General features: G+C 62.6%; 57 protein-coding genes, 1 tRNA gene and 1 pseudogene (1 of these 59 running past the window's edge). 31 read left to right on the top strand and 28 right to left on the bottom strand.

What is annotated here, in order from left to right; translation table 11 throughout:
- Both IVB42_RS03045 and IVB42_RS03040 read right to left on the bottom strand, forming a co-directional pair.
- On the bottom strand, positions 1–142 hold the 5' end (the start) of the coding sequence (locus IVB42_RS03045; RefSeq protein WP_018457930.1) for an AMP-binding protein. 1,364 nt of this gene lie to the left of the window's left edge; the window shows 142 of its 1,506 coding nt (coding positions 1–142); it begins with the start codon at positions 140–142; its stop codon lies beyond the left edge, outside the window.
- 4 nt (positions 143–146) lie between these two features.
- A complete protein-coding gene (locus IVB42_RS03040) occupies positions 147–2,015 on the bottom strand; it encodes an extracellular solute-binding protein (RefSeq protein ID WP_247395472.1) in 1,869 nt (622 codons plus the stop codon).
- Between the two features lie 260 nt (positions 2,016–2,275).
- Between IVB42_RS03040 and IVB42_RS03035 the strand changes: the two genes are divergently transcribed.
- The gene (locus IVB42_RS03035) at positions 2,276–3,100 is read left to right on the top strand and encodes an invasion associated locus B family protein (protein ID WP_018457928.1); all 825 of its coding nucleotides are present in this window, start codon (positions 2,276–2,278) and stop codon (positions 3,098–3,100) included.
- Between the two features lie 77 nt (positions 3,101–3,177).
- Here IVB42_RS03035 and hspQ read toward each other — a convergent pair whose 3' ends face one another.
- Positions 3,178–3,507, bottom strand: coding sequence for a heat shock protein HspQ (hspQ, locus tag IVB42_RS03030; RefSeq protein ID WP_018457927.1), 330 nt, complete (start codon positions 3,505–3,507; stop codon positions 3,178–3,180).
- Between the two features lie 106 nt (positions 3,508–3,613).
- Here hspQ and IVB42_RS03025 point away from each other — a divergent pair, with 106 nt between their 5' ends.
- Positions 3,614–4,567 (top strand): AEC family transporter, encoded by a 954-nt coding sequence (locus tag IVB42_RS03025; RefSeq protein ID WP_018457926.1) that lies wholly within the window; start codon positions 3,614–3,616, stop codon positions 4,565–4,567.
- A gap of 7 nt (positions 4,568–4,574) precedes the next feature.
- Here IVB42_RS03025 and IVB42_RS03020 read toward each other — a convergent pair whose 3' ends face one another.
- The gene (locus tag IVB42_RS03020) at positions 4,575–5,759 is read right to left on the bottom strand and encodes a UbiH/UbiF family hydroxylase (RefSeq protein ID WP_247395474.1); all 1,185 of its coding nucleotides are present in this window, start codon (positions 5,757–5,759) and stop codon (positions 4,575–4,577) included.
- Between the two features lie 87 nt (positions 5,760–5,846).
- On the opposite strand from IVB42_RS03020, the gene pcsA reads away from it, so the two are divergent.
- The 3 genes from pcsA to IVB42_RS03005 all read left to right on the top strand — a co-directional run bounded on the left by pcsA (position 5,847) and on the right by IVB42_RS03005 (position 8,395).
- The gene (gene pcsA, locus IVB42_RS03015; RefSeq protein WP_085353096.1) at positions 5,847–6,614 is read left to right on the top strand and encodes a phosphatidylcholine synthase; all 768 of its coding nucleotides are present in this window, start codon (positions 5,847–5,849) and stop codon (positions 6,612–6,614) included.
- Entirely contained in the window at positions 6,611–7,345 is a 735-nt protein-coding gene (locus tag IVB42_RS03010; protein ID WP_018457923.1) for a TerC family protein, read from the top strand. Before pcsA ends, IVB42_RS03010 begins: the two co-directional genes overlap by 4 nt.
- A gap of 75 nt (positions 7,346–7,420) precedes the next feature.
- On the top strand, positions 7,421–8,395 hold the full coding sequence (locus IVB42_RS03005) for a quinone oxidoreductase (protein ID WP_018457922.1): 975 nt from the start codon (positions 7,421–7,423) through the stop codon (positions 8,393–8,395).
- Between the two features lie 122 nt (positions 8,396–8,517).
- On the opposite strand, the gene IVB42_RS03000 is transcribed toward IVB42_RS03005, so the two are convergent.
- Complete coding sequence (locus IVB42_RS03000; protein WP_247395475.1) at positions 8,518–9,681, bottom strand: acetylornithine transaminase; 1,164 nt, start codon at positions 9,679–9,681, stop codon at positions 8,518–8,520.
- Between the two features lie 437 nt (positions 9,682–10,118).
- Here IVB42_RS03000 and IVB42_RS02995 point away from each other — a divergent pair, with 437 nt between their 5' ends.
- The 3 genes from IVB42_RS02995 (at position 10,119) to IVB42_RS02985 (ending at position 11,975) form a co-directional block, all read left to right on the top strand.
- Complete coding sequence (locus IVB42_RS02995; RefSeq protein ID WP_018457920.1) at positions 10,119–11,066, top strand: hypothetical protein; 948 nt, start codon at positions 10,119–10,121, stop codon at positions 11,064–11,066.
- A gap of 125 nt (positions 11,067–11,191) precedes the next feature.
- A complete protein-coding gene (locus tag IVB42_RS02990; RefSeq protein ID WP_018457919.1) occupies positions 11,192–11,623 on the top strand; it encodes a MerR family transcriptional regulator in 432 nt (143 codons plus the stop codon).
- On the top strand, positions 11,556–11,975 hold the full coding sequence (locus tag IVB42_RS02985) for a carboxymuconolactone decarboxylase family protein (protein ID WP_026233462.1): 420 nt from the start codon (positions 11,556–11,558) through the stop codon (positions 11,973–11,975). Before IVB42_RS02990 ends, IVB42_RS02985 begins: the two co-directional genes overlap by 68 nt.
- Before the next feature lie 90 nt (positions 11,976–12,065).
- Here IVB42_RS02985 and rimO read toward each other — a convergent pair whose 3' ends face one another.
- Positions 12,066–13,391, bottom strand: a complete 1,326-nt coding sequence (gene rimO / locus IVB42_RS02980) for a 30S ribosomal protein S12 methylthiotransferase RimO (protein ID WP_018457917.1) — start codon at positions 13,389–13,391, stop codon at positions 12,066–12,068.
- Positions 13,392–13,502: 111 nt separating this feature from the next.
- On the opposite strand from rimO, the gene IVB42_RS02975 reads away from it, so the two are divergent.
- From IVB42_RS02975 to IVB42_RS02955, 5 genes are all read left to right on the top strand, one after another.
- On the top strand, positions 13,503–14,093 hold the full coding sequence (locus IVB42_RS02975; RefSeq protein ID WP_007590901.1) for an ANTAR domain-containing protein: 591 nt from the start codon (positions 13,503–13,505) through the stop codon (positions 14,091–14,093).
- The gene (locus tag IVB42_RS02970; RefSeq protein ID WP_018457916.1) at positions 14,090–15,253 is read left to right on the top strand and encodes a CmpA/NrtA family ABC transporter substrate-binding protein; all 1,164 of its coding nucleotides are present in this window, start codon (positions 14,090–14,092) and stop codon (positions 15,251–15,253) included. Before IVB42_RS02975 ends, IVB42_RS02970 begins: the two co-directional genes overlap by 4 nt.
- Before the next feature lie 331 nt (positions 15,254–15,584).
- Positions 15,585–17,366 (top strand): NirA family protein, encoded by a 1,782-nt coding sequence (locus IVB42_RS02965; protein ID WP_018457915.1) that lies wholly within the window; start codon positions 15,585–15,587, stop codon positions 17,364–17,366.
- Entirely contained in the window at positions 17,363–18,970 is a 1,608-nt protein-coding gene (locus IVB42_RS02960) for a sulfite reductase subunit alpha (protein ID WP_018457914.1), read from the top strand. Before IVB42_RS02965 ends, IVB42_RS02960 begins: the two co-directional genes overlap by 4 nt.
- A gap of 200 nt (positions 18,971–19,170) precedes the next feature.
- The gene (locus tag IVB42_RS02955; protein ID WP_007590908.1) at positions 19,171–19,323 is read left to right on the top strand and encodes a hypothetical protein; all 153 of its coding nucleotides are present in this window, start codon (positions 19,171–19,173) and stop codon (positions 19,321–19,323) included.
- On the opposite strand, the gene IVB42_RS02950 is transcribed toward IVB42_RS02955, so the two are convergent.
- From IVB42_RS02950 to pxpB, 3 genes are read right to left on the bottom strand one after another with little or no spacing between them, the layout of a single operon-like run.
- Positions 19,324–20,094 (bottom strand): 5-oxoprolinase subunit PxpA, encoded by a 771-nt coding sequence (locus tag IVB42_RS02950; RefSeq protein WP_018457913.1) that lies wholly within the window; start codon positions 20,092–20,094, stop codon positions 19,324–19,326.
- A 32-nt stretch (positions 20,095–20,126) separates the two neighbouring features.
- On the bottom strand, positions 20,127–21,164 hold the full coding sequence (locus tag IVB42_RS02945; RefSeq protein ID WP_018457912.1) for a biotin-dependent carboxyltransferase family protein: 1,038 nt from the start codon (positions 21,162–21,164) through the stop codon (positions 20,127–20,129).
- The gene (gene pxpB, locus IVB42_RS02940) at positions 21,161–21,892 is read right to left on the bottom strand and encodes a 5-oxoprolinase subunit PxpB (protein WP_247395501.1); all 732 of its coding nucleotides are present in this window, start codon (positions 21,890–21,892) and stop codon (positions 21,161–21,163) included. The genes IVB42_RS02945 and pxpB overlap by 4 nt, the downstream gene beginning before the upstream one ends.
- 245 nt (positions 21,893–22,137) lie before the next feature.
- Here pxpB and IVB42_RS02935 point away from each other — a divergent pair, with 245 nt between their 5' ends.
- Complete coding sequence (locus tag IVB42_RS02935) at positions 22,138–22,836, top strand: ribonuclease activity regulator RraA (protein WP_018457910.1); 699 nt, start codon at positions 22,138–22,140, stop codon at positions 22,834–22,836.
- A gap of 25 nt (positions 22,837–22,861) precedes the next feature.
- Positions 22,862–23,266 carry a cupin domain-containing protein gene (locus IVB42_RS02930; RefSeq protein WP_018457909.1) on the top strand — a complete coding sequence of 135 codons (405 nt, stop codon included), beginning with the start codon at positions 22,862–22,864 and terminating at the stop codon, positions 23,264–23,266.
- Positions 23,267–23,410: 144 nt separating this feature from the next.
- Here the strand turns inward: IVB42_RS02930 and IVB42_RS02925 are convergent, their stop codons facing one another.
- From IVB42_RS02925 to IVB42_RS02915, 3 genes are all read right to left on the bottom strand, one after another.
- The gene (locus IVB42_RS02925; protein ID WP_007590916.1) at positions 23,411–23,761 is read right to left on the bottom strand and encodes a hypothetical protein; all 351 of its coding nucleotides are present in this window, start codon (positions 23,759–23,761) and stop codon (positions 23,411–23,413) included.
- Positions 23,762–23,938: 177 nt separating this feature from the next.
- Positions 23,939–24,802, bottom strand: coding sequence for a DUF2147 domain-containing protein (locus tag IVB42_RS02920; RefSeq protein WP_018457908.1), 864 nt, complete (start codon positions 24,800–24,802; stop codon positions 23,939–23,941).
- 172 nt (positions 24,803–24,974) lie between these two features.
- Positions 24,975–25,757: a transporter substrate-binding domain-containing protein gene (locus tag IVB42_RS02915; RefSeq protein ID WP_018457907.1), complete on the bottom strand. Its 783-nt coding sequence runs from the start codon at positions 25,755–25,757 to the stop codon at positions 24,975–24,977.
- Between the two features lie 138 nt (positions 25,758–25,895).
- Between IVB42_RS02915 and IVB42_RS02910 the strand changes: the two genes are divergently transcribed.
- Positions 25,896–26,393 carry a DUF1993 domain-containing protein gene (locus IVB42_RS02910; RefSeq protein ID WP_247395692.1) on the top strand — a complete coding sequence of 166 codons (498 nt, stop codon included), beginning with the start codon at positions 25,896–25,898 and terminating at the stop codon, positions 26,391–26,393.
- A 33-nt stretch (positions 26,394–26,426) separates the two neighbouring features.
- Here IVB42_RS02910 and IVB42_RS02905 read toward each other — a convergent pair whose 3' ends face one another.
- From IVB42_RS02905 to IVB42_RS02880, 6 genes are all read right to left on the bottom strand, one after another.
- Positions 26,427–26,924 carry a hypothetical protein gene (locus IVB42_RS02905; protein ID WP_026233461.1) on the bottom strand — a complete coding sequence of 166 codons (498 nt, stop codon included), beginning with the start codon at positions 26,922–26,924 and terminating at the stop codon, positions 26,427–26,429.
- Between the two features lie 184 nt (positions 26,925–27,108).
- The gene (locus IVB42_RS02900) at positions 27,109–28,098 is read right to left on the bottom strand and encodes a hydroxyacid dehydrogenase (protein ID WP_018457904.1); all 990 of its coding nucleotides are present in this window, start codon (positions 28,096–28,098) and stop codon (positions 27,109–27,111) included.
- Between the two features lie 33 nt (positions 28,099–28,131).
- On the bottom strand, positions 28,132–29,232 hold the full coding sequence (ugpC, locus tag IVB42_RS02895; protein ID WP_018457903.1) for a sn-glycerol-3-phosphate ABC transporter ATP-binding protein UgpC: 1,101 nt from the start codon (positions 29,230–29,232) through the stop codon (positions 28,132–28,134).
- Positions 29,233–29,238: 6 nt separating this feature from the next.
- Positions 29,239–30,150 (bottom strand): carbohydrate ABC transporter permease, encoded by a 912-nt coding sequence (locus tag IVB42_RS02890; RefSeq protein WP_018457902.1) that lies wholly within the window; start codon positions 30,148–30,150, stop codon positions 29,239–29,241.
- Positions 30,150–31,088 (bottom strand): sugar ABC transporter permease, encoded by a 939-nt coding sequence (locus tag IVB42_RS02885; protein ID WP_007590928.1) that lies wholly within the window; start codon positions 31,086–31,088, stop codon positions 30,150–30,152. Before IVB42_RS02885 ends, IVB42_RS02890 begins: the two co-directional genes overlap by 1 nt.
- A gap of 147 nt (positions 31,089–31,235) precedes the next feature.
- Positions 31,236–32,576, bottom strand: a complete 1,341-nt coding sequence (locus IVB42_RS02880) for an extracellular solute-binding protein (RefSeq protein WP_247395504.1) — start codon at positions 32,574–32,576, stop codon at positions 31,236–31,238.
- Positions 32,577–33,059: 483 nt separating this feature from the next.
- Between IVB42_RS02880 and IVB42_RS02875 the strand changes: the two genes are divergently transcribed.
- Together IVB42_RS02875 and IVB42_RS02870 are read left to right on the top strand one after the other, a co-directional pair.
- Positions 33,060–33,863, top strand: coding sequence for a Spy/CpxP family protein refolding chaperone (locus tag IVB42_RS02875; protein ID WP_247395505.1), 804 nt, complete (start codon positions 33,060–33,062; stop codon positions 33,861–33,863).
- Positions 33,864–33,974: 111 nt separating this feature from the next.
- Positions 33,975–34,352: a response regulator gene (locus IVB42_RS02870; protein WP_026233459.1), complete on the top strand. Its 378-nt coding sequence runs from the start codon at positions 33,975–33,977 to the stop codon at positions 34,350–34,352.
- Between the two features lie 62 nt (positions 34,353–34,414).
- Here the strand turns inward: IVB42_RS02870 and IVB42_RS02865 are convergent, their stop codons facing one another.
- The 3 genes from IVB42_RS02865 to glk form a co-directional block, all read right to left on the bottom strand.
- Entirely contained in the window at positions 34,415–34,579 is a 165-nt protein-coding gene (locus IVB42_RS02865; protein ID WP_162847220.1) for a hypothetical protein, read from the bottom strand.
- 142 nt (positions 34,580–34,721) lie between these two features.
- Positions 34,722–34,925, bottom strand: a complete 204-nt coding sequence (locus IVB42_RS02860; protein WP_018457896.1) for a hypothetical protein — start codon at positions 34,923–34,925, stop codon at positions 34,722–34,724.
- A gap of 143 nt (positions 34,926–35,068) precedes the next feature.
- The gene (gene glk / locus IVB42_RS02855; RefSeq protein WP_018457895.1) at positions 35,069–36,040 is read right to left on the bottom strand and encodes a glucokinase; all 972 of its coding nucleotides are present in this window, start codon (positions 36,038–36,040) and stop codon (positions 35,069–35,071) included.
- A 254-nt stretch (positions 36,041–36,294) separates the two neighbouring features.
- On the opposite strand from glk, the gene pncA reads away from it, so the two are divergent.
- The 13 genes and pseudogenes from pncA (at position 36,295) to IVB42_RS02790 (ending at position 48,320) form a co-directional block, all read left to right on the top strand.
- Positions 36,295–36,933, top strand: coding sequence for a bifunctional nicotinamidase/pyrazinamidase (gene pncA / locus IVB42_RS02850; RefSeq protein WP_247395507.1), 639 nt, complete (start codon positions 36,295–36,297; stop codon positions 36,931–36,933).
- 16 nt (positions 36,934–36,949) lie between these two features.
- Positions 36,950–38,065 carry an alpha/beta fold hydrolase gene (locus tag IVB42_RS02845; RefSeq protein ID WP_018457893.1) on the top strand — a complete coding sequence of 372 codons (1,116 nt, stop codon included), beginning with the start codon at positions 36,950–36,952 and terminating at the stop codon, positions 38,063–38,065.
- Positions 38,066–38,211: 146 nt separating this feature from the next.
- Entirely contained in the window at positions 38,212–40,245 is a 2,034-nt protein-coding gene (locus tag IVB42_RS02840) for an NAD(+) synthase (RefSeq protein WP_018457892.1), read from the top strand.
- A gap of 14 nt (positions 40,246–40,259) precedes the next feature.
- Entirely contained in the window at positions 40,260–40,646 is a 387-nt protein-coding gene (locus tag IVB42_RS02835; protein ID WP_018457891.1) for a GrlR family regulatory protein, read from the top strand.
- Positions 40,647–40,738: 92 nt separating this feature from the next.
- A complete protein-coding gene (locus IVB42_RS02830; RefSeq protein WP_018457890.1) occupies positions 40,739–41,992 on the top strand; it encodes a DUF1236 domain-containing protein in 1,254 nt (417 codons plus the stop codon).
- A 362-nt stretch (positions 41,993–42,354) separates the two neighbouring features.
- Positions 42,355–42,441: pseudogene (locus IVB42_RS02825) on the top strand (ABC transporter permease); the annotation flags it as partial.
- Positions 42,442–42,686: 245 nt separating this feature from the next.
- Positions 42,687–44,537, top strand: coding sequence for a dihydroxy-acid dehydratase (gene ilvD, locus IVB42_RS02820; RefSeq protein WP_018457888.1), 1,851 nt, complete (start codon positions 42,687–42,689; stop codon positions 44,535–44,537).
- A gap of 238 nt (positions 44,538–44,775) precedes the next feature.
- Positions 44,776–45,099 carry a hypothetical protein gene (locus IVB42_RS02815; RefSeq protein ID WP_018457887.1) on the top strand — a complete coding sequence of 108 codons (324 nt, stop codon included), beginning with the start codon at positions 44,776–44,778 and terminating at the stop codon, positions 45,097–45,099.
- A 282-nt stretch (positions 45,100–45,381) separates the two neighbouring features.
- A tRNA-Ser gene (locus IVB42_RS02810) sits at positions 45,382–45,471 on the top strand.
- A gap of 139 nt (positions 45,472–45,610) precedes the next feature.
- Positions 45,611–46,468, top strand: a complete 858-nt coding sequence (locus IVB42_RS02805) for a ParA family protein (protein ID WP_247469723.1) — start codon at positions 45,611–45,613, stop codon at positions 46,466–46,468.
- Positions 46,465–46,851 (top strand): hypothetical protein, encoded by a 387-nt coding sequence (locus IVB42_RS02800; protein WP_247469721.1) that lies wholly within the window; start codon positions 46,465–46,467, stop codon positions 46,849–46,851. Before IVB42_RS02805 ends, IVB42_RS02800 begins: the two co-directional genes overlap by 4 nt.
- Positions 46,851–47,597 carry a hypothetical protein gene (locus IVB42_RS02795; RefSeq protein WP_247469719.1) on the top strand — a complete coding sequence of 249 codons (747 nt, stop codon included), beginning with the start codon at positions 46,851–46,853 and terminating at the stop codon, positions 47,595–47,597. Before IVB42_RS02800 ends, IVB42_RS02795 begins: the two co-directional genes overlap by 1 nt.
- Positions 47,598–47,849: 252 nt before the next feature.
- Complete coding sequence (locus IVB42_RS02790; RefSeq protein WP_247469717.1) at positions 47,850–48,320, top strand: hypothetical protein; 471 nt, start codon at positions 47,850–47,852, stop codon at positions 48,318–48,320.
- 36 nt (positions 48,321–48,356) lie between these two features.
- Here the strand turns inward: IVB42_RS02790 and IVB42_RS02785 are convergent, their stop codons facing one another.
- From IVB42_RS02785 to IVB42_RS02755, 7 genes are all read right to left on the bottom strand, one after another.
- Positions 48,357–48,935 carry a hypothetical protein gene (locus tag IVB42_RS02785; protein ID WP_247469716.1) on the bottom strand — a complete coding sequence of 193 codons (579 nt, stop codon included), beginning with the start codon at positions 48,933–48,935 and terminating at the stop codon, positions 48,357–48,359.
- Between the two features lie 22 nt (positions 48,936–48,957).
- Positions 48,958–51,285, bottom strand: a complete 2,328-nt coding sequence (locus tag IVB42_RS02780; RefSeq protein ID WP_247469714.1) for a phage tail length tape measure family protein — start codon at positions 51,283–51,285, stop codon at positions 48,958–48,960.
- 341 nt (positions 51,286–51,626) lie between these two features.
- Positions 51,627–51,866 carry a hypothetical protein gene (locus IVB42_RS02775; protein ID WP_247469712.1) on the bottom strand — a complete coding sequence of 80 codons (240 nt, stop codon included), beginning with the start codon at positions 51,864–51,866 and terminating at the stop codon, positions 51,627–51,629.
- Positions 51,850–52,311 carry a hypothetical protein gene (locus IVB42_RS02770; protein WP_247469710.1) on the bottom strand — a complete coding sequence of 154 codons (462 nt, stop codon included), beginning with the start codon at positions 52,309–52,311 and terminating at the stop codon, positions 51,850–51,852. Before IVB42_RS02770 ends, IVB42_RS02775 begins: the two co-directional genes overlap by 17 nt.
- On the bottom strand, positions 52,302–52,652 hold the full coding sequence (locus IVB42_RS02765) for a hypothetical protein (RefSeq protein WP_247469708.1): 351 nt from the start codon (positions 52,650–52,652) through the stop codon (positions 52,302–52,304). The genes IVB42_RS02770 and IVB42_RS02765 overlap by 10 nt, the downstream gene beginning before the upstream one ends.
- On the bottom strand, positions 52,639–53,196 hold the full coding sequence (locus IVB42_RS02760; protein ID WP_018457879.1) for a hypothetical protein: 558 nt from the start codon (positions 53,194–53,196) through the stop codon (positions 52,639–52,641). The genes IVB42_RS02765 and IVB42_RS02760 overlap by 14 nt, the downstream gene beginning before the upstream one ends.
- 148 nt (positions 53,197–53,344) lie before the next feature.
- Positions 53,345–54,175 carry a hypothetical protein gene (locus tag IVB42_RS02755; protein WP_247469706.1) on the bottom strand — a complete coding sequence of 277 codons (831 nt, stop codon included), beginning with the start codon at positions 54,173–54,175 and terminating at the stop codon, positions 53,345–53,347.
- Positions 54,176–54,737 lie beyond the last annotated feature (562 nt).

Below are 54,737 nucleotides of genomic sequence, written 5' to 3'. Positions count from 1 at the left end.
CGGCATAGCTCATCCGCCGCGGCTCGTGCCCGGTCACGCGGAACTTGTTCAGGGGGTCGAGCAGAGCGGTCGCGTGCGGCTGCCGCATCAGCGTGCGCTGAAACAGTGTGTCGAGCGTCGGCGATACGGCTGGCTGGTTCACGGCGTCACTTTGCTTGATGAGCTTGCGGCTGCCCCTTCGACCACCAGGTCTCCGGCAAATAGCCGGACAGCGAGGTGGCCTCTGGCCGTTCTATCCGATTCCAGCGCGCGATCCATTGCTCGGATAAGTTAAACAGGGGGATTGTATAGAAACCGGAGATCAAAGCGCGGTCGAGCGCCCGCACCGCGGATACGAAATCCGTGTGTTCACGGGCTTCCAGCAGTGCGGCGATCATCGCATCGACCGCGGGATCCCGGGCCCCCATGTAGTTGCGGGTGCCCGGACTGTCGGCGGCAGCGCTCCCCCAGTAGAAATATTGCTCGTTGCCGGGCGACAGGGACTGGTCCCAGCGGTTCTGGATCATGTCGAATTCGTAGGCGAGCCGGCGCTGGTCGAACTGCACGGGATCGACCGATCGCACGCTGGGCTCGATGCCGGCGCGCCTGAGGTCGCGCTGAAAGGCAAGCGCGACGCGTTCCTGGTCGCGGGTCGTGACCAGGATCTCGAAGGTGAAGGGCGCCTTGGTCGCACGGTTGCGCAGCACGGTGCCGTCGAGATCGTAGCCGGCCTCCGACAACAGCTTCAGCGCCGCGCGCAGCGTGGTCCGGTCGCGGCCCGAACCGTCGGTCACCGGCAGGCGGTAGCTGCCGTCCATTATGTCAGGCGGGATCTGCGCGGCGAACGGCTTGAGCAACTCGCGCTCGCGCGCATCCGCAGGCTTGCCATACGCTGAGAGGTCCGAGCCGGCAAAATAGCCGGCGACGCGCGAGTAGAGGTTGAAGAAGTAGTTGCGGTTCACCAGCTCGAAATCGAACAGCAGCGTCAAGGCCTGGCGCACGCGGATGTCGGCGAATATGGGACGCCTCGTGTTGAACACCAGAAATTCGGAAGGTTGCGGCACGCCCGGCTTGAAGGTGTCGCGGATCACGTCGCCATTCTTCGCCGCGGGAAAGTCGTAGCCGTCGTGCCAGCGCAGCGGCTCGTGCTCGATGCGGAAATCATAGAGGCCGCGCTTGAAAGCTTCGAACTGGCCGTTGGCTTCGCGAAAATAGTCGAGCCTGATCTCCTCGAAATTGTAGAGCCCGCGATTGATGGCGAGGTCACGGCCCCAATAGTCGGGATTGCGGGTGAGCGTCACGCTGGCACCGGGCCTCACGGCGGTGACGCGATACGGGCCGGAGCCGACCGGGCCCGACAGCGTCGTCTCCTCGAAAGCCGCGACGTCGACCGCATGTTTCGGCAGGATCGGCATCAGGCCGAGGATCAGCGGCAGTTCGCGGTCATTGGCTCCCGCAAGGTCGAAGCGGACGGTGAGGGGATCCGGCGCCTCGGTCCTTGCCACCTTGCCGTAATATTGCCGGTGGTTGGGGCGGCCGTGGTCGCGCAGCAACTGCCAGGAGAACAGCACGTCCTCGGCGCGGACCGGCTTGCCGTCGGAGAAGCGCGCGCGGGGATCGATGTGGAACGTGACAAAGCTGCGCTCGTCATCGGTCTCGACCGATCTGGCGAGCAGTCCGTAGAGCGTGAACGGCTCGTCATTGCCGCGCGCGAGCAGGCTCTCGACCACGTAGTTCCGGACCGGCTGCACGGCCAGTCCCTTGACGATGAAGGGATTGAGGCTGTCGAAGGTGCCGAGAACGCCCCAGGTCAGCCGGCCGCCCTTGGGGGCGTCAGGGTTGACGTAAGGGATGTGGGTGAAACCGGCAGGCATCGCCGGCTTGCCGTGCATGGCGATGGCGTGGGCTTCCTCGGCCTCTGCGCCGCTGGCCGGAAGCCCCAAGGAAAACGGGAGCCCCAAGGCGAAAGCCAGGACACAGAGGCGGACGCAAAGACCTTCAGGACGGCCCTCGAGAAGGCGCTGGAACATGAACATGTGGACACGTTGATTCGAGGACCGCAGGCCTGAATCCTATCACAGGGATTTTCCCGGGGGCGCACGCCGACGCGCGGTCAAAGGCGCTTGTCGGCATTGATCTTTTCGTCGGCCACGTTAAGAAGGCACGCAATCGCGCAAGAGCGCCGAGCCCGTCACTTATCTGCCTCATTTGACGGGGAGAGAGCCGCGCCCAACGCGGCCAGGCTCGGTGCGTCGAAGCGGTTCGGGCACTTCCCGTTCAGAAAGGGTTTTCCGCAATGAATTTCCGTTACTTGGCCGCGTCCGTCCGGCCGCGCGGGCGACTTCTCGCCTTGTTGACGGCGACGGCGTTGGCCGTCCCGTTTGCCGCCGAGGCCCAGGCTCCCGCGCCAGCTCCGGGCACGCCCGCGCCCAAGGCGACCCCGAAGGCCGCTCCGAAGGCTGCCCCCAAGGCTCCGGCGCCGGCCGCTCAGGCACCGGCCCAGCCGGCACCCGCCCAGGGCGCTCCGGCGCAGGGCGCTCCAGCGCAGCAGGGCGCGGCCCAGCCGGCCGATCAGCAAATCCAGCTGATCTACGCCCCCTGGACCAAGTTCTGCCTCAAGGGCCAGGACGCCAATGCCAAGCAGGTCTGCTTCACCGGCAAGGACGGCCGTATCGAGTCGGGCCAGCCGGTCATCGCGGCCGTCATCATCGAGCCAGAAGGCGAGCCGAAAAAGATCCTGCGCGTGACGCTGCCGCTCGGCATGCAGTTGGTGCACGGCACCCGCATCATCGTGGACAACAATCCGCCGTTGCAGAGCCCGTATGTGATCTGCTTCCAGAACGGCTGCATGTCCGACTACGAAGCCACGCCCGAGTTCATCAACAACATGAAGAAGGGCCAGAACCTGGTTGTTCAGGCGATCAATGCCAACGGCGCACCGCTGACGCTGCCGCTGCCGCTCGCCGGCGAATTCCAGAAGGCCTATGACGGCCCGCCGACCGATCCGAAGGTGTTCGAGGAAACCCAGAGGAAGCTGCAGGAAGAGCTCCAGAAGAAGGCTGAAGAGCTGCAGAAGAAGCAGCAGCAAGCGCCTGGCGCCGCTCCGGCCGGACAGAAGTAATCAGGGATCAATCCCGCACATGAAAAAGGCGCTCGGTTCGAGCGCCTTTTTTGCTGGCCAGTTGATGGCTTCGAAACTCAGTTCAGCGAAGGATTGCGCGGGCGATAGCCGGTCTTGTCCTTGACGAAGATCTCGGCGACCTGGGAATGCCGGACCGGCTCGCCGGAATCGTCCGGCACGAGATTCTGCTCGGAGACATAGGCGACGTATTCCGACTCCGAGTTCTCCGCGAGCAGGTGATAGAACGGCTGGTCCTTGTGGGGCCGCACCTCCTCGGGGATCGACAGCCACCACTCTTCGGTGTTGTTGAATTCCGGATCGATGTCGAAGATCACGCCCCGGAACGAGAAGATCCGGTGGCGCACGACCTGTCCGATCTGGAATTTGGCGGTCCGCGCTTTAATCATTCCCCGTCGATAGACCAGGATTGTGGCCGATGCTAGTGCCCTGATCTGGAATTAACCCGCGGTTGCGGGGCAGATAGGCCCCCAATCTTCAGAAAACACTTCATCAATGGTCGATATCCTCAATCTGGCTCTACCATATTTCGGCTTGATCTTCGTTGGATTCGCCTGTGGCAAGGTCAAATCCCTGCCGGAATCGGGCCTCGCCTGGATGAACTTCTTCCTGCTCTATGTGTCGCTGCCGGCGCTGCTGTTTGCGATCATGTCGAAGACGCCGTTTTCGGAATTGAACAACCCGCCGTTCCTGGTCGCGACCACCCTGTCGACCGTTGCGGCGTTCACACTCGCGCTGGTCGTCGGCAAGGTTTTGGGCGGGCTGACGCTGCGCGAGGCGACGCTCGCCGGGCTCTCCGGCGGCTACGGCAATATCGGCTACATGGGACCGGGGCTGGCGCTCGCCGTGCTCGGGCCGAAGGCCTCCGCGCCGACTGCGCTGATCTTCTGCTGCGACAGCATCTTCCTGTTCACGATCGTGCCGTTGCTGATCGAGCTCTCCGACCGCGATCATCCCTCGATCGTGCATGCCTTCGGCGTCGTGCTGAAGCAGATCGTGCTCAACCCGCTGATCATGTCGGCCTGCTTTGGCGCGGCCTTCGCATCGCTGCATATCGAGATGCCCGTCGCACTCGATCGCACCATCACCTTCCTCCAGAACGCAGCCGCTCCGACCGCGCTGTTCGTGCTCGGCGTGACCGTGGCGCTCCGCCCGTTCGATCGGGTCCCGTGGGAAGTGCCGGGCGTGATCGCGATCAAGCTCCTGGTCCATCCGCTTGCAGCTTTCGGCCTGATGCTGGCGCTCGGCCCGTTTGCGCAGCCCTGGGCCGCGACCGCCGTGCTGATGGCCTCGCTGCCGCCGGCGCTAAACGTGTTCGTCATCGCCCGGCAGAACGACGCCTGGATCGAGTCTGCCTCCGTCGCGGTGCTGCTCGGGACGTTTGCGTCCGTGGTCACGCTGACCAGCGTGATGTGGGCGATCCAGACTGGCCGGCTGGCGTTTCCTTGAGCGGCGGTTACTTCCGCCAAGTCGGCGTGAGCCCCTCGCGCATCGCAAAACGCCGGAGCGGGCCGATCGCGCCGAGCAGGTGCATGCCGACCGCGCGGACGGGCTGGAGTGGCAGGAAATCATTGAGCAGCGAGCGGTTGGCGATGTCGATCGCAAAGGTCCGGCTCAGGATGTCCGGACGCCGCGCCCGGTCATAACGCTTGAGCACGTCTGCTGCGCCGGGATCTTGGCCTGATGCGATGGCCTCGCCTGCAAGCCTCGCAATGTCGGCGGCATCGCGGAGGCCGAGATTGAGACCCTGGGCGCCGATCGGGGGAACCACATGGGCGGCTTCGCCGACCAGCGCAATGCGGTCGCCGCCGAAGGATTTGGGACGTTCGATCGCCAGCGGGAACAGATGGCGGCCCGGCTCCACCGTCATGCGCCCGAGGATCGAATGCGACTGCTTCTCGATCGCGGCGGACAATTCCTCATCGCTCAGGCCGCGAAGCCGCTCGGCGTCCGCAGGCGCCGAGACCCAGACGACGCTGGAACGATCGCCGGGCAGGGGCACGAACACGCAAGGACCATGCGGGGTGTGGAACTCGGTCGAGACGTTGCGGTGGGGCCGCGCGTGCCCGACGTTGAAAGTCAGTGCCGTCTGGGTCAGCTCGCGCCGCGTCACCGCGATGCCGGAGGCTTCGCGGCACAGCGAATGCCGGCCGTCGGCCCCGACCACGAGGCGGGCCGAGAGAAATTGCGCAGCGGCCGTGCGGATCGCGACGTCATCGGCTTCGATGACGACAGTTTCGGCCTCGTCGTCGAAACGGACGACATCGGGCAGTTCGGCCGCGCGCGCTTCCAGCGCCAGCATCAGCGAGCGGTTGTCGATGTTGTAGCCGAAGGCATCGAGGCCGATTTCGTGGCAGGAGAACCGGACCTCCGGCGCACGAAACAGCCGGCCGGTGTCGTCGACGAGCCGCATGATTTCGAGCGCGGCCGCCTTGTCCTTGCAGCGCGGCCAGACGTCGAGGCTCTCCAGCAGATCGACGGAGGCACCGAGTAGCGCCGTGGTTCGATTGTCGGCATAAGGCATGCGACGCGCCACCAGCGCGGTCCGTGCGCCCGCCTGCGCCAATGCGATGGCGGCGCTCAGTCCCGCCGGTCCGCCGCCGATCACGGCCGCGCCAAAGAGTGTCGATGCATCTGTCATGGAACGACATTGGACATGCCCCGCGGCAAATTCAAGCCCACTCATATTTCCCTGATTTTATGACGAATTGTGCGACCAGGCGCCGCAATGGCTTATGTGCAAACCGGTGTCATTCTGATAGCAGAAGTCATGGACAGCCAAGAGGATTCCCTGAAGCCCAGGCCCGCGATCCGCGCCGCTGCCTTCTCGGTGCACATCTTCACCGCGTTCGGTGCGGCGATCGCGCTGCTGGCGATGCTTGAGGCCGTGCGTGAGCACTGGGCGGCGATGTTTCAATGGCTGGGCGTCGCCCTCATCATCGACGCGATCGATGGGCCGATCGCGCGCCGGCTCAACGTCAAGGACGTGCAGCCGAACTGGTCGGGCGACGTGCTCGACCTCGTGGTCGATTTCGTCACTTACGTCTTCGTGCCGGCCTATGCGATCGTGGCCAGCGGCTTGCTGCTGCCGGTCGCAGCTCCCCTGCTCGGCGTCGCCATCATCGTCACCAGCGCATTATATTTCGCCGATCTGCGCATGAAAGCGGACGACAATCATTTCCGCGGTTTTCCGGCGCTGTGGAATGCGGCGGCGTTCTATCTGTTTCTGCTGCACTGGCCGCCGCTGCTCTCGACGCTGCTAGTAGCGGCCCTGGTGGTGCTGACCTTCGTGCCGTTCCACGTGCTGCATCCGGTGCGCGTCGTGCGGCTGCGCTGGCTGACGATGTCGCTGATCGCCATCTGGGCTCTGCTCTCCTTCTACACGCTGCAGATGGACTTTCGCGTCGGCACCGGTGTGACTGTCGCGCTCTGCGCGATCGCGCTCTGGATCAGCTTCAGCGACGCATTGATCCGGCTGACAAGATCCTTCGCATGATGCACCTGTTGACCAGCCCCGAAGCCTGGGCCGCGCTCCTCACCTTGACCGCGCTCGAGATCGTGCTCGGCATCGACAACGTCATCTTCCTGTCGGTGATCGTCTCGCGCATTCCCGAGAAGCAGGCGCACCGCGCCCGCCAGATCGGGCTCGCGCTGGCGCTGATCTTCCGCATCATCCTGCTCAGCCTCCTGGTCTGGCTGATCGGCCTGACCGCGCCGGTGTTTTCGTTTTCCGGTTACGGCTTCTCCTGGCGCGACCTCATCCTGATCGGCGGCGGTCTGTTCCTGATTGCGAAGGCGACGCACGAGATTCATGGCGAGGTCGAAGCCGATGACGGCGAGGGCGGCGAGAAGTCACCTCGTAACGCTTTCTTCTGGGTCATCGTCCAGATCGTGATCATCGACATCGTGTTCTCGCTGGACTCGATCATCACGGCGATCGGCATGGCGCAGGACCTCGAAATCATGATCGCGGCCGTCGTGATCGCCTGTCTCATCATGTACATTTCGGCCGGACCGGTGTCGCGGTTCGTCGCGGAGCATCCGACCACGAAAATGCTGGCTCTGGCCTTCCTGGTGCTGATCGGCGTCGCGCTGGTTGCGGACGGATTCCAATTCCACATCCCGCGCGGCTACATCTATTTCGCGATTGCGTTCTCGGCAGCGGTCGAGTTTTTCAACGTGTTAGCGAAACGCAACCGCAGGAAGACCGGCAAGCCGTCGGTCTAGGCGTTCCAGCCCGCGTCGAGTTGACAAGGCGGGCGCGATGTCTTTCGCTGGCCCGCGAGAAAAGGAGGTCAGGTGATGACCAAAGCCGTCCGTGTGCACAAGGTCGGAGGCCCCGAAGCCCTGGTATATGAGAGCGTCGATGTTCCGGCGCCCGGGCCCGGCGAGGTGCGCATCGTCCAGCATGCCGTCGGCCTGAACTTCATCGACGTCTATTACCGCACCGGCCTCTACAAGGCGCCGGGGCTGCCCTTCATCGCCGGCAACGAGGCCTCGGGCGAGGTCGTCGCGGTCGGGCCGGGCGTGACGAATTTCCATCCCGGCGACCGCGTCGCCTACTACCACAATCTCGGCGCCTATACCGGGGAGCGCAACATCCCCTGGGAGCGGCTGGTCAAGCTGCCCGACCACATCACCCACGAGCAGGGCGCCGTGCTGATGCTGAAGGGGCTGACGGTGTGGTATCTCCTGCACAAGACCTTCAAGGTCGAGCCGCATCATCGCGTGCTGATCCATGCCGCGGCCGGCGGCATCGGCCTGCTTGCCTGCCAATGGGCGAGGGCAATGGGTGCCCACGTCATCGGCACCGTCGGCTCGCGCGAGAAGGCTGCGCTTGCCGAGGCCAATGGCTGCGACCATGTGATCCTCTACAACGAGGAAGACTTCGTTGCGCGCGTCAAACAGATCAGCCGCAACGAGGGCTGCGACGTGGTTTATGACGGTGTCGGCAAGGCGACGTTCCCGGGCTCGCTGTCCTGCCTGAAGCCGCGCGGGATGTTCGTCTCCTTCGGCAATGCCTCAGGCCCGGTGCCGCCGTTCTCGATCGCCGAGCTCAACACCCACGGCTCGCTGTTTGCGACCCGGCCCAAGCTCAACGACTATATCGGAACGCGCAAGGAGTTGCTGGAAGGCGCTGACACGCTGTTCGCCGCCGTCATTAACGGCAAGCTGCACGTGCCGATCAACCATGCCTACGCGCTCAAAGACGCCGCCAAGGCGCATATCGATCTCGAGAGTCGCAAGACCACGGGCGCGTCGATCTTGAAGCCGTAGAGAACGTCTTGCCGAAGTCGTCATGCCCGGGCTTGTGCCGGGCATCCACGCTCTTCGTGCCGCGCCTCAAGGCGTGGATGGCCGGGACAAGCCCGGCCATGACGGAGAAGAGAGCGGGCCGTCTACGCCACCCGCCGTGCCGCGCCGGCTCTGGTCAAGATCCCGTCGAGACAATCGATCATCTCGGCGATCTCGGCCCGCGTGACGTTCAGCGCCGGCATGAAGCGCAACGTGTCCACCTGCGGCGCGTTGAGGAGGACGCCGGCCTCGAACGCCTGCGCGACGATGCCGGGCGCGATCGGCAGCTTGAGGTCGAGCGCGAGCAGGAGCCCGCGACCTCGCACTTCCCCGAGCCCATGCCGCGCCGAGACCTTCTGCAGCTCGCTTTCGAGCAGCAGCCCGGTTTCGGTCGCCGTCTTCAGGAACTCCGGCTTGCTGACCTCGTCGAGCACCGCAAGCCCCGCCGCGCACATGATCGGGTTGCCGTTGAACGTGCCGCCCTGGTCGCCGTGCTCGAAGCAGGCCGCGCGTTCGGTCGCGAGCAGCGCCGCGAGCGGCACGCCGCCGCCGATGCCCTTGCCGAGCGTCATGATGTCGGGCGCGATGCCGGTGTGCTCGTAGTGGAAGAGCTTGCCGCTCCGGCCCATCCCGGTCTGGATCTCGTCGAAGATCAGGAGGAGGCCGTGCGCGTCGGTGAGGGCGCGCAACTCCTGCAAGAACTGGTCGGTCGCCGGCCATACGCCTGATTCCCCCTGGATCGGCTCGAGCATCACAGCGACGGTGTTGTCGTTGATCAGCTTTTCGACCGAGGCGATGTCGTTGAGCTTCGCCTTCTTGAAGCCGGCGACCTTTGGCTCGAACAGCGGCTCAAAGGCCTTCTTGCCCGAGGCCGACATCGTCGCCAAGGTGCGGCCGTGAAAGCCGCCTTCGAAGCTGATGATCTCGTACGCGCCACCTCGATGCAGGCTGCCATATTTGCGCGCGAGCTTGATCGCGCCCTCGTTGGCTTCCGCGCCGGAATTGGCAAAGAACACCTGGTCGAACGCGCTGTCTGCAACCAGCGCCTGCGCGAGCTTCAGGCTTGGCTCGTTGTAGAAGGCGGGGCTTGGCGTCAGCAGCCGCTTGGCCTGCACGGCAAGCGCGTTGGCGATCGCGGGCGGGGAGTGGCCGAGGCAGTTGACCGCCCAGCCCTGTACGAAATCGAGATAGCGCTTGCGGCTGTCGTCCCAGAGGTAGGAGCCGGCGCCGCGAACGAACACGGCCTTGGGCCGAGCGGTGATGTCCATCAACGCGTCATACGGATGGGGTGGCGGTGGTCATGTCGAACTCCTCTGGAGGCGGGTGGAAAAGGGGGCGCGAAAAGCAAGAAGGCCGCACCTTGCGGGTGCGGCCTTCTCGAAAACCTACGCTGAATTCAGTGCTTCAGCGGCGTCGTCGGACATGGCGCACCCTCTCATCGTCGCGGAAGCGACGGCGGAGCATTTCGGTGCGCTGATGGGTCCGAGCGTTGATCATGGGGCGCGGCAATACATGCGAATGGCCGGGCTTGTCAAGCGCCGCCTTGCAGACCACACGCCCAGCGTGCATGGGGCAGGAGAGAGATGGGCGGCTGGAAACCATTACGTCTCTAGCGCGTTTGTGATCAGCGAACGCGAATTGGCTCGAACCGAACGGATGACGGTTCGGACCAAGAGGGGCGGGACCAACCAGATAGTTTTAAGCCTTGTCCGACACGCCTTATTCGATCGACCTCGACAGCATTCGCGGCGCGTTTCCGCCGGGCATCGAGGCGCCGCCGCTGTTGCTGGACTTTGCCGGCTGGCTGAAGGGACGGCCCTGGGGCAGCGTCGGCTGCTTCTCGCTGCAGGGCCAGTTTTCCGATCAGGCGCCTATTGTTGACGGCAGTCCCTTGCGCGACCGGTTTTCGCTGTTCATGCGGCTGTCGGATGGCTCGGCTGTTGGCGGCTGGTATGGCGCGGGTCTCGACCGCGACAATCCGCCGATCGTGGGGCTTGGGTCCGAGGGCGATCACGAGCTGCTGGCGCCGAGCCTCGATGGTCTGCTGGCAAAACTGACATCACAGCAATTCGACAACGCTTGGAGCGATCTGAAGCCACATGACGAGGTCGAATGCCAGACGGTCGAACTCGCGCAGTGGCTGACAGGACGGCCGACCGGGGAGACGGCGGCGGCCGATAACCATCCCTCGGAGCTGCCCGACTTTCGCGGCTTCATGGAAAGATGGAGCCGGGAGCGCGAAGACTATTGGGCCAATCATCGCCTGATGGCCGAGCTCGGCTGGCGCCTGACCGCGCATCTCCCCAAGGGCAAGAACGCCTGGGACAAGACGCATTTCGAGGTCGCGATCGTCGGCAAGCAGTACGAGGCGCGCGTCCTGTCGCGCGGGCCGCAGCCGTTCGAGGAAGCCGCCTCGATCGAATCCCTGCTGCGCGATCTGCGTGAGGAGATGCGCCGCGCACAGCCCGAGCTCGGGCTGTGGTACGCCATGAAATTCGGTCTCTATGCCGACGGCCGCGTCATGCCGAACTTCGAATATGATGTGCGCCCGACCATCGAGGGCGAGCCCGCGAAGCTGTCGGAGGCGCAAGCCGATCTTGCCCGCGCCCCGCGCCCGGAGCGCTGGGTGCCGAAATGGCTGGCGGAATCTTGAAGCTCGGAGTGCCGCGACGCTGCCGCCCAGCCGGCGCGCCGAAATCTTTGCACCTTCGATCCCCCTTGACTTAGAGCGCGCTCGAAGGGGTATCTGTACGTGCGTCAGTACGAGAACGGGCACACATGAAGATCGGCGACCTCGCAAAACGGACCGGCCTGTCGACGCACACGCTGCGCTATTATGAGCGCATCGGGCTGCTTCCATACGCCGACCGGGATCGCTCCGGCCAGCGCGACTTTGACGCATCGATCCTCACATGGATCGCATTCCTTGGGCGGCTCAAGACCACGGGAATGCCGATCCGGGACATGTTGCGTTACGCGGCGCTTCGGGATGAAGGCGACGCTACCGGCACAAGCCGGCGGCAGATTCTGGAAGTCCACCGGGAACAGGTACGCACGCAGATTGCCGAACTCCAGGAATGCCTGCTCGTCCTTGATACCAAGATCGCCGGCTATGCCAGCGACGAACAGAGGACGAAGGAAAATGACGCACGCCCAAACACAAGACGAAAGCCGCTTCGATCGCGGTCAGCGGGCCCTGTCACGTATTGACGGCAGTGCCGGCGAAAAGGTCGTCGCCTCACTCGCCGACATAGCTCCGGATTTCGCACGATACGTGATCGAGTTTCCGTTCGGCGACATTTACTGCCGCCCGGACCTCGGCCTGCGCGATCGAGAGATCGCCACGATCGCCGCGCTGACGGCGCTCGGAAATGCCGCGCCTCAGCTCAAAGTGCATCTCGAGGCGGGTCTGAACGTCGGCCTGTCTCGCGACGAGATCGTGGAGATCATGATGCAGATGGCCGTCTATGCGGGCTTCCCGGCGGCGCTGAACGGGCTGTTCGCAGCCAAGGAAGTGTTCGCCGCACGCGACGAACAGCAGGCGTCGGGAGAAGCGACATGACCTCGTAGTTCGGGCACGCCCAGCCTGAACGCCGGCTGGTGGAAAATGCCTAAGGCGCGCCGGTCTTGCCGGCGTGCCGCGACCGGAATCTCAGAATCCCGCGACGCTGCCGTGGAGGTCGTACTGGTCCGCGCGCTCGATCTTGGCGGTGACGATCTCGCCGACGCGCAAGGGGCGGCGGCTCGACAGGTAGACGGCGCCGTCGATCTCGGGCGCATCAGCCTTGGAGCGGCCCCTTGCGACGGTCGGGCCGACCTCGTCGATGATGATCTGCTGGCGCGTGCCGACCTTGCGCTTCAGCCTGCGCGCAGAGATTTTCTGCTGGCGCGCCATCAGTGCATTGTAGCGCTCCTGCTTGATCTCTTCCGGCACGGGGTTCTCGATCGCATTCGCCGTGGCGCCGGCGACCGGCTCGTACTTGAAGCAGCCGAGCCGATCGATCTCGGCTTCGTCCAGCCAGTCGAGGAGATAGGCAAAGTCCGCATCGGTCTCGCCGGGGAAGCCGACGATGAAGGTCGAGCGCAAAGCGAGATCAGGACATTGCTCGCGCCAGCGCTTGATGCGCGCCAGCGTCTTGTCCTGCGCCGCCGGGCGCTTCATGGCCTTCAGTACTTCGGGGCTCGCATGCTGGAACGGGATGTCGAGATAGGGCAGCACCTTGCCCTCGTTCATCAGCGCGATGACCTCGTCGACATGCGGGTAGGGGTAGACATATTGCAGCCGGACCCAGGCGCCGAGCTCGCCGAGCTCGCGCGCGAGGTCGATGAATTTGGCGCGGACCTGGCGATCCTTCCACGGGCTCTCGGCGTATTTCAGATCGACGCCATAGGCCGAAGTGTCCTGCGAGATCACCAGCAGCTCTTTCACGCCGGCGTCGACCAGGCGCTCGGCCTCGCGCAGCACGTCGTTGGCCGGTCGCGAGACCAGGTCGCCGCGCAGCTTCGGGATGATGCAGAAGGTGCAGCGGTTGTTGCAGCCCTCGGAGATTTTCAGATAGGCGTAGTGCCGCGGCGTCAGCTTGATGCCTTGCGGCGGCACCAGATCGAGATGCGGATTGTGGGCGGGCGGCAGCGCGCGATGCACGGCGTCCAGCACGCTCTCATATTGCTGCGGGCCGGTGATGGAGAGCACGCCGGGATAGGCCTGCTCGATCTGCTCGGGTTCCGCCCCCATGCAACCGGTCACGATCACCTTGCCGTTCTCGGCCATGGCCTCGCCGATCGCCGAGAGCGATTCCTGCTTGGCGCTGTCGAGGAAGCCGCAGGTGTTGACGATGACGATGTCGGCCCCGTCATGCTTGCGGGCGAGCTCGTAGCCCTCGGCGCGCAGACGCGTGATGATGCGCTCGGAATCCACCAAAGCCTTGGGGCACCCGAGCGACACGAAGCTGACCTTCGGCGCAGCCGTCTGATCCATATCCAAATCTGCCTGATTGACAGGGTTGAGCTAGTCCCAATTGCCCATAATTACAACCCTTTGCATGGCTCGCGGGCATGCTATGGATGAATCACTGGTGGTGAGTGAGCAATGAGCGCCGAACAGTCGCCCAAAATCGTGATCGTCGACGAAAGCCCGATCCGGGCTGCGATCCTCGAAGAAGGGTTGCGGGAGGCCGGATTTACGCAGATCGTCCATATCCGCGAGATGCAGAGCCTGCTCGCCCGGATTTATGCGGTCGATCCCGACATCATCCTGATCGATCTGGAAAACCCCAGCCGCGACGTGCTGGAAGCGATGTTCCAGGTCAGCCGCGCCGTGAAGCGGCCGATCGCGATGTTCGTCGACCAGAGCGATTCATCCTCGATCCAGGCCTCGGTCGAGGCGGGGGTCTCCGCCTATATCGTCGACGGGCTGAGGAAGGAGCGCATCAAGCCGATCCTCGACCTCTGCGTGTCGCGCTTCAATGCCTTCGCAAAACTCCAGGAGGAACTGGAGCGTACCAAGTCGCAGCTCGAGGATCGCAAGGTCATCGAGAAGGCCAAGGGCATCCTGATGAAGGTGAAAGGCCTCACCGAGGACGAGGCCTATGTGCTGCTGCGCTCCACTGCGATGCGCGAGAAGAAGAAAATCGGCGAGATCGCTCAGTCGATCATCACCGCGTCGGAGATGCTGAAATGACCGCTCCCCTCCGCATCGGGTTCATTCCGCTGGTCGATGCCGCAGCGCTGATCGTTGCCGTCGACAAGGGATTTGCCGCGGCTGAAGGGCTCGAGGTCGAACTGGTCCGCGAGGTCTCCTGGTCCAACGTCCGCGACAAGCTCAATATCGGCTTGTTCGACGCCGCGCATCTGCTCGCTCCCGTCGCGATTGCGTCCTCGCTCGGGCTCGGCCACGTCAAGGTGCCGATCGCGGCGCCCTTCAATCTCGGCATCAACGGCAACGCGATCACGGTCTCGCCGGCGCTTCATACCGCGCTGATGGAGGAGATCGACGGCGACCGCTTCGATCCGCTCGCCACGGCAAAAGCGTTGGCGCGCGTGGTCACCAAGCGGCGCAAGGCTGGGGCCGATCCGTTGACCTTCGGCATGACCTTCCCGTTCTCGACCCACAATTATCAATTGCGGTTCTGGATGGCGGCGGCCGGCGTCGATCCCGACGAGGACGTGCGGCTGGTCGTGCTGCCGCCGCCCTATATGGTCGACAGTCTTGCCAATGGGCATGTCGATGCGTTCTGCGTCGGTGCGCCCTGGAATTCGATCGCGGTCGATCTCGGGATCGGCCACATCCTGCATTTCGTCTCCGACATCCTGGCCCATGCGGCGGAGAAGGTGCTGGCGCTCCGCCAGGTCTGGGCCGACAAGAATCCCGACGTGGTAGCCAGCCTGGTGCGCGCGGCGGTGAAAGCCGCCGAGTTCATCGAGCATCCCGAAAACCGGACCGAAGCGGCGCAGATCCTGGCGCAGCCGGAGCGGATCGGCGTCGATGCCGAAGTCATCCAGCGCACCCTCACGGGGCGCCTCAAGATTTCGCCGGACGGCACCTTTCGCGAGAGCGGCAGCTACCTCCTGGTGGGACGCGAGGAAGCAGGGCGCCCCGATCCGGTCCAGGCCGCCTGGCTCTATGCGCAGATGGTGCGCTGGGGGCAGACGACGCTGACGCCCGACGGCGTCAAGACGGCGATGGCCGTGTTCAGGCCCGATCTCTACGACGGCGCCCTCGGGCGCCGGCCGCCCGCCCAAGCCCCCGCGGCATTCGGCGCATTCGCCGGCCCCGCCTTCGATCCCGCCAATATTCGGGGGCATCTCGAGGCCTTCGAGGTGGGCCGCTGGAAGGTGTGATTCGGGTCTGCATCGTTTTTGAGCGCTGGAGATCCGAGTCTAAATTTTAGGCCGACTGCTCGAATTTCATAAGAGTTCCGGAGCCCAGAGTTCCCCGGCGCGCTCTTAATTACCTGATACCTCACACATTTTCATTTCATCGAAGCTGGCACGCAACTTGAATGTTGCAGTGCGGCCAGCCTGTCACAGATGCCTGCTGCGCCAGTCCCCAGCAACGAAGCTGTTCGGACCGCTGGGTGCGCAGCCGGCTCTCGAGCCAGCCGAGCTCCTCGCGGGTCGTGCACTTTCCGTCGATACCACCCAGGTGGCCGCAGGAGCTTCGTTACTGACCATGAAACTCGACACCGTCTCAGTCGACTTTACCGACGACCAGAAACGCTACCTTGAAGGCTTCACGACCGGTCTGCAGATCAGTCGCGTCGGTCGCGGTCTCGGCGGCGGCGCCGGCAAGGCGAACGCCGAGCCGACCGGTCCCGATGCCGTGCACATCAAGGCGCAGGACAAGGTGATCGCCGCGGGCAAGAAGCTCGCCGACCAGGAGAAGGTCAAGCGCGACGAGCATCCCTTCGATGCCTATCCGCGTCTCCGCCAGCAGGCGCTCGATAATACGCCGCCAAGCCCGGCGGACAATTTCCGCTGGCGCTATTACGGCATCTTCTACGTCGCGCCGACGCAGGACTCCTACATGTGCCGTCTGCGCATTCCGAACGGCATCATGAAGCACTGGCAACTGTCCGGCCTTGCCGACCTCGCCGATGAAACCTGCGGGCCCTACAGCCACGTCACGACGCGTGCCAATCTCCAGCTTCGCGAGATCCCGCCGAAGAACGCCGTGAAGCTGATCGAGGGCATACAGGATCTCGGCCTGTGCTCGCGCGGCTCCGGCGCCGACAACATCCGCAACGTGACGGGAACGCCGACGGCGGGCATCGATCCGCAGGAGCTGATCGACACGCGGCCTTATGCGCGCGAGTGGCACTACCACATCCTGAACGATCGCTCGTTGTATGGCTTGCCGCGCAAGTTCAACGTCGCCTTCGACGGCGCCGGCAAGATCGCGGTGCTCGAGGAGACCAACGACATCGCCTTCACGGCGTATGAGGTGAAGGATGGGTTCGGCGTCGAACCCGGGATCTGGTTCCGCCTCGGCCTCGGCGGCATCACCGGCCACAAGGACTTTGCGAAATATTCCGGCATCGTCGTCAAGCCTGAAGACGCTACCGCCGTTGCCGACGCCATCGTGCGCGTCTTCATCGAGCACGGCGACCGCACCAACCGCAACAAGGCGCGGTTGAAATACGTGCTCGACGCCATGGGCCATGACGGCTTTCTCAAGCTGGTCGAAGAGCGGCTGAAGACGCCGTTCACGCGCGTGACGGAAGAGGCGTTTGCGCCGCGGCCGGCCGCGGACCGCATGGCGCATATCGGCGTGCACAAGCAGAAGCAGGACGGCTTGAACTGGATCGGCGTGTCGCTGACGCTCGGCAAGATCAGCTGCGATCAGATGCGGGGTCTCGCCAAGGTGGCGCTGGACCTCGGTGACGGCGAGATCCGTCTGACCGTCTGGCAGAACCTGCTGATATCAGGGGTGCGTGACGAGAATGTCGAGCTTGCCGTTGCGGCGATCAAGCAGATCGGGCTCGCGGCCGAGGCCTCGCACATCCGCGCCGGCCTGATCGCCTGCACCGGCAATGCCGGTTGCCGCTTTGCCGCCTCCAACACCAAGCGTCACGCCGCCGAGATCGGCGAATGGTGCGAGCCGCGCGTCGAGATGGACAAGCCGGTCAACATCCACGTCACCGGCTGCCACCATTCCTGTGCCCAGCACTACATCAGCGACATCGGTCTGATCGGGGCGCGCGTGCCTGTCAACGAGGAGGACACGGTGGAGGGCTATCATCTCTTCACCGGCGGCGGGTTCGGTCCTGACGCCGACGTCGGTCAGGAGGTCTATCACGACCTCAAGGCCGAGGACGCGCCGAAGACGGTCGAAGGGCTGCTCAAGGCCTATATCGCCCATCGCTCGTCTCCTGACGAAACCTTCCTGTCCTTTGCGCGCCGCCACGACGGCGAGACGCTGCGCAAGCTTGCCGATGCCGAGGTGTCCTCATGAACCAGATCAGCCCTCCACCCAAACTCGACATTATTCCCACGAGCGCCCCGTTCTCCGACGCGCAACGCTCCTGGCTGAACGGCTTCTTTGCCGGGCTGCTGTCGCCTGAGGCGGCCACGCCGCTGTCGGCGGAGCAGGGCGCCGCGGTCATGCAGGCTGGTGACGGTGACGACGGTGAAGCGCCGTGGCACGACCAGACCATGCCGATCGCCGATCGGATGAAGCTCGCCGAAGGCCGTCCCGTGCGGCGCAAGATGATGGCGGCGATGGCGCAGCAGGATTGCGGGCAGTGCGGCTACAATTGCCACGACTATTCGGAGGCGATCGCGAGCCGCAGTGAAGCGCGCCTCAACCTCTGCGTCCCCGGTGGCAAGGAAACCGCACGGATGCTGAAGTCGTTGCACGAAGAGCTGGATAAGGCGCCGGCGGCAAAGCCGGCTGACAAGCAAGACGCGGTGGCGGCCCCCGCCGTGACCGTGACGATCGCCGAGCCCGGCCGCTCGCGGGACAACCCCGTTGCGGCGACCTTCCTGTCGCGCCGTCTTCTCAACAAGGGAAAGTCCGAGAAGGAAACCTATCACGTCGAGTTCGATCTCTCCGAGAGCAAACTCGACTACGTCGTCGGTGACAGTTTTGGCGTGTTCGCGCGGAACGAGCTCGGCCTCGTCGACCAGGTCATCGCGTTGCTCGGTGCCTCCCACACCACGAAGGTCAACGGCAAGACGCTGCGCGAGGTGCTGATCGACGACGTCTCGTTGTCGCCGGCGCCCGACACGCTATTCGAACTGCTCTCCTTCATCACCGGCGGCGCGCAGCGCGAGAAGGCGCGGGCGCTGGCACAGGGCGAGGATCCCGATGGCGATGCCGCAACGCTCGACGTCATGGCGGCGCTGCAGAAGTTCTCGGGCACGCGGCCGCATCCCGAAGCCTTCGTGGAGGCGCTCGAGCCGCTGCAGCCGCGGCTCTATTCGATCTCGTCCTCGCACAATGCGACGCCTGGAAAGCTGTCGCTGACGGTCGATTCCGTGCGCTACGTGATCGGCAAACGCAAGCGCATCGGCGTTGCCTCGACCTTCCTCGGCGAGCGCATCGCTGAGGGCGAGAAGCTCAAGGTCTATGTGCAGAAGGCGCACAATTTCGGCCTGCCGCAGGATCCGAAGACGCCGATCATCATGATCGGCCCCGGCACCGGCATTGCGCCGTTCCGCGCCTTCCTGTTCGACCGCAAGGCGACCGGTGCGCCTGGCAAGAACTGGCTGTTCTTCGGCCATCAGCGCAGCGATTGCGACTTCTTCTACCAGGAGGAGCTCAACGCGATGAAGACCTCGGGCCTGCTCACGCGTATGTCGCTGGCCTGGTCGCGCGACGGCGAGAAGAAGTTCTATGTGCAGGACCGCATGCGCGAGGTCGGCCGCGAGGTGTGGACGTGGCTCGCCGAGGGGGCGCATTTCTACATCTGCGGCGATGCCAAACGCATGGCCAAGGACGTCGAGCGTGCACTGGTCGATATCGTCGCCCAATTCGGGGCGCGTTCGACCGACGAAGCCGTCAGTTTTGTCGCAGAACTCAAGAAGACGGGCCGCTTCCAGGCTGACGTCTACTAGATGTCATCCTACGGTCATCCGAGCCGGTTCCAACTGGCTCGGATTTGAGCGAATAAGATTCTCGGAAGTGGCGGGCGAGGAGAATTTGCTCCTGCGATGGGGGGTTTTCAGAGAACCCGCATCGCTATTTCCGCCGGTCTCTTGCCCGCCACCCCGGTTGATCCTTCATAATCGTCCGAATGGGGCGTTGGAGATCGACCATGCGCGAACTATCGGCGGAAGCCAGGCTGCACTTCTACGCGCGCTCGCTCTCGCGGCGGACCGGTGCGAGCGTGCATCATGCCGCAATGTACAGCGCCTTCGCCGTCATCGCCGCGATCGTGTTCGGCACGCTGTCGGTACACCCGTTCTGATCACGCTCCGCGCTTGAACGGCGCGACCTCGATCCCTGCATCCTTCAAAGCCTGCCGCAGACCGCGCGCGATGTCGACGGCGCCCGGCGTATCGCCGTGGATGCAGACCGTGTCGGTGCGCATCTTGATGACCTTGCCGGTGACCGAGACCACCGCGCCGTCCTGCACCATGCGCACCACGCGGTCGGCGATGGCCTTGGCGTCATGCAGCACTGCACCGGGCTTCTTGCGCGAGACGAGATTGCCGTCGTCCTCATAGGCGCGGTCGGCGAACACCTCGTGCACCATCGGCAGATTGGCGGCTTCGCCGGCCTTCACCAGCTTGGAATTGGCGAGCACGACGAAAATCAGGCTCGGGTCGACCGCCTTGATGCCGGCGGCGATCGCCTTCGCCGTCATGTCGTCCTCGCAGGCGACGTTGGAGAGCGCGCCATGCGCCTTCACATGCGTTACCTTGTGGCCGGCCGCGGTCGCGATCGCCTGCAGCGCGCCGATCTGGTAGGCGACGAGGTTCTCGATCTCGGAGGCCTTCAGACCCGCGATCGGATGGCGGCCAAAGCCGTGCAGGTCGCGATAGCCAGGGTGCGCGCCGACCGAGACGCCGCGCGCCTTCGCCAGCTCGACCGTTCGGCGCATGATGTCGGGGTCGCCCGCGTGGAAGCCGCAGGCGACGTTGACCGAGCTCGCCAGCTCGATCATGGCGGCATCATTGCCCATCTCCCAAGCGCCAAAACCTTCGCCGAGATCGCAATTGAGATCGATCGTCTTCATGGGTTGCTCTCCGTCTCTGGTCGTCTTGTCGTTTACGGCTCGGCCGCGACCTGCCAGGTCCCGGCGTCGACGGCACTGACAGCATAGCCCGCGACGTTGGCATCGCTGAGCGCTTCGATGTTGAGCGCCACGGTGTCGGCAGAGCGCAGGCGATCGGGCAGGTTGCGGATCAGCTGCGCAAATTTCTTCGCCTCGTCCTGGGCCTCGGCCATGCTGACCGCCTTGAAGCGGAACGCCGTTCCCGCCGAGGTCTGCGCGAGACGGCCGACATCGGCCGTGATCACGGTCGCGATCTTCGGGTAGCCGCCGGAGGTGCCGCGATCCATCATCAGCGCGATCGGCGCGCCGTTGCCGGGCACCTGGATGCTGCCGTTAACCGTGCCGTCGGAGACGATGTTGTGGCCGTGCAAATGTTTGATCGCGGGGCCCTCGAGCCGGTAGCCCATGCGATCGGAGGTCGCCGAGATCTTCCACTCGCTGTCGAGGAACAGCGCCTTGTTGGCGTCGTCGAACTCGTCGTCCTGCGGACCCAGCAGGACGCGGATCGGACCGCTCGACGGCTTCGGCAGTTCGATGCGCTGTTCCGGTGCACCGCTTGCGGCATCGACGCTGAATTCGTCGTCGGCCTGCAGCGGGCGCGGGTAGGGGCTGCCGAGACCGGCACGGGCGTTGACTGCGAGACTGCCGAACACCGGCTCGCCCTTGATCCCGCCTTCGATCGCCAGATAGGTGAACGCACCGCCGCGAGCAAAACCCAGCGTCAGCGTCTCGCCGTCCTTCAGCGTCACCGATGTGTCCGTGGCGACCGGACTGCCGGCGATGTCCGCATTGCGCGGCGCGCCTGAGATCGCGACGCGCACGGCACCGTCGCGCGCGGTGAACGCGGCGCCGAACGGGCCGACCTCGACAGCGGCTGCGAACGGTTCGTTGCCGACAAGCGTGTTCGCCGCCGCGAGCGACAGGCGGTCCATCGCTCCGCTGACCGTCAGGCCATAGCGTTGCGCGCCATGGCGTCCGCCGTCCTGGACCGAGCTTGCGGGCCCGATGCTGGCGATCACGAGCCGGCTCATGCCACCACCTGCTCGGCAATGATCTCGCCGGCCTCGGCAGCGCGGTCCTGTTCCTCGAATGTCTTGTGGTCGATCGCGAAAAACGTCACGCGATCGCCGGGTTCAGTGAGGAAGGTCGGATTGCGGTGGAGCTGATAGGTCCGCACCGGCGTGCGGCCGAGCAGGTGCCAGCCGCTCGGGGCCGCCAGGCACTGGATTCCGGCCTGGATGCCGCCGATCGAGATCGTGCCGGCAGGCGTCAGCAGCCGTGGATTCTGCCGCCGCGACATCTGCAGGGATTTGTCGAGGCCGCTGAGATAGGACCAGCCCGGCGTGAAGCCGATCATGGCAACCTTGTAGTCGCCGGCGACGTGGCGCGCGACGATGTCGTCGGGTGTGGTGTTCAGCGCCTTCGCGACGTCCTCGAGGTCGATGCCGTGCTCGCCGCCATAGGCGACGGGAATTCGCCATCGGCGGGCCTTGGTGGCCGGCGGCAGCGGCCGGCTGGCGAGCGCGAGCAGCTTTTCGCCAAGTTCATCGAAGCCGATCTTGCCGGGATCGTAATGCACCAGCAGCGAGCGATAGGTCGGCACGGACTCGGTGATGCCATCGATCGGACTCGCTGCGAGCGCCTTGTCGAGCGCCAGCACGCGCTGGTTGGCGTCGTCGTCGATGGTACGGCTGAACTCGACCGTGACGGCGCTGTCGCCACTGGGCAGCAGGCGGGGCGGGGGAAGCGTCGCGGACATGGGCTGTCGAAATCGGGCTTCTGGAGATACGCGGGCTCGGCCTTGAGCTCCGCTCGTCCCTGCTTCGCGTAAATGCGCCCGCAAGTCCAATAAATTAATGCAGGGGGAGGCGATAAACCCTTGTTATCGCGACGCATAACAGCGCTGCGGCCCTGCATGATTGGTAGCTTGTTGGCCCTTGACGCAAGGCCCGCACCCCGCAAGATGCGCGTTCTTTCCCGCCCATCCGGAGCTCGTCTGTTTCCATGTCGCTGTCCCCCGAAGCCCGCAAGACCCTCGCCGGCATCACCACTGCCACCATCACCACGGTCCTGCTGAAGAAGGGCCTGCGCAACATCTGGATGCGCGGCGCGCGTCCGCTGCGTCCGGGTCTGCCGCGCCTGGTGGGACCGGCCTTCACGCTGCGCTTCGTGCCGGCGCGGGAGGATCTGGCGACGCCGGAGTCATGGTCGTCGCCGATCTCGACCCGCACCGCGATCGAGGCAATGCCGGAGGGCTGCATCGCCGTGGTCGACGCCATGGGCATCACCGACGCCGGCATCTTTGGCGACATCCTATGCGCGCGCATGATGAAGCGCGGCGTCACCGCACTCGTCACCGACGGTGTCGTGCGTGACGTCGAGGGCGTGCTCGGCACCAACCTGCCGGTCTGGTGCGACGGCTATGCCGCGCCGCCGTCAGTCGCCGGTCTGACCTTCGTCGGCTGGGGCGAGCCGATCGGCTGCGGCGGCGTTGCGGTGTTCCCGAACGACATCGTTGTTGCCGACCAGGACGGCTGCGTGCTGATCCCGCAGGCGATGCTCGAACAAGTGCTCAACGAGGGTGTCGAGCAGGAGCGGATGGAAGCCTGGATCGTCAACGAGGTGAACAATGGCGCGGTGCTCCCGGGCCTCTATCCCATGAACGCCGAGACCAAGGCGCGCTACGCAGCAAGCAAGAAGTAATCGGGAAAGAAGCGAGGTAATCCCAATGGAGATCACTGTTGCAGGCACGCGGCTGACCCGCCGCGCGCCCAAGGAAAATTTCACCGGCACCGTCTGGCAGGACCCGGTGATCATGGCGCCCGCGCCGGCACGGCTGAACTGCTCGCGTGTCTCGTTCGAGCCTGGCGCACGCACCAACTGGCATCATCATCCGCTCGGGCAGACCCTCTACGTCATCTCCGGTGTCGGCCGCGTTCAGACCAAAGGCGGGCCCGTCAGGGAGATCCGTCCCGGCGACACCGTCTGGATTCCGCCGGGTGAGGTGCACTGGCACGGCGGATCGCCGACCAACGGCATGTGCCATATCGCCATGCAAGAAGCGCTCGACGGCGTCTATTCGACGTGGCTGGAGCCGGTGAGCGACGCGGAGTATGGGGCCGCGTTGGGCTAGCTCTCGTGCCCCGGACAAGACGCATCGCCCCGCGGCGATGCGTCGCCGATCCGGGGCCCAAAACTTTTGACGGCATCAGGACTGCTGAGTCCCGGCTCTGCGCAGCAACGCTTCTCGTCCGCTGCTTGTCCGGGGCACGACACCTTACATCCGCTCGGCGGTCCACGTTCCCGTGCACATGCTGCCGCGCCACGTGCCGGAGCCGGAGGTGCCGCTGAGGCGGCCGAAGCCGACGGCGCGCTTGATGCCGGTGCTCAAGGTGACATTGATGCTGCCGGCATCCGCGACGCGGCCCGACGCCGTCACCATTGCGCTGCTCGAGGCGATCTGACCGTTGTTGATGCCGATGGCGACGGTCGAGCCGTTGCCGCAGGTCTCGCTCGATGACGAGATGCGGACATTCCATGCGCCGTCGAATGTGCTGGCGCTGGCCTGCGCGGCCGGCAACGCGATGACTATGATTGTGGCGAAGAGAGCCTTGCGAAATCCGTTCATGACACGCCCCTAGGGTTGATTATGCGGGGATCGTGTCACGGACGCGGAACCGGCGATGTGAGGGCTGTCACGCGCGCGACGGGCTCTGTGATGTCGCGCACATCCCGGAAAGCGAGGGGTAAAAGCAAAAGGGCCCGCATTGCGGGCCCTTTGTCTCGGTCAGAGTGTCGCGGGAAGTCAGTTCACCCGCGTCCAGGTCTGGCCGCCGCAGAACATGCCGCCGAAGGCGCAGCCCTGCACGCGCAGGCGATCGGTGCCCTTCAGCGCGATGGTTGAATCGTAGGTCGAGCCGGAGTTCGGATCGAGGATCCGGCCGGACCATTTTGGGTCCTTGTTCTGGTCCTTGCCGGGCTTCATGTTGATCAGAACCTGCTCGCCATTCTGGTTCGATTTCGAATCGACCGAGTAGCCGCAGAGATTGCTGCCGCATTGCTCGATGCGGACCTTGCCTTCCTTCTCCTCGGTGAGCCAGACGCCGAGCGGTGAATTGAGGTCGCGCGTGGCCGCGGTTGCGGGAGCCGGCGGCGCGACGGCGGCCGACTGAACGGGAGCAGGCGCCGGGACAGGAGGCGGAGATGGCGCCGGCGGCGCGACTCCCACCGTCGGGGCAGCACTTGGGGTCGGCTGAGGCGGCGGCACAAGCGCCTCTTCGGCCGGAGCCTTGTTAGCCGTGGTGGCCGGAGGCGCTGGCGGGGCAGGAGGCGCCACGGCCACGGGGGCTTGGACGGGAGCTTGGACAGGGGCCTGCTCGGCCGCCGGCGGCGCCGTGACAGGTGTTGGGGCCGGCGCCGGATCGGCAGGCGGCTGCGGATCAGCCTTGGCCTGTTGCGGTGCCTGCGGGTCCGCTTTGGGAGCCCCCTTGGCATCGTTCTTGGCTTTCTTCGCCTTGCCCTGGCCGGTGTTGTCGTAGACGCCGGGGATCTGCACCGTGCCGCGGTCGGGATCAATGCGGATGGTGCGCCCGCCATAGTCGAAGGTGTACTGCGCCTGCGCAGCGGTGCTCGCCAAAAGGAATGCGGCCGTGGCCAACAGCTTCCTCATTTCGCATCTCCTGAAACAGGTGGTCCCCGCACCGACGCTTACGCCCCGGTTCGATCGCAAAAAGTGATCTAGATCACTGTCACCGTATGAGTCGTGGCTTCTGCGTTTCGGGTTCAATAACACCGGAGCCGGTCCAAAGTTTGGCCGGCACAAGCGACAGGAGGACGCGGCCCTAATCGAACCAGGCGGCGTAGATCTTCTTGTAGCTGCCGTCCTGCATCGAAATATGCAGCCATTGATCGACGAAGGCCTTCAGCGCCATGTCGCGCTGGAGCCAATAGGCCTTCTCGGAAAAATCGAACGGCTTGTCGGGATGCACCGCGCAGAGCACGCCTTGATGCTGCTTCTGCTGGTAGCGCGTCTCCGAGGCGTCGGTCATCATCAGGTCGGCATTGCCCTTGGCGATCTCGTCGAAGATCACGGTATTGTCCGGGAAGACGGTGATGTCGGCGTCCTTGATGTTGGCACGCGCGAAGCGCTCGTTGGTGCCGCCGGGATTGACGATCACGCGGGTGCCCTTCTTGTCGATGTCGGTGATGCTCTGGTATTTGCCGACATCGGCACAGCGCGCGATCGGCGTCTTGCCCTCGCGCATGATCGGCGTGGAGAAGAAGCCCTTCTTCTGCCGGTCGAGCGTGACCGAGACGCCGCCCATGGCGATGTCGAACTGATCGGCCTCGAAATCCTTCATCAGCTTCGGCCAGGCCGTCGGCACGAATTCGACCTTGACGCCGAGCGCCTTGCCGAGTGCCTCCGCCATGTCGACATCGAAGCCACTGAATTGCTGCGTCGTCTTGTCGAGATAGGTGAAGGGCTTGTAGTCGCCGGTCATGCCGACGCGCAAAGTGCCGCGCTTGACTATCTCGTCGAGGCGGGACGGCGCCGTCTGCTGTGCGTGGGCCGAAAGGTTTGCCAGCAGGACCACGGCCAAAGTCGCCAGAATTCGAATGGTCATTCGAACGATCATCTCTTTTCCACCCATGTCCAAGCTGTCATTGTGCAGCTCTCGAGGCCTGTCTTGAGGCCTGGATTTAGACCAGATGCCCGTCTCTGGCGAGGCGGAATTGAAGGGAATTTTGAAGTGACGATCTCAATGTATGACGCCTCGGTCGGACTCTTCGTGCCGTATCTGCGCAACCTCTCCGCACTGCTCGACAAGGGCGTTGCCTATGCCGAGGCCCGGAAGTTCAACCCGGCCGTCCTGCTCGGCATGCGCATGGCGCCCGACATGTACGATCTGGCGCAACAGATCGGCGAGGCCTGTCGCCACGTCACGGTCGCCGCGGCCTTGCTCGCCGACCGCGAGCCGGTGGCGCTGCCGGTGCTGGAGCACGACATGGCCGGGCTCCAGGCCCGCATCGCGACGTCAATCGAGTTCATCGAAAGCCTGCCGCGCGCAGAGATCAATGCTGCGGCGGAGCGGAATGTCTTCTTCAGGCTGAAGAACGGGACCGAGTTGCCCTTCACCGGGCGGACGCTGCTGCTGACCTTCAGCGTTCCGCAGTTCTTCTTTCACGTCACGACCGCCTACGACCTGTTGCGGCACGCAGGCGTCGAGCTCGTGAAGAAGGATTATCTCGGACGACGATAAGCCGAACCGGCATCCACTTCGCGCGAGAGCGCGCTAGGCTTCGCCCTTGCGCTCGTAATCGGCGAGCGAACTGCGGCCGGCGATCTCGCTGCGCAGCTCTTCGAAGCGCCGATGCGCCTCGTCCTCATGCGCGTCGACGAAATGCACCGCGGCTTCGCCGGTCATCGGGCCGCTGACCACGGGCACGGACTGCTCGCCGATGGTCTCGTGGACGTAGAACTGGCCGTCATCGCCGCGATGGACCGTCCATTTCAGACGGATCGCCACCATCGGCCCGGGGCCGACCTTGCTGTAGCCGTCGGCGTCGGCGTGCTCCGGCACCAGCGGCTGCTCCTCGACCACCGGATGCTCGTCGACCATCGGGGGCTCGTCCGCGACCCCATGCTCACCAGCAACCACCATTTCGGTCACGGTGACGGTCTCGGTCTCGCGCACGGTCTCGGTTTCGCGCACGACGAGGACGGGTTCAGGGTGCTCCAGGATGCTGGCGATGGTCGCCAACGCGTGGTCGGTCGGGTCGATCTCTGACAAGGGTCCATCCTCCAGCTCGACGCGGCTGGCAAGTCTGTCCCACTGCCGCCGCGGCCGGACCTATTACGCGGGTTTGATTAAGGCTGAGTGAGGGCTCGATCTGCACCAAAATGGGACTCATTCTGGCGTTCCGAAGGCGGGGGCAGCCGCCCGCCCAGGAGAACCGCCTAGCCCAGAGATGCGCTCAGCCCAGGACATCCTGATTGATGATGTTCTGCCGAATGGGATCGCCGTCCAGCACACTCAGGATGTTGCGCGCGGTCTGCTCGCTCATCCGGCTCACCGCCTCGACCGTGACGCCGGCGACGTGGGGAGCCATGATGACGTTGGGCAGCGCGAACAGCGCGTTGCTGACCGGCGGCGGCTCGACCTCGAACACGTCGATGCCGGCACCGGCGAGCTTGCCCGAGACCAGCGCGTCGTACAGCGCCGCTTCCTTCACGATGCCGCCGCGTGCGGTGTTGATGAGGTAGGATTTCGGCTTCATCCGGCCGATCCGCGCCGCATCGAACAGGCCGACGGTCTCCGGCGTCTTCGGGCAGTGGATGGTGACGAAATCGGCGTGAGGCAGCGCGGCATCGAGGTCGGCGACCGGCTCGCAGCCTGCTGCCTTGATCTCTGCGGCTGCCTTGTAGGGATCATAGACCTGCACATTCATGTCCATCGCCAGGCAGCGCTTGGCGGTGCGGGTGCCGATGCGGCCGAAGCCGATGATGAGGACGGTCTTGCCGTAGAGATCGAACGGCAGCATGCCGAGACGGTCCGCCCATTTGCCGTCTTTCACGCAGGCGTGCATCTCCTGCGCGCGTTTTGCCAGTGTCAGCATCATGAACAGCGCCTGTTCGGCGACCGAGGGCGAGTTCGCGCTGCCGGCGACCATCAGCGGCACCTTGCGGCGGGAGAGGGCGGGGACGTCGACGGCGTCGTAACCGACGCCGATCCGGGTCACCACCTTCATGTCCTTCGAGGCTTCGAGCTCGGTCTCGCCGAAAGCGGTGGCGCCGAGCGCCACGCCATGGACCGGCGCGTGGCTCTTCAGCAAGGCCTCGAAATCCCTGGCGGAGATCAGGTTCGGAAACTCGATGAGCTCGATATCATCTCGCTGGGTGAGGAGGGCGCGCGCCCCTTGCGACAAAGTTTGCGTGACAAAGATTTTCTTCTTGTTGGTCGACATCGTCCCTACCTGCGCGAGTTTCTTGGCCGGCCGTCACAAGACGGCGCCGGTCGCCTCGTTTAGCAGGTGCATATTGTTGAGGTCCATCGCCAAACGTATGGGTGCTCCGTCCTTGGCGCCCGCATTGGGATCGACACGGCCGCAGACGGGCGTGCCTTCCAGTCCGAAATAGACCAGCGTCTCCATTCCCATCGGCTCGGTGACATCAAGCACGGTGTCGAAGGTCTCGACACCCGGCTCGAGATGCGCATGCGATTCCGTGAGATGTTCGGGACGGATGCCGAGCAACAGGTTTTCAGATCGGGGCAGCGCGCTGTAACGGGCGGCGCGGGCCGGCGGCAACGGGAATGAGATGCGATCCGTCAGGCGGACGTTGAGCTTGCCGCCAACGTCCTCGAGACGGCACGGAATGAAGTTCATCGCCGGCGAGCCAATGAAGCCCGCGACGAAGCGCGTCGCCGGCTTGTGGTAGAGCTCGTTCGGGGTGCCGATCTGCTCGATCCGACCCTTGTTCATCACCACGACGCGATCAGCCAGCGTCATCGCCTCGACCTGGTCGTGGGTGACGTAGACCGTCGTGGTGCGCACTTTCTGGTGCACCTTCTTGATCTCGATCCGCATCTGCACGCGCAGCTTGGCGTCGAGATTGGACAGCGGTTCGTCGAACAGGAAGACCTTTGGGTTGCGCACGATGGCCCGCCCCATGGCGACGCGCTGGCGCTGGCCGCCGGAGAGCTGCTTCGGCTTGCGGTCGATCAGGTCGGTGATGTCGAGGAGGCGGGCGGCTTCCGTCACCCGCGCCTTGATCTCGGCCTTGGGATAGTGCTTGAGCCGCAGCCCGAACGACATGTTCTCCGCGACCGTCATATGCGGGTAGAGCGCGTAGTTCTGGAACACCATCGCGATGTCGCGATCCTTCGGCGGCACGTCGTTGACGACGTCCCCGCCGATCATGATGTCGCCGTCGGTGATGTCCTCGAGTCCCGCGATCATCCGCAAGGTCGTCGACTTGCCGCAGCCGGAGGGGCCGACGAGCACGATGAACTCATGGTCTGAGATGTCGAGATCGATGCCGCGCACCGCCTCGACGTCGTCGTACCGCTTGACCACCTTCCGCAACGCAACCTCAGCCATAAGACATCAACCCTTTGTCGCGCCGGCGGTCAGGCCGGCAATGTAATAGTCCATCAGGAAGGCGTAGATGACCAGCGGCGGGGCAGCGCCAAGCAGCGCGCCGGTCATGATCTGCCCCCAGTTGAAGACGTCGCCCTTGATCAGCGTGGTGGTGATGCCGACCGGCAGCACGAGCTGGTCGATGGATGTCGTGAACACCAGCGGATAGAGGAACTGCGCCCAGGACACGGTGAAGGCGAAGATGGTCGCTGCGATCAGGCCAGGGAGGGCAACCGGAATGAAAATCCGCGTCAGGGTCTGGAGCCAGGAGGCGCCGTCGATGAGAGCCGCCTCGTCCAGCTCCTTCGGGATCGAGGCGAAATAACCGATCATGATCCAGGTGCAGAACGGCACGGTCAGCGTCGGATAGATGAACACCAGCACGTACCAGCGGTTGAGAAGGGTGATGCCGGTGACGTCCTGGACCACCGCGAGCATCTTGAACAAGGGAATGAACAGGAGGCTGTCCGGGATCAGATAGGTGAGAAAGACCCCGGTCGCGAGCGTCGCCGAGCCCCAGAACTTCATCCGCGCCAATGCAAACGCCGCCGGAATGCTGATCAGCATCGTCACGATCACGACCACGATCGAGATCATCGACGAATTCCAGAAGAATCGCAGGAACTGGTTCGAGGTCAATAGCTCCACATAGTTCGACAGCGTCGGATGAAATACCCACCACGGATTGGTGGCGGCCGAGATCTCCGCGCTGCTCTTGAGCGAGGTGATCAGCATGTAGATCGGCGGGATCAGGAAGAAGATCGCAAACAGCACCAGGAAAAAGTAGGACCAGCGCAGCGCCCAGGTGCGGTCGCGGCTCATGCTTCGAAGCTTGACCTTGCGTGTCGGTCCGGCCTTGTCGATTGCGAGCGTGCTCATCAGGCTTCGTTCCCACGTTTGTTGACATCGCGCAGGATGAAGACCGCTGCGACGGCGAGGATCGGCACCATGAACAGCGAGACGCAGGCGCCGAGCGGAATGTCGCTGCTCTGGATGCCGACCTGGAACGCCCAGGTGGCGAACAAATGCGTCCGGTCCAGCGGACCGCCGGAGGTGAGGATGCGCACGATGTCGAAATTGGCGAAAGTGACGATCAGCGAGAACAGCGTGGTGATGGCGATGATGTTGCGCATCATCGGCAGGGTGATGTGCCAGATCTTCTGCCACCAATTGGCGCCGTCGATCGCTGCGGCTTCGTAGAGCTGGTCGGGTACGGATTTCAAGGCGGCCAGGTACATGATCAGGAAGAACGGCGCGCCGTACCAGACGTTGACGAGGATGACGGAGAAACGCGCCCAGAAGGTGTCACCGAGCCACGGGATCGGACCGATGCCGAAGAACGACAGCGTATAGTTGAAGGCGCTGTAGGAGGGATCGAACAGCCACAGCCATGCCAGCGTGCTCATCGCCGGTGGGATCACCCAAGGCACCAGCAGCATGCCGCGCCATTTACGTTGCTTCTTGCCGGGAATGTTGTGGACGAAATGCGCGACGATGAAGCCGATCAGCGCCTTGAAGACCACGGCGGTAATCGCAAAAATGCAGGACTGTCTCACCACCATCCAGAACGTTTCGCGCTTGAACAGGAAGGTGAAGTTGCTGAGACCGACGAACTTCGTCATCGCCTTGTTCAGCGTCGCCAGGTAGACCGAATAGAAGGCGGGATAGAGCACGAGCAGGGCGATCAGGAGGATCAGCGGCAGCGTCAGGAAGAACGCGACGGTCGATTTCCGTCCCATTGCATTGCGCAGGCTCGCCCGTTTGCGCGGGCTCGCAGCTCGAGCGGGACGGCCTTGCTCAACGACGACATCGGCCATGACGTTAGCCTCTTTTGCAGGACACGTAGCAGGACATGTAGGACGGCGAAGCCGGCGCAGCCGTCGGCTTCATTCGGCAAGCGGATCGAGCGAGTGTGCCTCGGCGGCTCACGCGCGAAGCGTGAACCGCCATGGCACATACCCGGCTCAGGTTCGCATGAAGCCTTCGCACTCGCCTTCGGCCCAGGCGAGCGCGGTTTCCAACTTCTCTCCTTGCGCAAAGCGCAGCGCCATCTTGGTCAGCGTCGCCTGGAAGTAGATCTGCTGGGCGATCTTCGGCGGCGCCGGAGACGCGGCGATCGACATCGTCTGCTGCTTGTAGGGATCCGGATAGTGGAAGAGCGTGCCCTTCGGCGGCCCTTCCTCGGCCCAGGTCTTGAACTTCGTCATGTTCGCGTAGGCCGGCAGATCGTACCCGCCGCTCGCCGCGACGAACTTCTCGATCGCCGCCGGCGAGGACAGGTGAACAAGCAAGCTCTTGGCCGCTTCCTTGTTTTTGCCAAAGGCCCAGACGCCCCAGAAGTACGGCAGGAAGGGCGCAAAACGTCCCTTCGGACCGGACGGGAAGCCGTGCGTCCAGCACTGTTCGGCGACTTGCGGTGCGTCGCGCTTGGCGACCGCCCAGGCACTCGGCGGATTCAGGATCATCGCCCCGCGGCCCGAGATCAGCCATTTGTTGTTGGAGGCATCGTCCCAGGACGGCGCGTCGGTGGGCAGGACGGCGATCAGCTTCTTGTAGAATTCGAGCGCCTGCCGCACTGCATCGGTCTTGACGGTGATATCGCCCTTGGCGTTGACGAGCTCGGCGCCGAACGACTGGAAGATCGCGCCGGCGGTGTCGACGCTGTCGGTGGTCTCGCCGAGACCGATGCCGAAGGGGAAGCCGGCCTTGTGGCAGGCCTCGGCCGCCTTCAGGAACGTCTCCATGGTCCAGTTGTCTGCTTTTGGCGGAGCGCCGACTGGATACATCTCCTGCACGTCGATGCCGGCGTGTTTCTTCATGAGATCTATGCGGGAGCAGGGGCCCTTGATCTGGCTTCCCGGCGTCGCGGGCACTGCGAGCCATTTGCCGCCCGACCGCCCGAGATATTTGACGGTGTCGTTCACCTCGCCGTTCTGCTTGATGAGCGGCTCCATGACGTCGTTGAGCGGTTCGAGATTCTCGGAATAGGCGTGCGGCCACCAGCTCGGCATCTGGAGAATGTCGTGACCGGACTTGGCCTGGGCTTCGGCCGCTGCCGTCAGCTCGATCTTCTTGTTGTTGCTGGTGATGTAGTCGATCGAGACTTCGACCTTCTCCTTCTCGCCCCATTCCTTGACGAGCGCGGTGGAGGCATCGTTGGCGCCGGGCACCCAGTGGTCCCAGAAGCCGATCGAGAGCTTGCCGGCGGCGTAAGCGCCTCGGACATAGGGCGCCGTGATCAGCGCCGCGGAGGATATTGCAGTGGCAGCCACAAATTGACGTCGCGTCAGTGTCTTGCGTGACATCTCGTTTCCTCGCTTGGGTGTTTTATTGTTCTGGCGTTCCTCTGAACTCTTCCGAGTTCTGCTTTTGATTTTCTTTTCGAAAGTTTCTTGTTCGACGTTTCTTGTTGATGCCGTCGGCTTCGAAGGCAAATTGGTAGCGCGATCAGATCATGATTGATTGCGTCTGTCGAGAAAACCGAACGGCTTGCGCCTAGAACTAACGTTGTGTCCGGGAACGCGGCAGCGCCCTCGACCTCATGCGCGGACCATGAACCACGGCCGGTTGTTTTGCGACGCACACTTGGCGCTGGCGCGCCCGACCGACATGTGCGCAATTACGCCGCAGTTTCCAAGGAGCCTGCATAAGCACCTCGCGGCAAACACTTTTCGGGCGTGGATAGCATTTGTCGGCGCCTAGACCTCGAAGCGGTGAAAACGATAGAGTTGCAGCTGGCGGGTGGTTCTCATCCCCAAGAGCCTAATCAGATCGAGATGGAGACCAGAATGATCAACCCGGCGCCGCCCGCGCGGCTTTACCTGCGACGATGGTTCGCGCTGGGGTCCGTTTTCGTGTTGCTGCTCGGCGCAGCCGCGGTGGCGAATGCTCAAGGCCTGGTCAAAGGGGTTCAGGAAGGAGCGGCGGCCGGGAACAAGGCGGCGGGTCCGGTCGGCGGTGTGCTCGGCGGCGCGATCGGCGGTGTGGTCGGTGTGTTCACCGGCGTGCTCGGCGTTGGCAATAATGGCAATCAGGCGCCTGCCGCCAGAGATCCGAGCAAGGATGCAAGCAAGGATGCAAGCAAGGATGCGGCCAAGGACGCCAAGCAGGGCGCCGGCAAGGACAAAGATGCCAAGAGCGCCAAGGCGGGCAAGGGCGCCAAGGCGAGCAAGGAGGCGAAGAACGCGCCGCAGGACAAGGATGTCACGGTCCTCACCCAGACCGGCGCGCCGCAATTGACCGCCGACCAGATCGTCACCAACAGCGACTCCTATATCGAGCGGATCAAGACCGAGCTGAACCTCACGCCCGAGCAGGAGAAGCACTGGTACGGTTTCTCGAGCGCCATGCACTACCTCGGGCATAACGGTGCCGAGCGGCTCAACCTGCGGGTTGCGCGCGCCAAGCGGGATCCTCCCGACGACATCGTCGAGCAGATGCGCAACGAGGCCCAATTCCTGATCGACCGCGCTGCCGACCAGCGCAATGTCGCCGACGCCGCCGAGCCCCTCTATTCGAGCCTCGATGACAAACAAAAGCAGGTGTTCGTGCAGGAGATGGTGCGGCTCAGCCACGAACGAGGATTGGATTGATCAAGTGGAATCGGATCGGGCGCGTCGAATTAACGGACCCCGCCACGAATTCGTGAATGCTCTTCGCAATTCGGTTATGATTAGCTTGGGAAGCTGATGGGCGGGGTTGATATGGCGGACGGACTCTCCGTTTTCCTGGTCGAAGACGAGACGTTGATCCGGATGATGATGACGGACATGGTGGAGGAACTCGGCCACCACGTCATCGCGGAAGCGGATAATGTTCGGGACGCCAGCGCTTTCGCCATGACCGCGCAGTACGATCTTGCGATCCTCGACATCAATCTCAAGGGCCTCTACGTCGATCCGGTCGCCGATCTGATCGAGCGTCGCGGGAAGCCGTTTTTGTTCGCCACGGGCTACGGTCCGGAGCTGCTGCCGTCCTTGCTCAGGCGCCGGCCGATCCTGCGCAAGCCGATTTCGATCGATCAGCTCAAGGCGATGATCGATTCGATGTTTCCGGAAGCGGCAGCGAAGACGCCGAACTGAGACCAAAATGAAAATGGCCGCCCATCAGGGGCGGCCATTTCGCGACGGAATTCGTCGCGGCTTCACATCAGGCCGGCGCCGAGATCGATGCCGCGCGCCATCAGGCCGAACGAGGCGACCAGGCCCGTGCAGCAAAACAGCAAGATGGTCTTGAACGAAGAAAACGAAGAATCGGCCAAACGCGTTTCGCTGGTGGCCGGCATCGCGGCGATCGAAATCATGCTCATGTTCATTCCCCCCTTTGTTGCCCCTGAATTGGATCAGGTGGGGAACTCCTAGAGCAAAAAGTTTGACGCGAGCTTTCGAGGGATCGTTAACGAAATCGCAATCGATACCGCATTTTCGGGCACTGGAGTGCGATCACGCGTTTCAGTGGCGCCCGTTCTTCAGCACCGTGGCGATGGTGTGGGCCGTCATGGCGGCGCGGTCCGAAGCGCGCTGGGCTGCGAGGCGGTCACGCGCCTTTTCCTCGATCAAGAGCTCGATCAGGGCCAGCCGCTTGCCCTCGTCGTCCGCCTCGAGCAGCAGGCGGTGATAGCGGTGATAGTCGAAACCCAGATCCTGCTTACGCATGTCACGCCCCCGCAACTACGCCACGCACAAGCTAGGATTGTTTCTCATCCGGGACGTGCGCGCAAGCACGATCCCGCGTCGCGCGCGCGTGCCGCGCAATCAGCTGTGCATGACTGGAACCCGCGGACGGAGGCGCGCGCCGTTTAAGGCTGGTTGTGCTCCGCGAACATCGTCAGGCCGAGGAAACTCGCATCAGGTTTCGTGACCAGTCTGGTCGGGATGTCGCGCAGATAGTCCTGGAAGCGTCCCTTGGCTTCGAAGCGCGCCCGGAATGCGGAGGCTGCGAGGAAGTCAGGAAAGCGCGGCACGATTCCGCCGGCGATATAAACGCCGCCGCGTGCGCCGAAGGTCACCGCGAGATTGCCCGCGACCGAGCCGAGGATGGCGCAAAACATCTCCAGCGTCTTGCGGCTGAGCTCGCAACTGCCTTCCAGGGCGGCCTTCGTGATGGCGGCAGCATCGCGATGCGGCACCTGAGCGCCTTCCACCTCGGCCAGCGCCTCGTACAGGCTTTGCAGGCCCGAACCGGACAACGCGCCACGCTCGATGGAGACATGGCCGAGGCGTCGGCGCATGCACGCGATCACGCGTTCCTCGCGCTCGTCCTCCGCCGGCAGGGTCGCGTGGCCTGCCTCGGTGACGACGGCCAGCCGTGAGCCGTGGCGCTCGACCAGGCAGGACACGCCAAAGCCGGTTCCAGGGCCAACCACCAGCAACGGCTCTCCGGGAAGGCCATCCTGTCCGCCGAGCGGGATCAGGTCGGCGGGCTGCAGGGCGGGCAGGGACCAGGCCACCACCTCGAAATCGTTAAGAACATGGACGCTGTCGAAGCCGAGGGCCGGCTGAAGCTCGTTGCCGTCGATGACCCATGGGCTGTTGGTCATGACGCAGCGGTTGTTGGTCACCGGTCCTGCGACGGCCAGCACGGCCCTTGGGGGCGGTTGGCCGTGGCAGCGACGCGCGAGAACATCGGCAATGGCTTCCCGGACGGTCGGGAAGTCTGCCACTTTGACGTAGTCGATCGGTCCGGTCTGATCGCCCTGACTGAGCGCGAAGCGCGCATTGGTGCCGCCGATATCGGCGAGAAGAATCTGTCCTGTCTTGCCGATGGTCATGTGCGTATGGCTGCCGCAGCCTTTCCGGCTGCGGGAACCGCTTCCTCCGCTCTATCCGATCGCAAGACGCGAACGGCTGTCAGAATCCGTCCCCGGGTGGATCTAGTCAACACGCATCAGCCCAAACCGTTGCATCCCGGGACCGACGGGGCGCATTCGCGCAGATCGCCGCACCTTCTCGTTGGTTGCGAAGCAGCCCGGGAAGATCGACACTGCAGACGTGCCTTCGGCGCCGCTCGCGCGGATGGCCTGGAATGGACCTTGCGATGAAGATTTCCGACCGCGACGTGCTGCTGGTCATCGACGTGCAGAACGATTTTTGCACGGGCGGGGCGCTCGCCGTGCCCGGCGGCGAGAAGGTCGTCCCCGCCATCAATCGGATCGCCCAAAAATTCGCCAATGTGGTGCTGACCCAGGACTGGCATCCCCGCGATCATGTCTCCTTTGCGCCGAACCATGCGGGCAAACAGCCGTTCCAGACCATCGTGCTCGACTACGGCGTCCAGGTGCTGTGGCCGAGCCATTGCGTGCAGGGCACCGCAGGCGCCGAATTTCATCGCGATCTCGACGTCACCCGCGCAAATCTGGTGGTGCGGAAGGGATTTCGGCGCGGCATCGATTCCTATTCGGCGCTGTTCGAGAACGACAGGACAACGCCGACCGGCCTGCTCGGATATTTGCGCGAACGCGAGTTGAACACCGTCTTCGTCGCCGGCCTCGCGTTCGACTTCTGCGTTCGCTTCTCGGCGGACGATGCCCGCAAGGCCGGGTTCGAGGTCGCCGTCATCGAGGACGCCTGCCACGGCATCGATCTCGACGGCTCGGTGGCCGCGACCCATCAGAGTTTTCGCGAGCGCGGTATTTCGCTCGTCAGCTTCGAGGCCTTCCTGTGAGGACCGTGGGATAGCCATGGCGGAGAAGACCGGCAAACAGCTGCGCGCACCGGAGCCGGTCCCGGATGACCCGCTGCTGTGGCCGTTCGCTGCGGCGCGGATTGCCATGGACGCCTGCTTTGGATGGCTCGAGCGCGGCCCGTCGGAGCTGGCCGACAGCAGCCTGCCTTGGACCACGCCCAACTCCGTCGCGCTGGAGCTTGCGACCATGCGCCTGCGTAATTGCGCGCGGACGGGGGCCGGCCAGCCGGCACTGGTCTGCGCGCCCTATGCGCTGCACCGGGCCCTGATCGCCGACTTCGCGCCCGGCCACAGCGTTGTGCAGTCCCTGCAAAATGGCGGCATCGACCGGGTCTATCTCACCGACTGGCGCTCGGCCGCACCCGACATGCGCTATCTCTCGATCGACAGCTATCTCGGTGATCTCAACGTCGCCATCGACGAAATCGGCGCGCCGGTCGATCTCGTCGGCCTGTGCCAGGGTGGCTGGCTCTCGCTGCTCTATGCGGCGCGCTTTCCCGCCAAGGTGCGGCGGCTGGTACTGGCTGGCGCGCCCGTCGACCTCTCCATTGACTCCAGGCTGTCGCAGCTCGCCCGCAACGCGCCGGAGATGGTCTACGACCAGCTCGTCGCCCGCGGCGGCGGCAATGTCAGCGGCGAAGAGATGCTGCGGCTCTGGTCGAAGGCACCGAGCCGCGACGACATCGCGACGGCGCTGCAGAGCGACCTCTCCGGCGAGGACGGTGCGGCGCTGCTGGCACGCTTCGAGCGCTGGAATGCCGAGCCCCTCAATCTGCCCGGCACCTACTATCTCGAGATCGTCAACTGGATTTTCCGGGAGAACCGGATCGCGCGCGGCCAGTTCACGGCACTCGGCCGCGGGATTGATCTGAAGGACGTCAAGGCGCCGGTCTTCCTTTTGGCCGGACTCGATGACGACGTCGTGCCGGCTGCGCAGGCGCTCGCCACCGCCGGCTTGCTCGGCACACCGCCGGCGTTCATTGCGGCGGCCTCCCAGCCCAGCAACCATCTTGGCCTGTTCATGGGCGCGCGGACCCACGCCCATGCCTGGCCCCGGATCGCCGAGTGGCTGCGCGACGATCTGCCCGGCATGCTGGCGCGCAGAGCCTGAGACTGCCTCAAGGGCACGGCCGGGCAGCGAAGCTGCAAATCCGTTATGCATGCCGTTGAATGGCCTGCACGGGGCCATGTCGATGGGTTAAATGGAGTCCAGAGCCGGCGGAGGCCGGTCGCGACGAGACAAAGGGACTGTGCTCGATGAGTTTCCACTCGATCTATGCCCACGGATTTGCGCGCGTGGCGGCCTGCGTCACCACCTCTCATGTGGCTGATCCCACGGCCAACGCAGCTGCGGTTCTGGCGGCGGCGAAGGACTGCCACGCGCAGTCGGTGGCGGTTGCCGTGTTCCCCGAGCTCTGCCTGTCCGGCTATGCAATCGAAGATCTCGTGAAGCAGGATCCGCTGCTCGATGCGGTCGAGCGCGGGCTTGTGGCCATCGTCGAGGCATCCTCGTCCCTGATGACCGTCCTGATCGTTGGCGCGCCGCTGCGCTTTGGCAATCGGATCTACAATTGCGCGGTCGTCATCCATCGCGGCAAGATCCTCGGCGTGGTGCCCAAGAGCTACCTGCCGACCTATCGCGAATTCTACGAGGGGCGGCATTTCGCCTCCGGCGCCGGCATCGTCGGAGAGATGGTCGCCTTTGGCGGGCTGCATGCCCCGTTCGGCGTCGACCTCCTGTTCGCAGCCGAGGACGTTCCGGGCCTGACCATCGGCGTCGAGATCTGCGAGGACATGTGGATCCCGGTAACGCCGGCCTCCGAGCTCGCGCTTGCGGGCGCGAGCGTGCTGATCAATCTCTCGGGCAGCCCGATCACGATCGGCCGCGCCCGCTCGCGCGCGCTCTTGTGCCAATCGACGTCGGCCCGCTGCCTCGCGGCTTACGTCTATTCCGCGGCCGGGGCAGGAGAATCGACCACGGATTTGGCCTGGGACGGCCAGACCTCGATCTACGAGAACGGCGTGCTGCTGGCCGAGGGCGAGCGGTTCCGCCAGGGCGGCCAGATCACGCTGGCCGACGTCGATCTCGACCTGCTCAGGCAGGAACGCGCGCTGATGGGTACGTTCGACGACAATCGCCGGCAGCGCGAAGCCTTCTTCCGAAAAGTCGGCTTCGCCCTGAAGGCGCCGGCCGCCGATATCGGCTTCCTGCGCAAGGTCGAGCGCTTTCCGTTCGTGCCGAGCGACGAGAGCCTGCTCGAGCAGGACTGCTATGAGGCCTACAACGTTCAGGTCGCGGGCCTCGTCCAGCGCATGCGTGCGACCGGTACCAAGCGCGTCGTTATCGGCGTCTCGGGCGGACTCGATTCCACCCATGCTTTGATCGTCGCCGCTAAGGCCGTCGACCTTCTTGGCCTGCCGCGAGAGAACATTCTCGCCTACACCATGCCGGGCTTTGCCACCGGCAGCGACAGCAAGACCAATGCGCTGGCGCTGATGAAGGCGTTGCAGACGAGTTGGCAGGAGCTCGACATTCGCACCACGGCGACGCAGATGTTGAAGGACATCGGCCATCCCTTCGGCAAGGGCGAGAAGGTCTATGACGTCACATTCGAGAATGTGCAGGCGGGTCTGCGCACGGACTATCTGTTCCGGCTCGCCAACCATCATGGCGGCCTCGTGATTGGCACCGGCGATCTCTCCGAACTCGCGCTGGGCTGGTGCACCTATGGCGTCGGCGATCAGATGGCGCACTATAACGTCAACGCCGGGGTGCCGAAGACGCTGATCCAGCATCTGATCCGCTGGGTGATTGCCTCCAAGCAGTTCACCGACGACGTCAACCAAACGCTTGGATCGATCCTGTCGGCCGAAATCTCGCCGGAGCTGGTTCCGGCTGAGCCCGGCGAGAAGCCGCAGAGCACGGAAGCTTCGGTCGGCCCCTACGAGCTCCAGGATTTCAACCTGTTCTACACGCTGCGGTTCGGCATGCGGCCGTCCAAGATCGCCTTTATGGCGCTGCAGGCCTGGAAAGACGTTGCCCAGGGCGAGTGGCCGCCGGCATTTCCGACCGACAAGCGCAAGGCCTACGATCTCAAGGAAATACGCCGCTGGCTGGAGGTGTTCTTGCGCCGCTTCTTCGCTTTCAGCCAGTTCAAGCGCTCGGCGATGCCGAACGGACCCAAGGTTTCGGCCGGCGGCTCGTTGTCGCCGCGCGGCGACTGGCGTGCGCCGTCGGATTCGAGCGCTGCGGCGTGGCTTGAAGATCTCGAGCGGAATGTGCCGGTTTGAACGGGAGATGAGCGATGTCGGCCGGCGATGGGCTCGAGCAGGGCGGCAACCCACAGAAGGTCCTCAACGGCCTCTACATCTTTGAGATCGAGATGCGCGACGGCAAGCGCGGCCAGGCCAAAGGCGTCGTCGTGCTCTGCGATGGCCGCATCATGGGCGGCGACAGCTATTTCTACTACACCGGCAGCTACACCTTCCGGAACGGGAAATGGCGTGGCGACATGACCGTCAATCAGCACACCGAGGCCGTCGGCAAGCCGCTCGCGTTCGGCGGCAGGGAAGTGACCTGCGGCTTTTCCGGCGACTATTCCGCCGACGGCGCCGAAGTCGAAGGCATGGCGCTGGTTGGCAAGACCAGCGTGACATTCACGGCGCGGCTCACGCTGAAGGACCCGATGTGAGACCCGCGTGATCAGCCCTCGTTCCTGATCAGGAACCTTCGCACCCACAGAACGTTCGCGTCTGTTGTTGCGAATTTTCCAGGAGAGGGACCATGCGCAAGCACTTGATGTTATCGACCGCGGCTATCGGACTGATGCTTGCTTCCGGCTTCGCCTACGCCCAGGCGCCCGGTGAGCGAAGGGACGAGCCGAGACGGACCGAGGAGCCGGCGAAAGGTGCCGGGCCGCAACGCGGCGGCGCCCAAGAACGGGTTCAAGAGCGCGCGCAGGGCGCCCAGGAGCGATTGCAGGGTGCGGGCCGCGAGGAGAAGGGCGGCGCTGCCAAGCAGGACGCGAGTGACGACAAGCGCCAGCCGGCCAGTTCTGCCGAGCGCAACCAGCCGAAGTCGAAGGATCAGGCCCAGGAATCTCGTGAGCCTTCGCGCGATCGCAACCGTGAGGCGGAGAGCCCGAAACCGGGACGCGACGGCAAGAACAGCGCCGAGACGAAGCAGGACAAGTCCGCGCCGCAGAAATCAACGGCCGAGTCCGAGAAGTCCAAGTCCGGCACGTCTGGCCAGCAGAACGAGCGCACGGGAGCTGCGGCCAACCAGAACGAGCGCAACCAGACCCAGCCGCCGCGCAACGCGGCCGAGCAGCAGCAGCCGGCGCAACAGAACAACCGACCGGCCACAGCGACCGACACGAACCGGACGGCCCCGACCAACAATGCGCAGACCGCGCCTGCCACTTCAGGCACGCAGACCAATCAAGCCAATCAGACGCCCCAGACCAACACGCAGGCCAATCAGCAGACTCAGGTGACGTCCGAGAAGCAGGTGCGGATCTCCGAAACGGTGAGCCGCGCACGCCTGGCGGAGCCGGAGCGTAATCTGAACATCTCGATCCGGGTCGGTGAAACCATTCCCTCGCGCGTGCGCCTCCACAGGCTTCCGCCCGAGATCGTCGCGATCGAGCCCGAGTATCGGGACTACGAATATTTTTCGACGGGCGACGACGTCGTCATTGTGGAGCCGCGGACGCATCGCATCGTCAGCCAGGTGCCCCGCGACCCCTCACGAGCCCGCGCCCAGATGAGCGGCGGCACCTCATCGAGCATGGCGGCCGCCGGGGGCAGCAATGTGAACTGCCAGATCATGCGGCGTGACGCCTCGGGTAATGTGGCCCAGGCAGAACCCTCGACCGTGGGCTCGACCGCGCGAACGGACTCCCTGAGCGTGACTGTCCAGATGCCCGGCGGCGGCTCATCCGCGCCGATCGCCCTCGGCGCTCCCGCGGGCAACATCGTGGTCGCGACGCAAGGGCAGGGCGACTGCACGGTGACGATCGAGCCGCAGACACGCTAGCGCCGTGTCGGCATAACGACGCCAAAACGACTTCGCGCCGCACGGCTGATCAAGCCGGCGGCGCGAAATCACGTTCAAACTAGAAAGTCCCGAGGTCCGGAGTGCCTAGGAGTCCGGACCTCGTAACCTTGCCCCAGCCTTTGATCCCCCCGCCCCATGTGGTCCCCCAACCCCGTGGTGCGCGATCAGAGGGTGATGCCCTTGGAAGGCCGCCGATCGATGTCCCGCGATGTACGCGACATCGGAATAGGATTCCATTCCGGATCACTACGGATTTCATCGCGCTTGAATTTTCACGGTGCATGCGCCTGCACGCGCGGTTGCCTGAAACCAATGCAAGCGCGCGAGCGCATGTGGCCCTGATCATGCCGGCACCGGCGACCACCATCGTCGTGACCACGCTGCCGGTCTCCGTGATCGGCGACTGGCTCGATCCCGAACTGCAATAATTCCGTCATGGCCGGGCTTGTCCCGGCCATCCACGACCTTTCCGCATCAAGAACGTGGATGCCCGGGACAAGCCCGGGCATGACGGCTGAGACCGCCGGTGCCCACGCGCCGGGAGCAGGGGAGCCCTGTCCGGCCCAAGTTCCCGTTGCGCGCGTTCCCCCCGTGCGCTATCCGGCCGGAAAGGCCTGAGGCGGCTTCGAAAATTTGCCCCGCCCTGCCAGCCAAACCGAGGACGGAAACCGCCATGCCAGCCTATCGCTCCCGCACCACCACCCACGGCCGCAACATGGCGGGCGCCCGCGGCCTCTGGCGCGCGACGGGCATGAAGGACGGCGATTTCGGCAAGCCGATCATCGCGGTCGTCAACTCCTTCACCCAGTTCGTGCCCGGCCACGTCCATCTCAAGGACCTCGGCCAGCTCGTCGCCCGCGAGATCGAGCAGGCCGGCGGCGTGGCGAAAGAGTTCAACACCATCGCGGTCGACGACGGCATCGCCATGGGCCATGACGGCATGCTCTACAGCCTGCCGTCGCGCGAGCTGATCGCCGACAGCGTCGAGTACATGGTCAATGCCCATTGCGCCGACGGCATGGTCTGCATCTCCAACTGCGACAAGATCACCCCCGGCATGCTGATGGCGGCGCTGCGGCTCAACATCCCTGCCGTGTTCGTCTCGGGCGGACCGATGGAGGCAGGCAAGGTCACCCTGCAGGGCAAGACCAAGGCGGTCGACCTGATCGATGCCATGGTCGCAGCCGCCGATTCCAAGGTCAGCGACGAGGACGTCAAGGTGATCGAGCGCTCGGCGTGCCCGACCTGCGGCTCGTGCTCGGGCATGTTCACGGCCAATTCGATGAACTGCCTCACGGAAGCCCTTGGCCTTGCGCTCCCCGGCAACGGCACGGTGGTCGCAACCCACGCCGATCGCAAACGCCTGTTCGTCGAGGCCGGCCACACCATCGTCGATATCGTGCGCCGCCACTACGAGCAGGACGACGCTAGCGTGCTGCCGCGCAATGTCGCGAACTTCAAGGCGTTCGAGAACGCGATGACGCTGGACATCGCGATGGGCGGCTCGACCAACACGGTGCTGCATCTGCTCGCGGCCGCCCATGAAGGCGAGGTCGAGTTCACCATGCGCGACATCGACCGGCTATCGCGCCGCGTGCCTGTCCTTTGCAAGGTCGCGCCGTCGGTCGCCGACGTGCATGTCGAGGACGTGCATCGCGCCGGCGGCATCATGGGCATCCTGGGCGAGCTCGACCGCGCCGGCCTGATCGACACGTCGGTCTCGACCGTGCACGCGCCGAACATGGGCGACGCGCTGGAGCGCTGGGACATCAAGCGCTCCAGGAGCGAGTCTGTCCGCACCTTCTTCCGGGCGTCGCCCGGCGGCATCCCGACCCAGGTCGCCTTCAGCCAGGAGCGCCGCTACGACGAGCTCGATACCGACCGCGAGAAGGGCGTGGTCCGCAACCTCGAGCACGCCTTCAGCAAGGACGGCGGCCTCGCCGTGCTCTACGGCAATCTCGCGCAGGACGGCTGCATTGTGAAGACCGCCGGCGTCGACGCCTCGATCCTGATATTCTCAGGCCCCGCCCGCGTATTCGAAAGCCAGGACGCCGCCGTGGAAGGCATTCTGGGCGGCAAGGTCGTTGCCGGCGAGGTCGTGGTGATCATCTATGAAGGCCCGCGCGGCGGTCCCGGCATGCAGGAGATGCTGTATCCGACCAGCTATCTGAAATCGATGGGCCTCGGCAAAGCCTGCGCGCTCGTCACCGACGGACGCTTCTCGGGCGGCTCGTCGGGCCTGTCGATCGGCCATCTGTCGCCGGAAGCGGCCGAAGGCGGCAACATCGGTCTGGTCAGGACCGGCGATCGCATCGCCATCGACATCCCGAACCGCAGCATCACGCTGGAGGTCTCCGACGAGGAGCTCGCCAGGCGCCGCGCCGCGGAAGAGGCGAAGGGCGATGCCGCATGGCAGGCGATCGGCCGCAAGCGCAACGTCTCGACCGCGCTTCAGGCCTACGCCGCGCTCACCACCAGCGCCGCGCGCGGCGCGGTGCGCGAGGTGAAGCGGCGCTCGAAGTAAGTGCGTCACGTGCGGGTGTGATCGCAAGCATCACGCATCGCGCATGGTCAACAAGTTCTGAACGGCCGGCGCAAGCCGGCCGTTTGCATTAAGGATGCCCCGATGAACTTCGGCAGCTCAGAATTTTGCGGCGTATACTGCCATCGATCTTCGCAAATCCGTTTCGGGCAATTGGGGCACCACAATAATGTCTCGCACTCTCGCTGTCGTTTTCTCAACAGTCGTCGCTGCGATTTCAATGACCGGCGCGGCTTCCGCCGGCTGCTACAATTGCTACACGCCGCCGCCGTGCACGACCTGCTACCAGCAGCAATACGTGCAGCCGCAATACCGCACCGTCGACGAGACCGTGATGGTGTCGCCCGGCTCCGTCGTGGCGCACCGCGCACCGGCGCAGTACCGCACCGTGATGGTGCCGCAGACCGTGATGGTGGCGCCGCCGAGCGTCCAGTACGAGCGCATCCCGCCGCAATACGCCACGCGCCAGCGCGTCGAGATGGTCCAGCCGGGCTATTCCTATTACGCCCCGGTGCAGATGAACTGTGCCTCCTGCGGGAACTGAGCCAAGCTAGCTTACGAAGAATTCAAGCGGCGCTCCCAACGGGGGCGCCGCTTTTCTTTGCAGCCAGCAAACGAGGCCCGGAAACGGAGGCGACTCCAAACCGGGCCTCGCAACCGGCGACGCCCTGGGAGATGTCGCCAGTGTCCGGGATCGCCGAGAGGGCATAGGGTAAGGGAACAGGCTGACGCTCGCCTGACAGATCCGATGCCGGGGAAGGGGCGGGCGCCAACTTCGCGTTGCCATGCGCCGTCGACTGCGTTAAGCGACAGCAATTCCGAACTTGGAAGGGTGGCCGAGTGGTTTAAGGCACCGGTCTTGAAAACCGGCGTGCCCGCAAGGGTACCGTGGGTTCGAATCCCACCCCTTCCGCCAGTCAAGTGAAAAACTCAAATAAAATCAAACCTTGGCGGTTTTCATTCACCAAAAGCCACTAACCAGCACCGTAGCTTTACAGCGTAGCACGCGTTGACTAGGTTCCCTGCAACCTAAGGGACGGGTGGGGGAGCGCGCAATGATAAGAATTCTCAAGAAACCAGCTGGCAAACAGCCTGTCGTTAAGCAGCCCGTGGTGATCTCGTGCGTCAACCTCAAAGGCGGCGTAGGCAAGACCGCTATTGCGGTTAATTTCGCCGCCTACTGCGGCAGAAAAGGCCTCAGGACACTGCTTATCGACCTAGACCCGCAGACCAATTCAACCTTTTCTTGCATATCTGTTCCCGACTGGGAAGCACACGCGACCTCCAAGGGCACGGTTGCAAATCTCCTAGGAGTGCGCCAGCACACGAGTGCTGAAGGCAAGGAAAAGACAGCTAACGATGTCATCATCAAGGGGGTTTTTCAGGGGGTCGATCTGTTGCCCTCCCATCTCGACCTTTTTACCATTGATCTTGATCTTAGCTCTGAGGTCGCGCGCGAAAGCCGACTTCGGCGAGCGATAAAAGACGTGTTGAGCAACTACGATATCATCGTGTGCGATTGTCCGCCCAATCTAACGATACCGACGCAAAATGCATTGGCTATCAGTACTCATTTTGTCGTGCCGGTTGCGTTGGACTTTCTATCAAGCCTTGGGATTGCACTTCTTTTGAATCGCATAACGAAGCTATCCGAGTTACTCGAAAATCCATTGAAGAACGCCGGTATTGTTATTTCTCGGGTCGGTCGGAAGTCGTATTTCAGGTCGCAGACTGCGCAAACATTGCAAACAGCGTTCAAGAATATGGTACTCTCCACTCAAATCACTGAGCGCGCGTCCGTAGCTCAATCCGCCGCTAAAAACTGCTCCATCTTCGATATGGGAGATGCTGCAGCTAGTGCCGAATTTAGATCCCTTGGTGCCGAATTGCTCACAAAGCTGACCGCAAAATGAAAACTCACGAAATATCGAAGACATTGGTTGCTTTAGCAAAGGCTCTACAGCAGGCGCCCAACGTGAATCTAGAGCAGTTGACATTCAATCAGCCGCAGCCGTCTCCACGAAAGAAGCCAAATCCATCGGATATTCCGATGGCGCTAAGTGCGCTGGTAGCGCTTTCGCAGTTTGACAAAGCTCAATGGCGGGCAGTCATTGAAGAATACAAGTTCCCAATTGAAGTCCGAAATACCGAATCGACGCGGGATATCGTAGGAAAAATTCTGCGACATTTGGAGCAAGACTCAGATGCGCGACGTAAGCTGAAGCAAGCTGTCCAGAGAACGAAATCTGATATCAATCCTGAGCTCATGACGGCCTTGAACTTTCTGTTGAAATAATGTCGCAACTGCAGAAAGAAATAGACGCAAACCACGCTGCGTTCTTCAAAGACTGGACGTTGCAAGCTGCAAAGAACTGGAAAACTTTGCAAAAGAATCCGGCTTACCAAGCAAGCTACAGACGACTGAGCGCTATCCAAGCTCTAAAATCCTATCTCGTCGTTCCAGCCTATAGCAAACCAAGTGCCGCATTCTTTTTTGAAGCCCATAACGACACCCTAGTATCGCATGTGAATGCGTCCGTAGGCGCTTGGCGTGCGTCGCTACAGTCTCTGCGCAGCTGCATCGAAAACGCACTCTGCGCAGCGTACTACCATGAACACCCCATCGAACTAGAACTTTGGGGGGAAGGGAAATTCATCATAGGCCTCACAGAGTTGCTTAGATATTTTGAGAAGCATCCCCGCTTGTCTAAACTTGCAGAGAACGTCTCCGGACTAGGATATTTGCGAGCGGAATACGCGACGTTATCCAAAGCGGTTCATGCATCAGCTGCAAACTTTCGAATGACTGACCCTGTTTCCGATGTGCTGCTGTGGGATACAGACCCGGTGAAAGCAGCTATGTGGTCCACGCGCGAGAAGCGAACGATCGAGGGGGTTTGCCTACTCTTGACGTGCCTACACAGCGAACGTCTTCAAGGCACGCAACTAACCCCGCTCCGGGATGCTCTTAGTTTTAGTCTCAGTGCGTCAAGCCGAACCCTACTTAAACAATCCGTTAGTGTCATCATCCAATCGCCATGATGCAGTGCGCTGATCCTTTTGCGCTGATCAGGAAGCCTCAAGACGGCGAAGCTGCTCCGGCGACGCCAAAATGGCTAGCTGTTTGGTGAGCGAATTGTTTCCGCATTAGTCACTGCAAATTATTTCAATCGTTTACACAGCGAACGCAGCGGATGATGTTTCCGCCCAACATCGCAGTAGCACAAACGATCTTGACCGGATGGATATCCCTCGCCATCAATGCAACCTGACATTGGGGTGGGGGAATTGATCATGGATTTCAAGAGGACGTTGGTCGCCTGCATTGCGGTATGGAGCACCCTGATCATTATCCCGACTGCCACCCAGGCGGATAACTGCAAATCAATCCCTGATGCTGCCACGCGGTTGGCCTGTTTCGACACGGCTTCCGCCGCCCCGAAGGCGGCCAAAAAGCAGCCGGTCGGTGATCCGGCCACTGAGGCCACAAAACATGCGATAATTTCGAGCAAATCTCGCATGTTCACTGATGCAGATTCACTAAAGGATGTTGCGATCGGGCCGCCGTTCCCATGCGCGAGCGGTGTTGGCTCTTGCGTGTGCGTTGAAGCTAACGGAAAAACACCAGCCGGTGGTTACGCGGGACTTCATGTGTTCGTCGTAAAAATCAAAGGTCCGACAGAAGCCGAAATGATTGGTGAAATGTTCAAACCGGAAACGTGCGGTAAAATGGTTTCGTTTCCTCAAATGAACGGGAAGCGCTAAGCCAAATAACCGCACAGGTGATTTCAGCAACTCGGACTACACAAAATCCCCGCCAACAACGTATTCAGCACTCGCGGCGTTCGTGTTCTTCATCACGATCAATGATCCGCGTTGATATTGCGCTGATGTTGCTGAACCGCCCGCGCGTTTCGTTGCACCACTTGCGGCAGTAAGCGTGATCGTTCCCGCCGCCCATTGCACAAAGCCGACGTTGAAGCCTTCGATAAGGCTGTTCGGAACGGTGATGGTGACGTTGCTCGCGTCGTCGCAACGGAACACTTTACCGTTGTCTTCGTTTTTCAGCGTGAATGAACCGGTGAAACCTTCGATGTTTCCGACTTCGGTTGCAGCGTTGAAAGGCGCTTTGAATATGTCATAAGTGACCTTGTCTCCTCCACCAACCGCATCGACAATGAATTGAACGGGCTTGGGAAACGGGCCGAATTGTTTCGATGCTCCGACCGGCACAGTCCACACACCATCGCCAGTAAGCGTCGTGATCTCAGGCCGACGCAGGCGAGCCGATGTCCACTGCGACGCCGCAGAGACCTTCAAAGCATAACCAGCTTCCAGAATGACCGATTGGGATTGGCCACCCAAAATTACCTGCTGCATGATCCAATTCCTTTTCTGTGGTTCAAACCCTAACGTTGCGCTTGCGGAGGTTCTGGAGTGTCTTACCGACGTTGGCAGCGAATTCCGCCCGGTCCCGCGCCTGTGCCCTCCGTAGCTCCGCAATCGCTTGCGGATCAGCACCGGGGGCGATATCGCCATAGGTGGGGGCATAGGTGATTTGCATGCTGTTATCGTTGCCCGCCTGTTGACCGCCGTACATTTGGACGCCTAGCGCGCCCGATGGCCCGCGCTTCAACGGCAAGATGCCTTCCGGTCCTGCTTCGCCCATCAATCCTGCACCCGTCGCAAACCTAAACATCGTCGGTTGCGATATGATTTGGCCGGAATAGGCGCTTAAGCTAGGCGAGTTATAGACACCACCTGCCGCGTTCTTTGTCAGCGACGGCAGCCCGAACAAGCTTCCGATGCCACCGCCAAACCCGCCGAATATAGTCTGTAAGCCTTGGGCGATCGGAGCGAGTACAAGCATTTTGATGATCATCTCTTGAATGGCTTTGAGGATCACCACACCGGCATTTTTGAAACCGGCCGAGAGAGACGTTACGCCGTTCATGACATCTTGGATCGGGGACACAAGGCTGTTCAATGCGCCGCTAACGGACGTGTCGAGTAGTTTTGCGAAGTTCGATCCGTCCAATTCGATCTGTTTCAATGATTGGAATTTCGCGCCTGCGATTGCCGCAGCATCGGACGTTTGCTTCAACTGGTTCGCAAGCGCCTGTTGACCCGCTGCCATCTGCTCAACGTTGTTCTTATCGATCAGCCCTTTGTCGATCCACGATTGTAACGTGTCCGCAGCGGCTTTGCGCGCCGCGTTCGCGTCGTAGACGCCAGCGGTTGCCTGTTGCTGTACGCGGCTCATTTCGGCCATAGCGCGCGTGTTGTTCAGGATCGCGGCGGCCATGTCTCTGCTAACACCGACGCCTTGCAAGCCCGCTGCGGTCAATTCAAGCTGCTTCTGCTTCGCTTGCTGTTCAACTGTCGCCATATCGCCAAGGATTGAAATACGCTGCTGCGATAACTGATTGGCAGCAAGCAATTGCGCCTGCGTTTGCTGATCACCATTCGCTGCACCGCTTCGCTTTTGAAGACCGGTAGCGAGTTGCGCAGCGTTCGCCGGTTGCTGGAACGAACCGAACCGTTCCTTGAAGCTGTCGCTGATCTGCTCAATGCCCATCGCCTTGGCGATCTCGGCATGATTGGACGGCAGGAACATTTTCCAGAAACTGGAATTGCCAAAACCTGCGGCTTTGTTCGCAACCTTGTCATAAAAGGTTTCCATCGCTGCCGTCATTCCGACGATTGCGTTGACAAAGTTATTTTTAAAATTGGTGATCGCGCCGTTCCACATTTCATCGAACTTGCGCGCGCTCGCGATCAGCTTTTCGTTCGCCTGTTCGTTGAAATTGTCCATACCGGCCGCAGCATCGCGGACAGCCTGACCACCTTGCGACATAAAACGAACCCATTGCGCGGTCGTCGGCAATCCAGCGGCTTCAAGAATATTGCGCTTTTGAACATTGCTCGCTGTTTGCGCGACGATATCAGCGACATTCGCTAAATAGCCGGTCAAATCTTTCGCACTCTTACCGCTTGCGATCATAAGACCGTTGAGCGAACCCATGTTGTGCTGTGCTTCGCTGACCGATTGCGCAAAGCCAGCGATGCCAGCCGCGAAATCTTCCTTCGAAATGCCTTTGATGGTGGTCGCAGATTGCAAGCCGGACGCTTGTTTTAGCGTTAGGTCGGTCGCGGTTCGAACATCGTCCAATGCTAGCGCTGACTTAATTGCCGCTGACGCGATTGCACCCAATGTGCCGACAAGCGCAACACCGCCGAGCGCAGCGGTACGTGTTGCGGTAAAGAAACCTCCGATCGAACCGGCCAATTCCTTAAACAGCCCGGCTAGACCACCTTTCGCTGTTGCGATCACCTGACCGATTTGCCCGGCTTGCTGCGCGAAGATTTGGAACACCGGCTGACCGGACGCGAGGCCTTGCGCCACGTCAACAAGCTGATACGACAAATTCTTCGCATCAGCGCTCATACCTTTCGCGGCTTGCCGCGCTTTGTTCGTCGCATTTACGTTGTCGTTCGCCGCAGCCGCAGCGACTTTGTTAGCGGCAGCGGTCGCACCCGTCGCACCACTCGCGGCCATCATCACCTTGGTCGTCGCGCCCGATGCCTTGTTTACGCCGCCCATCGACGCAGACACCCTATCGGCCGCTTGTTCGGCAGCACGGGCGGCGGGCACCAGCGCGTTGAGGCTGGTCTTGGCCTGGTCAAGATCGGACGTATCTGCGGCGAAACCGATCTGGGCTAGATCCATGGTGCAAATCCCTATATGCGCCTCTATGGCTGTACAAGATCGGCCATTTGAGCCGGGCCGTCAAAAGCGCCATCTAAGATCAGAAGGGACCACAAGGCGTCACGAGTGTTCATGAACAGTCATCGGGTGCATGGCGCGAGACGATTTCCACAGCCATATAAACCGCGATGGTTAGACAGTTTGGTGAGCGCGCGAAATTCACTTGCGATGACAAAGCGCAGGGAGGAGGGCGCGTCCGCTTTGCTTGGACTATCCCCGATGGCCTGCATACGTCCAGCACGACCATCGGGGTTGCATGAACCGGCAATGGAGAAGCGACTAACCTCTGCCGGTGCATTCGATTAGCGTTTGTCGGGGGATGCGAACGCGAGCAGGGATCGCATGTGGTCAGCATGCAGATCGATTTTGGCTTCGTCGCCATGCTTCGATAGCAATTCGCGCATATATTCGAGATGCGATTTTCCGGCTTCGCTGTGGGAATTGTGGCTAAGTAGTTTTGTTGCCATGGGGAACGTTACCTTCTGTTGTTCGGACGATGAAAGACGGCCCGTCCGATCGGCCGATCTATTTGCGCCGTTCACGGCACTTCTCCGGAAAACGCATCGCTAGTTGATCAACGTAGCTTTTGAACAGACGCTCTGCCTCGTTTAGAGAGTAGTTGTCGTTCTCGAAGAACAGCCGGAAGTCGCGCGGCGTTTCAAACGCGTGAGCGGGTGTCGTCCACATGTACAGGCTAATGATGCGAATTAGCGTATCGGGACCAATCGAGAGATTGGGCGTTTGCATATTTGCGAAAAAGTGTATCTCGCGCACTGGCTCACGCTGATAGTTGTCAAAATAGAGCGCATCGCACTTCCGGATGACGCGGTTGTTGTTGGTTGCGTATTCGCCTTCAATGCGATCGTGTTCGGTCGCACTCGCAAAATGCATCAAGCCGTCGCGATTGAACGAGTAGATCATTGGGTGCGGATGAAACACCTTGTAAATTCGCACATCGCGAAGCGGCGAGTTGTCGGCTATAAGCATTGCGAATAATCCATCCATTTGCGGGCGGCGTCGGCTTCGGTGTCCGTCTTGAGTGTCTTTGGTGCTTCGCCAAAAAGTGCGGTTTCTACATCGCGGCGCAGTGTTGGCGGCGGGTACCGTTGAAGTGAATAGGCGTATGGGCGTGCATCATCATCTTCGATTTCGTCATCGTGCTGCGCTTTGCACCACTCAATCCATCGTTCACAACGTGCTTCCCAACCGGCGTAAGAATTGCGCTGTTCATCCGTTATCGCGTCCAGTCTTGCTGCGATGCTGTGGGCAGGCTTCACGATCGCAATAAGTGCAGCAAGCCTGTTGCGGTCGCGATCACCTATTGGCATTGAGCAGTTGTTCCAATTCGCCTAGGCGATTGCGTAAATCATCGATATCCGCGACAGATTTCAGTTTCTCAATTGCGGTTGCGATTGCTTTCATTTCATCCGCCGAAATGTCGCCGGCAACAAATGCTTCCTTGATATCTTCCGGGTCAGCGCCGTGCATTTCCTGCGTGCGCGAGCTTGGGAGGCAGTAACGAAGCACAAGAGTTGTTGCCCATTGCTCTTTAGCGTCCAAAGCATCGGACAAATTTGCGGCAGCGCGATTGCCCATCGCGCGAACGATTTTCATCAATTCAGCGGATTGCTTGTTACGAGCGCCAACCGGTCTCCCGGTGTTCGCCGGGCCGGATACGAAGCGGCCTCGTTCGTCTTTCGCTCCCGTTGATTTACCGTGAATAACGGCAAGGTTTGGCAGTGCGGTCATCGGGTCTACGTCCAGAAAATTCGTATTTGCCTGTGCTCGCACCACTGTGCGACTGCCGCTGTGGAAGTCCACCACGCATTGCCGCGCCGTGTCGCAGCCGGGAAGTTCTCCACTGATCTCCATCGCGACAAGACCGATCTTGACCGCATGATAGAATTTTGAAGCGTCGCGGCATCAACCTCCGGCGTCGCTCGCAGCACCACCACGCGCGGGAAATTAGGATGGCGACCGCGCCTCATAGCAAAGCCTCACGTTGATCATTGATGCGTTGTTATTTGCGATCGAACGTCTTGTAGATATCGTGCGGTGAGAGATTGGTCGCGGTCGATAGAACATCGCAAATTCGACGCAGCATATCTTCGACGGTCGCAACAGCTTCGGCGCGAGCGGTCAATTTATCCAGTTCGCGCGTGGCGGCGTCGCGTGCTGCCCGGTGGTCTGGTCCGGTTGCGAGAGGGCGTTCATAAGTGGGCGCGATCTGGTGCGCTGCGGTTGATCCAGATTTGGCAATCAGACGCTGCGCCATATAGCGTGTGGTCGCGGCATCGCGTGCACGATCGCTCACGGCTGACAGCGCGCCGGATTCGATCAATGCAGCCGTTGTCTCAAACGGCGTGTTGTCGTCAATTGCGATGGCTTCCCGGCCGGATCGGTCAGCGCTGCGCCACAATGCCATTCCGTGCGCCCTCAGATGGGCATTTGCGCTTGTTGCCGGATCGACGCCCATGAGCGCGGCGCGCGAAGCGGCAACGTCCTGGGCTTCCTTGATGCCTCTGTTGACCATTTGCCCGCAGGTCTTTCCGAAACGCGCATCAGCGGCGGCGCGCATGCGGTTTGTCAGTTCGTCGTTTTTGAAGCTTTCATGCAAGCCGGCAACATCCGCGACGAACGCTTTCGCACACTCGCCGACGTAGCTGGTCATTTCGGCAAGCGGTGAAGCCTGACCTAGTTTCGGGAACAAGACGCTCGATGTGCTTCCCTTTGCCGAACGCCCCGTCATCACCACGCCGTGCTCGGTAATGTTCAATTCGAACGCGAAGGGCGTCTGATTGGGCTGACTATCAAATCTCAGCGGAAACGCAGGTTTGGCAACGTCATTCATCAGCAATCCCTTCCTTGACACGGCGAGGAGCGCAGCACTCCGAACGCGCGAATATTCACGACGCGCCGACGAATACTCTCCGGCGTCAAGTAATGTCAAGCCTCAATGTGCATAACTACTTGATATTGTTGAATATTGCGATGATCACTGCGCTGAACATTCGAATGAATATTGCGGTGTACTTGCGATGACGATTGCGATGGTCAAGCAATGAATATTGCGACGGCGTTCGCCGGAAATGGAGCAGCAGGTCGGGCGGCGCGCGCCGGGTTGCAGGATTGGTGAATGAAGGTGGCTAGTGGGCGTCGCTCGCACCAATGTTCGCAGCAATTTCAATAGGGGCTGGCGGAAGGTCTGTCCGCCGATCGCCGTCCCGTTAAAATATGGTCCTTAGTTTCCCATAACTTCGGCTGGACAGCTTGGGCAGGTCTCCTATTCCCCTACGCCGTAAAACATGTCTGAGGTATTTTTCTGTAGGGGAGTAGAGAGGCTGCCCAAGCTGTCCAGAAGACGAAAACAAGAATTATGGAAGCTGCACTGTGACGGGAATTGGCAGCAAAAA

The organism is Bradyrhizobium sp. 45 (assembly GCF_023073155.1).
GTDB lineage: Bacteria > Pseudomonadota > Alphaproteobacteria > Rhizobiales > Xanthobacteraceae > Bradyrhizobium > Bradyrhizobium canariense_D.
The sequence above is the reverse complement of the archived record's forward strand: the minus strand, read 5'-3'. Positions and strand labels throughout refer to the sequence as shown.

What these genes read in the sequence shown, in the direction of transcription:
- IVB42_RS02915 (WP_018457907.1), bottom strand. Translation starts at nt 25,757, where the DNA reads ATGACCATTCGAATTCTGGCGACTTTGGCCGTGGTCCTGCTGGCAAAC.
- IVB42_RS03035 (WP_018457928.1), top strand. Translation starts at nt 2,276, where the DNA reads ATGAATTTCCGTTACTTGGCCGCGTCCGTCCGGCCGCGCGGGCGACTT.
- IVB42_RS02985 (WP_026233462.1), top strand. Translation starts at nt 11,556, where the DNA reads ATGACGCACGCCCAAACACAAGACGAAAGCCGCTTCGATCGCGGTCAG.
- IVB42_RS02880 (WP_247395504.1), bottom strand. Translation starts at nt 32,576, where the DNA reads ATGTCACGCAAGACACTGACGCGACGTCAATTTGTGGCTGCCACTGCA.
- IVB42_RS02920 (WP_018457908.1), bottom strand. Translation starts at nt 24,802, where the DNA reads ATGAGGAAGCTGTTGGCCACGGCCGCATTCCTTTTGGCGAGCACCGCT.
- IVB42_RS02840 (WP_018457892.1), top strand. Translation starts at nt 38,212, where the DNA reads ATGAGTTTCCACTCGATCTATGCCCACGGATTTGCGCGCGTGGCGGCC.
- IVB42_RS02870 (WP_026233459.1), top strand. Translation starts at nt 33,975, where the DNA reads ATGGCGGACGGACTCTCCGTTTTCCTGGTCGAAGACGAGACGTTGATC.
- IVB42_RS02795 (WP_247469719.1), top strand. Translation starts at nt 46,851, where the DNA reads ATGTCGCAACTGCAGAAAGAAATAGACGCAAACCACGCTGCGTTCTTC.
- IVB42_RS02930 (WP_018457909.1), top strand. Translation starts at nt 22,862, where the DNA reads ATGGAGATCACTGTTGCAGGCACGCGGCTGACCCGCCGCGCGCCCAAG.
- IVB42_RS03000 (WP_247395475.1), bottom strand. Translation starts at nt 9,681, where the DNA reads ATGGACATCACCGCTCGGCCCAAGGCCGTGTTCGTTCGCGGCGCCGGC.
- IVB42_RS02755 (WP_247469706.1), bottom strand. Translation starts at nt 54,175, where the DNA reads ATGAATGACGTTGCCAAACCTGCGTTTCCGCTGAGATTTGATAGTCAG.
- IVB42_RS02835 (WP_018457891.1), top strand. Translation starts at nt 40,260, where the DNA reads ATGTCGGCCGGCGATGGGCTCGAGCAGGGCGGCAACCCACAGAAGGTC.
- IVB42_RS02770 (WP_247469710.1), bottom strand. Translation starts at nt 52,311, where the DNA reads ATGCTTATAGCCGACAACTCGCCGCTTCGCGATGTGCGAATTTACAAG.
- ugpC (WP_018457903.1), bottom strand. Translation starts at nt 29,232, where the DNA reads ATGGCTGAGGTTGCGTTGCGGAAGGTGGTCAAGCGGTACGACGACGTC.
- IVB42_RS02860 (WP_018457896.1), bottom strand. Translation starts at nt 34,925, where the DNA reads ATGCGTAAGCAGGATCTGGGTTTCGACTATCACCGCTATCACCGCCTG.
- IVB42_RS02945 (WP_018457912.1), bottom strand. Translation starts at nt 21,164, where the DNA reads ATGAGCCGGCTCGTGATCGCCAGCATCGGGCCCGCAAGCTCGGTCCAG.
- IVB42_RS02865 (WP_162847220.1), bottom strand. Translation starts at nt 34,579, where the DNA reads ATGAGCATGATTTCGATCGCCGCGATGCCGGCCACCAGCGAAACGCGT.
- IVB42_RS02830 (WP_018457890.1), top strand. Translation starts at nt 40,739, where the DNA reads ATGCGCAAGCACTTGATGTTATCGACCGCGGCTATCGGACTGATGCTT.
- IVB42_RS02780 (WP_247469714.1), bottom strand. Translation starts at nt 51,285, where the DNA reads ATGGATCTAGCCCAGATCGGTTTCGCCGCAGATACGTCCGATCTTGAC.
- IVB42_RS02790 (WP_247469717.1), top strand. Translation starts at nt 47,850, where the DNA reads ATGGATTTCAAGAGGACGTTGGTCGCCTGCATTGCGGTATGGAGCACC.
- IVB42_RS02805 (WP_247469723.1), top strand. Translation starts at nt 45,611, where the DNA reads ATGATAAGAATTCTCAAGAAACCAGCTGGCAAACAGCCTGTCGTTAAG.
- glk (WP_018457895.1), bottom strand. Translation starts at nt 36,040, where the DNA reads ATGACCATCGGCAAGACAGGACAGATTCTTCTCGCCGATATCGGCGGC.
- IVB42_RS03040 (WP_247395472.1), bottom strand. Translation starts at nt 2,015, where the DNA reads ATGTTCATGTTCCAGCGCCTTCTCGAGGGCCGTCCTGAAGGTCTTTGC.
- IVB42_RS03025 (WP_018457926.1), top strand. Translation starts at nt 3,614, where the DNA reads ATGGTCGATATCCTCAATCTGGCTCTACCATATTTCGGCTTGATCTTC.
- IVB42_RS02815 (WP_018457887.1), top strand. Translation starts at nt 44,776, where the DNA reads ATGACCGGCGCGGCTTCCGCCGGCTGCTACAATTGCTACACGCCGCCG.
- pcsA (WP_085353096.1), top strand. Translation starts at nt 5,847, where the DNA reads ATGGCTTATGTGCAAACCGGTGTCATTCTGATAGCAGAAGTCATGGAC.
- IVB42_RS02890 (WP_018457902.1), bottom strand. Translation starts at nt 30,150, where the DNA reads ATGAGCACGCTCGCAATCGACAAGGCCGGACCGACACGCAAGGTCAAG.
- ilvD (WP_018457888.1), top strand. Translation starts at nt 42,687, where the DNA reads ATGCCAGCCTATCGCTCCCGCACCACCACCCACGGCCGCAACATGGCG.
- IVB42_RS02990 (WP_018457919.1), top strand. Translation starts at nt 11,192, where the DNA reads ATGAAGATCGGCGACCTCGCAAAACGGACCGGCCTGTCGACGCACACG.
- rimO (WP_018457917.1), bottom strand. Translation starts at nt 13,391, where the DNA reads ATGGATCAGACGGCTGCGCCGAAGGTCAGCTTCGTGTCGCTCGGGTGC.
- hspQ (WP_018457927.1), bottom strand. Translation starts at nt 3,507, where the DNA reads ATGATTAAAGCGCGGACCGCCAAATTCCAGATCGGACAGGTCGTGCGC.
- IVB42_RS02975 (WP_007590901.1), top strand. Translation starts at nt 13,503, where the DNA reads ATGAGCGCCGAACAGTCGCCCAAAATCGTGATCGTCGACGAAAGCCCG.
- IVB42_RS02760 (WP_018457879.1), bottom strand. Translation starts at nt 53,196, where the DNA reads ATGGAGATCAGTGGAGAACTTCCCGGCTGCGACACGGCGCGGCAATGC.
- IVB42_RS02800 (WP_247469721.1), top strand. Translation starts at nt 46,465, where the DNA reads ATGAAAACTCACGAAATATCGAAGACATTGGTTGCTTTAGCAAAGGCT.
- IVB42_RS02965 (WP_018457915.1), top strand. Translation starts at nt 15,585, where the DNA reads ATGAAACTCGACACCGTCTCAGTCGACTTTACCGACGACCAGAAACGC.
- IVB42_RS02935 (WP_018457910.1), top strand. Translation starts at nt 22,138, where the DNA reads ATGTCGCTGTCCCCCGAAGCCCGCAAGACCCTCGCCGGCATCACCACT.
- IVB42_RS02950 (WP_018457913.1), bottom strand. Translation starts at nt 20,094, where the DNA reads ATGAAGACGATCGATCTCAATTGCGATCTCGGCGAAGGTTTTGGCGCT.
- IVB42_RS02970 (WP_018457916.1), top strand. Translation starts at nt 14,090, where the DNA reads ATGACCGCTCCCCTCCGCATCGGGTTCATTCCGCTGGTCGATGCCGCA.
- IVB42_RS03020 (WP_247395474.1), bottom strand. Translation starts at nt 5,759, where the DNA reads ATGACAGATGCATCGACACTCTTTGGCGCGGCCGTGATCGGCGGCGGA.
- IVB42_RS02900 (WP_018457904.1), bottom strand. Translation starts at nt 28,098, where the DNA reads ATGTCGACCAACAAGAAGAAAATCTTTGTCACGCAAACTTTGTCGCAA.
- IVB42_RS03005 (WP_018457922.1), top strand. Translation starts at nt 7,421, where the DNA reads ATGACCAAAGCCGTCCGTGTGCACAAGGTCGGAGGCCCCGAAGCCCTG.
- IVB42_RS02885 (WP_007590928.1), bottom strand. Translation starts at nt 31,088, where the DNA reads ATGGCCGATGTCGTCGTTGAGCAAGGCCGTCCCGCTCGAGCTGCGAGC.
- IVB42_RS02765 (WP_247469708.1), bottom strand. Translation starts at nt 52,652, where the DNA reads ATGCCAATAGGTGATCGCGACCGCAACAGGCTTGCTGCACTTATTGCG.
- pxpB (WP_247395501.1), bottom strand. Translation starts at nt 21,892, where the DNA reads ATGTCCGCGACGCTTCCCCCGCCCCGCCTGCTGCCCAGTGGCGACAGC.
- IVB42_RS02955 (WP_007590908.1), top strand. Translation starts at nt 19,171, where the DNA reads ATGCGCGAACTATCGGCGGAAGCCAGGCTGCACTTCTACGCGCGCTCG.
- IVB42_RS02875 (WP_247395505.1), top strand. Translation starts at nt 33,060, where the DNA reads ATGATCAACCCGGCGCCGCCCGCGCGGCTTTACCTGCGACGATGGTTC.
- IVB42_RS02845 (WP_018457893.1), top strand. Translation starts at nt 36,950, where the DNA reads ATGGCGGAGAAGACCGGCAAACAGCTGCGCGCACCGGAGCCGGTCCCG.
- IVB42_RS03010 (WP_018457923.1), top strand. Translation starts at nt 6,611, where the DNA reads ATGATGCACCTGTTGACCAGCCCCGAAGCCTGGGCCGCGCTCCTCACC.
- IVB42_RS02960 (WP_018457914.1), top strand. Translation starts at nt 17,363, where the DNA reads ATGAACCAGATCAGCCCTCCACCCAAACTCGACATTATTCCCACGAGC.
- IVB42_RS02925 (WP_007590916.1), bottom strand. Translation starts at nt 23,761, where the DNA reads ATGAACGGATTTCGCAAGGCTCTCTTCGCCACAATCATAGTCATCGCG.
- IVB42_RS02785 (WP_247469716.1), bottom strand. Translation starts at nt 48,935, where the DNA reads ATGCAGCAGGTAATTTTGGGTGGCCAATCCCAATCGGTCATTCTGGAA.
- pncA (WP_247395507.1), top strand. Translation starts at nt 36,295, where the DNA reads ATGGACCTTGCGATGAAGATTTCCGACCGCGACGTGCTGCTGGTCATC.
- IVB42_RS02910 (WP_247395692.1), top strand. Translation starts at nt 25,896, where the DNA reads ATGTATGACGCCTCGGTCGGACTCTTCGTGCCGTATCTGCGCAACCTC.